55 protein-coding genes, 1 pseudogene, 1 CRISPR repeat array and 1 riboswitch (2 of these 58 running past the window's edge) are annotated in these 57,671 nt (G+C 53.0%); of the genes and pseudogenes, 26 read left to right on the top strand and 30 right to left on the bottom strand.

Features of this window, described 5'->3' with window-relative positions:
- The 3 genes from J9253_RS18310 to J9253_RS21045 form a co-directional block, all read left to right on the top strand.
- Nucleotides 1–193, top strand: partial view of a restriction endonuclease subunit S gene (locus tag J9253_RS18310; protein WP_210222294.1) — the final stretch only. It extends 1,427 nt beyond the left edge of the window; 193 of the gene's 1,620 nt are visible here — the last part of the coding sequence; its start codon lies off the left edge, out of view; the stop codon is at nt 191–193.
- A gap of 63 nt (nt 194–256) precedes the next feature.
- Nucleotides 257–724, top strand: coding sequence for an Lrp/AsnC family transcriptional regulator (locus J9253_RS18305; RefSeq protein ID WP_210222293.1), 468 nt, complete (start codon nt 257–259; stop codon nt 722–724).
- 1 nt (nt 725) lies between these two features.
- Complete coding sequence (locus J9253_RS21045) at nt 726–842, top strand: UPF0175 family protein (RefSeq protein WP_228291427.1); 117 nt, start codon at nt 726–728, stop codon at nt 840–842.
- Between the two features lie 187 nt (nt 843–1,029).
- Here J9253_RS21045 and J9253_RS18300 read toward each other — a convergent pair whose 3' ends face one another.
- The 4 genes from J9253_RS18300 to J9253_RS18285 form a co-directional block, all read right to left on the bottom strand.
- Entirely contained in the window at nt 1,030–1,308 is a 279-nt protein-coding gene (locus J9253_RS18300) for a ribbon-helix-helix domain-containing protein (protein WP_210222292.1), read from the bottom strand.
- On the bottom strand, nt 1,301–1,735 hold the full coding sequence (locus J9253_RS18295; RefSeq protein WP_210222291.1) for a putative toxin-antitoxin system toxin component, PIN family: 435 nt from the start codon (nt 1,733–1,735) through the stop codon (nt 1,301–1,303). The genes J9253_RS18300 and J9253_RS18295 overlap by 8 nt, the downstream gene beginning before the upstream one ends.
- 192 nt (nt 1,736–1,927) lie before the next feature.
- Nucleotides 1,928–2,218, bottom strand: coding sequence for a tetratricopeptide repeat protein (locus J9253_RS18290; RefSeq protein ID WP_210222290.1), 291 nt, complete (start codon nt 2,216–2,218; stop codon nt 1,928–1,930).
- A 10-nt stretch (nt 2,219–2,228) separates the two neighbouring features.
- Nucleotides 2,229–3,353: an IS4 family transposase gene (locus J9253_RS18285; RefSeq protein WP_210222289.1), complete on the bottom strand. Its 1,125-nt coding sequence runs from the start codon at nt 3,351–3,353 to the stop codon at nt 2,229–2,231.
- A gap of 258 nt (nt 3,354–3,611) precedes the next feature.
- Here J9253_RS18285 and J9253_RS18280 point away from each other — a divergent pair, with 258 nt between their 5' ends.
- Nucleotides 3,612–4,118: a hypothetical protein gene (locus J9253_RS18280; RefSeq protein ID WP_210222288.1), complete on the top strand. Its 507-nt coding sequence runs from the start codon at nt 3,612–3,614 to the stop codon at nt 4,116–4,118.
- 38 nt (nt 4,119–4,156) lie between these two features.
- A pseudogene (locus tag J9253_RS21260) lies at nt 4,157–4,315 on the top strand (type II toxin-antitoxin system VapC family toxin); the annotation flags it as partial.
- A gap of 84 nt (nt 4,316–4,399) precedes the next feature.
- On the opposite strand, the gene fba reads toward J9253_RS21260, so the two are convergent.
- The 5 genes from fba to tkt all read right to left on the bottom strand — a co-directional run bounded on the left by fba (nt 4,400) and on the right by tkt (nt 11,443).
- On the bottom strand, nt 4,400–5,464 hold the full coding sequence (gene fba / locus J9253_RS18275; RefSeq protein WP_210222287.1) for a class II fructose-bisphosphate aldolase: 1,065 nt from the start codon (nt 5,462–5,464) through the stop codon (nt 4,400–4,402).
- 43 nt (nt 5,465–5,507) lie between these two features.
- On the bottom strand, nt 5,508–6,950 hold the full coding sequence (gene pyk / locus J9253_RS18270; RefSeq protein WP_210222286.1) for a pyruvate kinase: 1,443 nt from the start codon (nt 6,948–6,950) through the stop codon (nt 5,508–5,510).
- Nucleotides 6,951–7,077: 127 nt separating this feature from the next.
- A complete protein-coding gene (locus tag J9253_RS18265; RefSeq protein WP_028488275.1) occupies nt 7,078–8,259 on the bottom strand; it encodes a phosphoglycerate kinase in 1,182 nt (393 codons plus the stop codon).
- 106 nt (nt 8,260–8,365) lie between these two features.
- Nucleotides 8,366–9,370: a type I glyceraldehyde-3-phosphate dehydrogenase gene (gene gap / locus J9253_RS18260; protein ID WP_028488274.1), complete on the bottom strand. Its 1,005-nt coding sequence runs from the start codon at nt 9,368–9,370 to the stop codon at nt 8,366–8,368.
- A gap of 78 nt (nt 9,371–9,448) precedes the next feature.
- On the bottom strand, nt 9,449–11,443 hold the full coding sequence (gene tkt / locus J9253_RS18255; RefSeq protein WP_210222285.1) for a transketolase: 1,995 nt from the start codon (nt 11,441–11,443) through the stop codon (nt 9,449–9,451).
- Nucleotides 11,444–11,697: 254 nt separating this feature from the next.
- A riboswitch (S-adenosyl-L-homocysteine riboswitch) is annotated at nt 11,698–11,780 on the top strand.
- A gap of 24 nt (nt 11,781–11,804) precedes the next feature.
- Here tkt and metK point away from each other — a divergent pair.
- The 5 genes from metK to J9253_RS18230 are packed head-to-tail and all read left to right on the top strand — an operon-like array spanning nt 11,805 to nt 17,362.
- Entirely contained in the window at nt 11,805–12,968 is a 1,164-nt protein-coding gene (metK, locus tag J9253_RS18250; RefSeq protein WP_210222284.1) for a methionine adenosyltransferase, read from the top strand.
- Between the two features lie 20 nt (nt 12,969–12,988).
- Complete coding sequence (ahcY, locus tag J9253_RS18245; RefSeq protein ID WP_210222283.1) at nt 12,989–14,395, top strand: adenosylhomocysteinase; 1,407 nt, start codon at nt 12,989–12,991, stop codon at nt 14,393–14,395.
- A gap of 60 nt (nt 14,396–14,455) precedes the next feature.
- Nucleotides 14,456–15,766, top strand: coding sequence for a class I SAM-dependent methyltransferase (locus J9253_RS18240; protein ID WP_210222282.1), 1,311 nt, complete (start codon nt 14,456–14,458; stop codon nt 15,764–15,766).
- Nucleotides 15,759–16,631 carry a methylenetetrahydrofolate reductase [NAD(P)H] gene (metF, locus tag J9253_RS18235; RefSeq protein WP_210222281.1) on the top strand — a complete coding sequence of 291 codons (873 nt, stop codon included), beginning with the start codon at nt 15,759–15,761 and terminating at the stop codon, nt 16,629–16,631. Before J9253_RS18240 ends, metF begins: the two co-directional genes overlap by 8 nt.
- Nucleotides 16,631–17,362 (top strand): 16S rRNA (uracil(1498)-N(3))-methyltransferase, encoded by a 732-nt coding sequence (locus J9253_RS18230; RefSeq protein ID WP_210222280.1) that lies wholly within the window; start codon nt 16,631–16,633, stop codon nt 17,360–17,362. Before metF ends, J9253_RS18230 begins: the two co-directional genes overlap by 1 nt.
- Nucleotides 17,363–17,375: 13 nt before the next feature.
- Here J9253_RS18230 and J9253_RS18225 read toward each other — a convergent pair whose 3' ends face one another.
- The 3 genes from J9253_RS18225 to hemL are packed head-to-tail and all read right to left on the bottom strand — an operon-like array spanning nt 17,376 to nt 20,878.
- Nucleotides 17,376–18,332, bottom strand: coding sequence for an FHA domain-containing protein (locus J9253_RS18225; protein ID WP_210222279.1), 957 nt, complete (start codon nt 18,330–18,332; stop codon nt 17,376–17,378).
- Complete coding sequence (locus J9253_RS18220) at nt 18,320–19,579, bottom strand: S1 family peptidase (protein ID WP_210222278.1); 1,260 nt, start codon at nt 19,577–19,579, stop codon at nt 18,320–18,322. Before J9253_RS18220 ends, J9253_RS18225 begins: the two co-directional genes overlap by 13 nt.
- Before the next feature lie 18 nt (nt 19,580–19,597).
- Nucleotides 19,598–20,878 carry a glutamate-1-semialdehyde 2,1-aminomutase gene (hemL, locus tag J9253_RS18215; protein WP_210222277.1) on the bottom strand — a complete coding sequence of 427 codons (1,281 nt, stop codon included), beginning with the start codon at nt 20,876–20,878 and terminating at the stop codon, nt 19,598–19,600.
- Nucleotides 20,879–20,947: 69 nt separating this feature from the next.
- On the opposite strand from hemL, the gene J9253_RS18210 reads away from it, so the two are divergent.
- The gene (locus J9253_RS18210; protein WP_210222276.1) at nt 20,948–22,489 is read left to right on the top strand and encodes a hypothetical protein; all 1,542 of its coding nucleotides are present in this window, start codon (nt 20,948–20,950) and stop codon (nt 22,487–22,489) included.
- Here J9253_RS18210 and thiE read toward each other — a convergent pair.
- The 3 genes from thiE to J9253_RS18195 are packed head-to-tail and all read right to left on the bottom strand — an operon-like array spanning nt 22,422 to nt 26,559.
- On the bottom strand, nt 22,422–23,042 hold the full coding sequence (thiE, locus tag J9253_RS18205; RefSeq protein WP_228291426.1) for a thiamine phosphate synthase: 621 nt from the start codon (nt 23,040–23,042) through the stop codon (nt 22,422–22,424). The two genes, J9253_RS18210 and thiE, sit on opposite strands and share 68 nt — an antisense overlap.
- Nucleotides 23,039–23,845, bottom strand: a complete 807-nt coding sequence (thiD, locus tag J9253_RS18200) for a bifunctional hydroxymethylpyrimidine kinase/phosphomethylpyrimidine kinase (RefSeq protein WP_210222275.1) — start codon at nt 23,843–23,845, stop codon at nt 23,039–23,041. Before thiD ends, thiE begins: the two co-directional genes overlap by 4 nt.
- Nucleotides 23,839–26,559 (bottom strand): bifunctional acetate--CoA ligase family protein/GNAT family N-acetyltransferase, encoded by a 2,721-nt coding sequence (locus J9253_RS18195; RefSeq protein WP_210222274.1) that lies wholly within the window; start codon nt 26,557–26,559, stop codon nt 23,839–23,841. The genes thiD and J9253_RS18195 overlap by 7 nt, the downstream gene beginning before the upstream one ends.
- Before the next feature lie 95 nt (nt 26,560–26,654).
- Between J9253_RS18195 and J9253_RS18190 the strand changes: the two genes are divergently transcribed.
- The 6 genes from J9253_RS18190 (at nt 26,655) to J9253_RS18165 (ending at nt 33,445) form a co-directional block, all read left to right on the top strand.
- Complete coding sequence (locus J9253_RS18190; protein ID WP_210222273.1) at nt 26,655–27,584, top strand: histone deacetylase family protein; 930 nt, start codon at nt 26,655–26,657, stop codon at nt 27,582–27,584.
- A gap of 251 nt (nt 27,585–27,835) precedes the next feature.
- Nucleotides 27,836–29,116 (top strand): CoB--CoM heterodisulfide reductase iron-sulfur subunit A family protein, encoded by a 1,281-nt coding sequence (locus J9253_RS18185; protein WP_210222272.1) that lies wholly within the window; start codon nt 27,836–27,838, stop codon nt 29,114–29,116.
- A gap of 1 nt (nt 29,117) precedes the next feature.
- Nucleotides 29,118–31,334 (top strand): hydrogenase iron-sulfur subunit, encoded by a 2,217-nt coding sequence (locus tag J9253_RS18180; protein ID WP_210222271.1) that lies wholly within the window; start codon nt 29,118–29,120, stop codon nt 31,332–31,334.
- Nucleotides 31,335–31,347: 13 nt separating this feature from the next.
- Complete coding sequence (locus J9253_RS18175) at nt 31,348–31,983, top strand: 4Fe-4S dicluster domain-containing protein (protein WP_051542808.1); 636 nt, start codon at nt 31,348–31,350, stop codon at nt 31,981–31,983.
- A gap of 18 nt (nt 31,984–32,001) precedes the next feature.
- The gene (locus J9253_RS18170; RefSeq protein ID WP_210222270.1) at nt 32,002–32,901 is read left to right on the top strand and encodes a CoB--CoM heterodisulfide reductase iron-sulfur subunit B family protein; all 900 of its coding nucleotides are present in this window, start codon (nt 32,002–32,004) and stop codon (nt 32,899–32,901) included.
- Nucleotides 32,902–32,980: 79 nt separating this feature from the next.
- Nucleotides 32,981–33,445, top strand: coding sequence for an FKBP-type peptidyl-prolyl cis-trans isomerase (locus J9253_RS18165; RefSeq protein WP_228291425.1), 465 nt, complete (start codon nt 32,981–32,983; stop codon nt 33,443–33,445).
- Nucleotides 33,446–33,451: 6 nt separating this feature from the next.
- Here the strand turns inward: J9253_RS18165 and J9253_RS18160 are convergent, their stop codons facing one another.
- The 11 genes from J9253_RS18160 to J9253_RS18110 all read right to left on the bottom strand — a co-directional run bounded on the left by J9253_RS18160 (nt 33,452) and on the right by J9253_RS18110 (nt 45,631).
- The gene (locus J9253_RS18160; protein ID WP_210222269.1) at nt 33,452–33,943 is read right to left on the bottom strand and encodes a metallophosphoesterase family protein; all 492 of its coding nucleotides are present in this window, start codon (nt 33,941–33,943) and stop codon (nt 33,452–33,454) included.
- A 362-nt stretch (nt 33,944–34,305) separates the two neighbouring features.
- A CRISPR array of direct repeats spans nt 34,306–35,589; the repeat unit is 36 nt; unit sequence GTCTTAATCCCTTTTAAATCAGGGCGGTCTTCAGAG.
- A 267-nt stretch (nt 35,590–35,856) separates the two neighbouring features.
- Nucleotides 35,857–36,174 (bottom strand): RNA recognition motif domain-containing protein, encoded by a 318-nt coding sequence (locus tag J9253_RS18155; RefSeq protein WP_210222268.1) that lies wholly within the window; start codon nt 36,172–36,174, stop codon nt 35,857–35,859.
- A gap of 180 nt (nt 36,175–36,354) precedes the next feature.
- Entirely contained in the window at nt 36,355–37,272 is a 918-nt protein-coding gene (locus J9253_RS18150; protein WP_210222267.1) for a YkgJ family cysteine cluster protein, read from the bottom strand.
- A 190-nt stretch (nt 37,273–37,462) separates the two neighbouring features.
- Entirely contained in the window at nt 37,463–38,722 is a 1,260-nt protein-coding gene (locus J9253_RS18145) for a 6-phosphofructokinase (RefSeq protein ID WP_210222266.1), read from the bottom strand.
- 46 nt (nt 38,723–38,768) lie between these two features.
- Entirely contained in the window at nt 38,769–39,122 is a 354-nt protein-coding gene (locus tag J9253_RS18140) for a hypothetical protein (protein ID WP_210222265.1), read from the bottom strand.
- Between the two features lie 32 nt (nt 39,123–39,154).
- Nucleotides 39,155–39,667: an FKBP-type peptidyl-prolyl cis-trans isomerase gene (locus tag J9253_RS18135; RefSeq protein WP_210222264.1), complete on the bottom strand. Its 513-nt coding sequence runs from the start codon at nt 39,665–39,667 to the stop codon at nt 39,155–39,157.
- A gap of 65 nt (nt 39,668–39,732) precedes the next feature.
- A complete protein-coding gene (adk, locus tag J9253_RS18130) occupies nt 39,733–40,386 on the bottom strand; it encodes an adenylate kinase (RefSeq protein ID WP_210222263.1) in 654 nt (217 codons plus the stop codon).
- A 115-nt stretch (nt 40,387–40,501) separates the two neighbouring features.
- Nucleotides 40,502–42,529 (bottom strand): adenylyl-sulfate reductase subunit alpha, encoded by a 2,028-nt coding sequence (gene aprA, locus J9253_RS18125; protein WP_210222262.1) that lies wholly within the window; start codon nt 42,527–42,529, stop codon nt 40,502–40,504.
- Nucleotides 42,530–42,585: 56 nt separating this feature from the next.
- A complete protein-coding gene (gene aprB, locus J9253_RS18120; protein ID WP_028489677.1) occupies nt 42,586–43,056 on the bottom strand; it encodes an adenylyl-sulfate reductase subunit beta in 471 nt (156 codons plus the stop codon).
- A 114-nt stretch (nt 43,057–43,170) separates the two neighbouring features.
- A complete protein-coding gene (gene sat / locus J9253_RS18115; RefSeq protein ID WP_210222261.1) occupies nt 43,171–44,364 on the bottom strand; it encodes a sulfate adenylyltransferase in 1,194 nt (397 codons plus the stop codon).
- Between the two features lie 307 nt (nt 44,365–44,671).
- The gene (locus tag J9253_RS18110; protein WP_210222260.1) at nt 44,672–45,631 is read right to left on the bottom strand and encodes an MBL fold metallo-hydrolase; all 960 of its coding nucleotides are present in this window, start codon (nt 45,629–45,631) and stop codon (nt 44,672–44,674) included.
- 133 nt (nt 45,632–45,764) lie between these two features.
- On the opposite strand from J9253_RS18110, the gene J9253_RS18105 reads away from it, so the two are divergent.
- The 3 genes from J9253_RS18105 (at nt 45,765) to J9253_RS18095 (ending at nt 48,357) form a co-directional block, all read left to right on the top strand.
- Nucleotides 45,765–46,346 (top strand): thioredoxin family protein, encoded by a 582-nt coding sequence (locus J9253_RS18105; protein ID WP_210222259.1) that lies wholly within the window; start codon nt 45,765–45,767, stop codon nt 46,344–46,346.
- A 5-nt stretch (nt 46,347–46,351) separates the two neighbouring features.
- On the top strand, nt 46,352–47,707 hold the full coding sequence (gene trhP / locus J9253_RS18100; protein WP_210222258.1) for a prephenate-dependent tRNA uridine(34) hydroxylase TrhP: 1,356 nt from the start codon (nt 46,352–46,354) through the stop codon (nt 47,705–47,707).
- Between the two features lie 104 nt (nt 47,708–47,811).
- Nucleotides 47,812–48,357: a DUF4124 domain-containing protein gene (locus tag J9253_RS18095; RefSeq protein WP_210222257.1), complete on the top strand. Its 546-nt coding sequence runs from the start codon at nt 47,812–47,814 to the stop codon at nt 48,355–48,357.
- Between the two features lie 11 nt (nt 48,358–48,368).
- Here the strand turns inward: J9253_RS18095 and J9253_RS18090 are convergent, their stop codons facing one another.
- The gene (locus J9253_RS18090) at nt 48,369–49,049 is read right to left on the bottom strand and encodes a YggS family pyridoxal phosphate-dependent enzyme (protein WP_210222256.1); all 681 of its coding nucleotides are present in this window, start codon (nt 49,047–49,049) and stop codon (nt 48,369–48,371) included.
- Between the two features lie 61 nt (nt 49,050–49,110).
- Here J9253_RS18090 and J9253_RS18085 point away from each other — a divergent pair, with 61 nt between their 5' ends.
- From J9253_RS18085 to J9253_RS18075, 3 genes are read left to right on the top strand one after another with little or no spacing between them, the layout of a single operon-like run.
- A complete protein-coding gene (locus tag J9253_RS18085) occupies nt 49,111–50,145 on the top strand; it encodes a type IV pilus twitching motility protein PilT (RefSeq protein WP_210222255.1) in 1,035 nt (344 codons plus the stop codon).
- 13 nt (nt 50,146–50,158) lie between these two features.
- Nucleotides 50,159–51,313: a PilT/PilU family type 4a pilus ATPase gene (locus J9253_RS18080; RefSeq protein ID WP_210222254.1), complete on the top strand. Its 1,155-nt coding sequence runs from the start codon at nt 50,159–50,161 to the stop codon at nt 51,311–51,313.
- Complete coding sequence (locus J9253_RS18075) at nt 51,313–52,458, top strand: PilT/PilU family type 4a pilus ATPase (RefSeq protein WP_210222253.1); 1,146 nt, start codon at nt 51,313–51,315, stop codon at nt 52,456–52,458. The genes J9253_RS18080 and J9253_RS18075 overlap by 1 nt, the downstream gene beginning before the upstream one ends.
- Here the strand turns inward: J9253_RS18075 and bioD are convergent.
- The gene (gene bioD / locus J9253_RS18070) at nt 52,441–53,115 is read right to left on the bottom strand and encodes a dethiobiotin synthase (protein ID WP_210222252.1); all 675 of its coding nucleotides are present in this window, start codon (nt 53,113–53,115) and stop codon (nt 52,441–52,443) included. The two genes, J9253_RS18075 and bioD, sit on opposite strands and share 18 nt — an antisense overlap.
- 149 nt (nt 53,116–53,264) lie before the next feature.
- On the opposite strand from bioD, the gene J9253_RS21390 reads away from it, so the two are divergent.
- The 3 genes from J9253_RS21390 to J9253_RS18060 all read left to right on the top strand — a co-directional run bounded on the left by J9253_RS21390 (nt 53,265) and on the right by J9253_RS18060 (nt 55,024).
- Nucleotides 53,265–53,702 carry a hypothetical protein gene (locus J9253_RS21390; protein WP_407701777.1) on the top strand — a complete coding sequence of 146 codons (438 nt, stop codon included), beginning with the start codon at nt 53,265–53,267 and terminating at the stop codon, nt 53,700–53,702.
- Nucleotides 53,703–53,712: 10 nt separating this feature from the next.
- A complete protein-coding gene (locus J9253_RS21385; protein WP_407701776.1) occupies nt 53,713–54,213 on the top strand; it encodes an RNA-guided endonuclease InsQ/TnpB family protein in 501 nt (166 codons plus the stop codon).
- Nucleotides 54,214–54,529: 316 nt separating this feature from the next.
- Nucleotides 54,530–55,024, top strand: coding sequence for an Lcl C-terminal domain-containing protein (locus J9253_RS18060; protein ID WP_210222251.1), 495 nt, complete (start codon nt 54,530–54,532; stop codon nt 55,022–55,024).
- On the opposite strand, the gene J9253_RS18055 is transcribed toward J9253_RS18060, so the two are convergent.
- Both J9253_RS18055 and J9253_RS18050 read right to left on the bottom strand, forming a co-directional pair.
- Entirely contained in the window at nt 55,016–56,506 is a 1,491-nt protein-coding gene (locus tag J9253_RS18055; RefSeq protein ID WP_210222250.1) for a complex I subunit 4 family protein, read from the bottom strand. The two genes, J9253_RS18060 and J9253_RS18055, sit on opposite strands and share 9 nt — an antisense overlap.
- A protein-coding gene (locus J9253_RS18050; protein ID WP_210222249.1) for a complex I subunit 4 family protein crosses the window boundary here: on the bottom strand, nt 56,506–57,671 show its 3' portion. Its footprint extends 370 nt past the window's final position; 1,166 of the gene's 1,536 nt are visible here — the last part of the coding sequence; its start codon lies off the right edge, out of view — the gene reads right to left on this strand; the stop codon is at nt 56,506–56,508. The genes J9253_RS18055 and J9253_RS18050 overlap by 1 nt, the downstream gene beginning before the upstream one ends.

The following is a 57,671-nucleotide window of genomic DNA, read 5'->3' as shown; positions in this document are numbered from 1 at the left end:
TTCGGTGGAGAAGCAGTACAAGGCGGCGAAACAGCGGCTGGATCGCCTAACGCAAGCGGTGTTGGTGAAGGCGTTCCGGGGTGAGCTGGTGCCGCAAGACCCGGACGATGAACCCGCCGCAGAACTCTTGAAGCGCATTCAGGCACAACGCACACAACAGCACACGGGAAAGAAGCGCCATGCTGCAAGCTAATCAGTATCAGCACAGGGTTTCTTGCTGCGCTATGCCCAAAATCGCGCCGCAGGAACAGCAAGCATGACCACAGAACTCGACCGCTACGACTGGCACATCCTCCGCACCCTGCAAAACAACGGCAGCATCAGCAATCAAGACTTGGCTGACAGTATCGGCCTTTCCCCCTCGCCCTGCCTGCGCCGGGTACGCATACTGGAGGAGGCCGGTTTCATCACTGGCTACCGAGCCTTGCTGGATGCGAAAAAGCTCGGCCTGTCGCTGATGGCCTTGATCCACATCTCGATGGATCAGCACACCCCGGAACGTTTCAACACCTTTGAAGCGCGTATCGCCGACATCCCCGAAGTGCTCGAATGCCTGCTGATCACCGGGCAGTCCGCCGATTACCAGCTCAAGGTGGTGGTCAAGGATATGGATGCGTTTCAGGAATTGCTGCTCAACCGCATTACGCGGATACCGGGTGTGAGCGGGGTGCATTCCAGCTTTGTGCTGCGCCGGGTGGTGGATAAGACCGCCTTGCCGCTATAGAATGGAGAAAGCACCTTACACCTTCATGGCAGAGTGCAAAAAACACGACATTCCGACCATCAACTACACGCCCGAAGACTTGGAAGCCGAGCTGGCTGATTTTCGGTTAGCCTGCTGATGCTGGTTATTGCCGATACCTCTCCACTGGTTGCTATAGCCTGTTGTTAGCCAAAGAAAATTAGCTCATTCCTACCATTAAACCGTATCTGCAAATCATTCAGCAAACCGATGCTCATCTCAGCCCCAAGCTGATCGACAAGGCGTTAGTGATTGCTGGGGAATGATACTGACTAGAAATATTACAATCACAACTGATCCCACTCTGGCACGTTAGGATTGTGTGGCACTTTATCCAACAGTAACGCGATTTTTTGCTTCAAGTTACTGAGGTTTTTAGTGCGCAAGCGCTGCTCAATACTCGCCAGGGTTTCAAGCTGGCTCAGTTGTGTTGTCAGCAGGTAGTTGGCAAGGTTATTCAACGAAACCCCTTGAAATTTCGCCTGTTGTTCCAAACGATTTTTTAGCTCACTGGGTACGCGCAAGGTGACAACTTGTGTTTTATTGCCTAAGCAAGATTCACTCATGGGTGCTTCTCCATCGTTTGCAAAAATCACTGGGGGTTACAACCTCGAAGGCTGCACCGCGCCATTCCGCGTTGGTAAAGTCTCTGATATTGGATGTAATCAAATAATCGCTATTACTGGTAAACGCACATTCAAATATCAGGTTGTCGCCTTCATCCACCAAGTTAGGGCGTAGCCGATAGTAAATCGCATGTTTTCGCGCTAATAACAGCAAGGTATCCACGATGTCATCAACGTCTGCAATACTCAGATGGTGCAAGGCTTGGATGTCGGGGCGTTTGAGTACGTCGTCGTATTCCAAAACCACTGACGTAGACAGTGCAAGCCTGATTTTTTCTTCTAAAATCAGATTCAAAATGAAATGTGACGCACCGTTTGCGCTGATCAATGCTGCCAGTAGTACATTGGTATCGAGTGTGACTATCATGTTGTTATGATAGCGTATACGCATACAAAATTCACTGGCAGAAGTATATGGGCTTCGTAACCTTGCAACGCAAAACGCCGTTTGAGTGCAAGGCTATTTGCCGTTGCCGGAGATTGCACGCTTGCCGAAGTTGTCGGCGTGGGCTGCTGGTGAGTGATGGGGTGAAGGTAGTTTGGATCTCTACCCGCGTGGTTAACGCTGCGCCTGCTTCATTTTTTCCAACAACGCTTCATGGTTTGCCCGCACGGATTTAGTATCGGGGTGATCTTTGCCTAAACGGTTCTCAACAATATGTAAGGCTCGCTCGAATAACGGAACTGCCTCACTGTACTGCCCCTGTGAAGAATACAACGCAGCGAGGTTGTTGAGACTGGTAGCAACATCTGAATGATCCTTGCCGAGAGTTTTTTCTTTAATGCCTAAAGCACGTTCATATAGCGGTACTGCTTTCTCATACTGCTCCATAGCCTCATCTCTGTACACGACAATTTTCCTAATCCTCGATTTTCAAGATCAAAATTACCCTTCCATCTTGGGTAGTGATCAAGTCAGGAGGCCATAAAAACAGCACCCATAACCTGATGGCATCCTCTGTCCGGCGAAAGCCATGCAACAAACTGTTGGTCAAAACATCCAACCCATAGCGGAACAAACTCTGTTCAGGCCGCCCGTGTTTTTTGATGGTCAGTGGCCTGATGAAGCGGTGTTTCCATTCGCCCACCTTGTGCGCCCAGCAGAATCCAATGGCGAGCAAGGCCATGACTTTCTTGATACGGCGATAGTGGGTCAAGCGCGTATCTTCCCAATGGAAGCCGCGCCCTTTCAGGCATTGGAACAGGTTTTCGATCTCCCAACGCAAGCGGTAAGTGCCGAAAGGGTCACGAAACGGTTGGTTCGCCGCCAACACCAGCAGTTCCCCGCTGTCTAACTTCATGCCGCTGAGCCAAACCCACTGCCCGCTGACGCGGAAGGTTTTTCTCAGGAAACGGTGCTGCCCTTGCTTCAAGTCCTTGAAACGTGAGTGCATGTTTTGCTGATGCCCTTGGCGGTTGGTCATCAACTGGTTTTCCTTGATCCGCATCAAGAAAGGTATCTGATGCCGGGTCAGCCATTTCCACCAGTGTTCACCGATGAACTCCCTATCGCCCAGGATACCGAGGATGTTATCCCGCCCAAATTGGCTGATGAAGCGGTTCAACAAGGCGATGCGTTCACGCTGGTTAGAGTTGCCCTTCTTGTTCAGCACCAGCCAATACACCGGGATCGCTGTCCCTTTATACACAACACCCAACGTCAGAATGTTGAGGTTGGCTTTGCCCAACTGCCAGTTCGTCCGGTCGAGGGTGAGGTGGTATTTTTTTCCCGGAAAGCCGAAGAATCCCATCTGTAACCGCGCAATGGCATCATAATCAAACCAGACGAGGGCAAAAAACCGTTGCAGGCGACGGTAGCGGGAGCGGGGGTCTGCATCGCTGGCAAACGCCAACGCGAGTTGCGTCAGGTTGATCTGCTTGAGCCGGAATAAACCCAGCAACATGCCAACAAAACAATCAAGCCGGGGCTTGCCCCAACCCAGATGGGCTTTTAAACTGTCCCTCAGTCCGTCGCTCAGATCCATTCCGCTCTCCTGTGTAGACTTGAGAGTGGAACATAGGGGCGATGGACTTTCATTAATGAACTGACAGCCTAGCTAAATCAAGGGGTTAGTGGTTTTGTCGTGTACAGAGGGTACTGGCATAGCGTCAATAAAACAACCACCTCCCAGGCAACTTCCGTCGTAGAAACCCGTGAATCCAGAGAGTCGATAAAAATTGGCTTACGGGTCACCAAAGTAACCATAGACAGAGGGGGATGGTTTAACCCTGGTATTTTCTCAATGAGCAAAGCCTTCCACCACATTGCACCTGGTTTGAAAGTGAATACAGGCTTGAACAAAGATGACATTGAAGAGGCTTTTGCAAGTGGTGAGCATGACAAAGTAAGTAAAATGAGGGATCACATTCAGGACTCCAAATTAGCCAATTACCCAGTTGCTTTCCTCATCGCAAAAGATATTACCATCATCACGGAAAATGCAGAGTCATCCAGCACCGACAAAAAAAGCAGCACTGAGAGTTCCAGCTCCGGCGGTGGTGGTTGGTGGGCTAGCAATGGTGACAATAGTGGAAGTGCAAAATCTAAAAGCTCAAGCTCAACAGCGGCATCCAACAATAACCGGGTAGTTATCAAGATACCGGGTCCCCAGATTATTGGGTGGTTTTTACAATTTACCAAAAAAGATGAATCAGGCGACTTTTTGAAACTGGCTGATCAAGGCATTAACTTTAAAGAGCACCTCAAAAGTGCTGCGCTAAAGGCAACAAAGGAAGAGGCGGCAGCGTAACCTCCTCGATGTAGCATGGTGTATCGCAAGAATACGCCCAAATCCGTGCCGACCTAAGCCGCCAAGGCAAGCTGATCGGTCTAAATGACATGCTGATCGCAGCCATTGCGCGGGCACATGATGCTGTACTGGTGACAAACAACACCTGTGAATTTGAACGTGTCGCCAACCTGCGGCTGACCGACTGGCAGGTTTAACGTCATGCCCAAACACTCCAAATACCTCACTCACCTAAAAAAAGGGGCACGAAGCCCCTTTTTTTAGGTTTTACACGCTGAACATCAAGACACTTTCGGGTCGAGTTTGCCAGCTTTGTATTGACCGAACATCACTTCCAGTGACACAGGCTTGATCTTGTCAGCCATGCCTGCACAACCAAACGCTTCAAAGCGGTCTTGGCAGATGCCTTTCATCGCGCCAGTCGCTTCTTTCAGGAACTTACGTGGGTCAAAGTTAGCCTTGTTGTCATGCAAGTGCTTACGGATTGCACCTGTGGATGCCATACGCAGGTCAGTGTCGATGTTGACTTTACGCACGCCGTGCTTGATGCCTTCAACGATTTCAGAAACCGGTACGCCGTAGGTTTGACCCATGTCGCCGCCGTAGTTGTTAATGATTTCGAGCCAGTCTTCTGGCACAGAAGAAGAACCGTGCATAACCAAGTGAACGGTTGGGATACGTGCATGGATTTCTTTCACGCGGTCAATACGCAGTACGTTGCCAGTAGGCTTCTTGGTGAACTTGTATGCACCGTGAGACGTACCGATAGCAATTGCCAGCGCGTCAACACCCGTCTTGCGCACGAAGTCAGCCGCTTCTTCTGGGTCAGTCAACAACATGGAATGATCCAGCACGCCTTCTGCGCCGTGGCCGTCTTCTTCACCCATCATGCCGGTTTCCAGTGAACCCAAGCAACCCAATTCGCCTTCAACAGAAACGCCGCAAGCGTGCGCCAGTTCAACCACTTTACGGGTCGTTTCCACGTTGTATTCGTAGCTGGAAGGGGTTTTTGCGTCAGCCATCAGGGAGCCGTCCATCATGACCGATGAGAAGCCGGACTGGATGGAACGGAAGCAAACTGCTGGCTCAGAGCCGTGATCCTGATGCATAACAACCGGGATATGCGGGTACATTTCGACCGCCGCCAGTACCAGATGACGCAGGAACGGTTCGCCTGCGTAAGAACGCGCACCAGCGGAACCTTGCAGAATAACCGGGGAGTTGCACGCATCCGCCGCTTGCATGATCGCGTGGATTTGCTCCATGTTGTTAACGTTGAATGCTGGCATCCCGTAGCTGTTTTCAGCCGCATGATCCAGTAATTGGCGCAATGAAATCAAAGCCATGTCGTTCTCCTCGAAATGTTATGTAAACTATATATATTGTGTCTTAACCATTCTGATGCTCACCAACGCGCAGAATTTTGAGCTGGTTGGTACCACCCTTAATGCCCATAAAATCACCCTTGGTGATAATGACCAGGTCACCATTTTCCACGATACCTTCTTCAATCATCAGCTCAACGGCTTGGCGATTGGCGATTTTCGGGTCTTTCATCGGTTCGTGCAATTTCACCGGATAAACACCACGGTACATACACACGCGCCGGGCAGCCGCATCGCGGGACGTTAACGCGTAAATCGGAATACCGGAACGAATCCGCGACATCCACAACGGCGTAGCACCTGATTCGGTCAATGTCGCAATCGCCCGTACACCCATGTGATTGGCCGTGTACATGGTTGCCATCGCGATACCTTCATCGATGCGCTCGAAATGCTCTTCCATACGATGCCCAGACCGACTGGTATAGTTGGAATTTTCAGCCTCATCACAAATAGCCGCCATCGTTTTAACCACCAGTGCCGGGTGTTTACCCGTCGCCGTTTCGCCGGATAGCATGACCGCATCCGTGCCATCCATGACCGCATTGGCAACGTCAAACACTTCTGCACGCGTGGGGATCGGATTATCGATCATGGTTTCCATCATCTGCGTCGCAGTGATGACCGCACGGTTTAGGGTACGGGCACGGCTTATCAGGCATTTTTGGGCTTGTGGCAACTTGGCATCGCCAATTTCCACACCCAAGTCACCCCGTGCAATCATAATGACATCTGAAGCCAGAATGATTTCATCGCGGATGGCTGCTTCCATCGTTTCCGCACGTTCCATCTTGGCCACGATTCCGGCTTTGCAACCCGCTTCCAATGCCAGACGACGCGCTTCATGAATATCAGCCGCCGAACGCGGGAAAGACACTGCCAGAAAATCCACGCCAATGCTGGCGGCGGCGGCAATATCTTCCTTGTCTTTATCCGTAAGGGCTTCAGCACTCAAACCACCGCCCCGACGATTCAAGCCTTTATTGTTTGACAAAATACCGCCATTGATAGCGCGGGTATGGATTTCCTGCCCCTTCAATGCGGTGATTTCCAAGACAATACGCCCATCATCCAACCAGAGTTCATCGCCGACGACCACGTCGTTGATCAGTTCCTTGTAACCCAGTCCGACCCGCTCTTGCGTGCCAGCATCGGCAGCAAGCTCTGCATCCAAGATGAAAGCATCACCCGGTTTCAGGGTGATTTTACCGTCGATGAAGCGTGCAATACGTAACTTTGGCCCTTGCAAGTCACCCAAAATGGCAACTATTCGTCCAACTTTATGCGCCAACTCACGCACCAACACGGCACGCGCCGCATGTTCTTCGTGTGTACCGTGTGAGAAATTCATCCGCACTACGTCCACACCCGCCCGAATAATAGCTTCGATCGCCTCTGGCGTATCTGTAGCAGGCCCCATAGTCGCTACAATTTTAGTCCTTCTCAATGTATTACCTATTAACTGTGTGCTGTAAAGTGCTTAGTTTATGCTTGTTCTATGATAGTTGTATTATGAAATCATGTACTGAAAAACCATTGTCAGACTAAAGTCTGACAATGGCGGGCTTAGTTAATCAGCCTTTGGCGCGTTCTTCCAGCATGGCAACTGCCGGGAGTGTCTTGCCTTCCAGATACTCCAGGAAAGCACCGCCAGCAGTGGAGATGTAGGAAATCTTGTCGTAAATATCGTATTTTTGAATCGCTGCGATAGTATCGCCACCGCCCGCCAGCGTGAACGCTTTGGTTTCAGCCATTGCCATGGAAATGGCTTTAGTGCCTTCGCCGAATTGGTCAAACTCGAATACACCGACCGGACCATTCCAAACCACCGTACCAGCGTTCATGATGATGTCGACCAGCTCTTGTGCAGACTTGGGGCCGATGTCGAAAATCATGTCGTCGTCAGCCACGTCTTTGGCATCTTTCAATACGGCTGGCTCGGCTGGGTCGAATTTCTTGCCACACACCACGTCAACCGCGATAGGAATAGTCGCGCCGCGAGCAGTCATTTTCTTGATCAGGACATTGGCTGTATCAACCAGATCGTCTTCACACAGGGATTTGCCAACGTTGTGACCGGTAGCTTTCAGGAAGGTGTTGGCAATACCGCCACCGACAACCAGTTGCTCACATTTTTCAGAAAGCGCTTCCAGCACGGTCAGTTTGGTGGAAACTTTGGAACCACCGACGATAGCCACCATTGGGCGTGCCGGTTTTGCCAGCGCCTTGTCCAGCGCAATCAGTTCTTCGGTCAGCAAAATACCGGCGGCTGCGACTGGGGCAAACTTGCCTGCGCCGTGGGTAGAAGCTTGCGCACGGTGCGCTGTACCGAAAGCATCCATCACGAAAATATCGCACAGAGCGGCATATTTCTTCGCCAGCTCTTCGTTGTCTTTCTTTTCACCAGCGTTGAAGCGTACATTTTCCAGCAGGACAACTTCGCCTTCGGCAACGTCAAAACCACCATTGATGTAGTCCTTGACCAGACGCACATCTTTGCCCAGCTTAGCGCTCATGTCTTCAGCGATAGGCTGCATGGAGTTGGCTTCATCCACTTCGCCTTCGGTCGGACGACCACGGTGGGACATGACCATGACTTTTGCACCAGCTTTCATGGCGTGCTCAATCGTCGGCATGGAAGCAGTAATACGGGCGTCGGAAGTAACTTTGCCGTCTTTGACAGGTACATTCAGGTCGGCGCGGATCAGGACACGTTTGCCCTTCAGATCCAAGTCGGTCATTTTGATGAAAGCCATGTGGTGAAACTCCTTGCAGAAATCAAATCAGTCAAATAAAGCGCGGATGATTTATTTGAGTGATCTGGGAAGGAGGGCGAGGGATTCCCCGCCCATCCTTTGAACCTTAGTTCGCTGCTACGTGCTCAACAAAGCGCAGCATGTTAGCGGTATAGCCGTATTCGTTGTCGTACCAAGCCACGACTTTCACGAAGGTGCCATCCAGCGCGATACCCGCTTCAGCATCAAAGATGGAAGAGAAGCCAACACCACGGAAGTCAGTGGAAACCACTTTCTCGTCGGTGTAGCCCAGTGTCTTGCTCATCTCACCAGTGGTAGCCGCTGCTTTCATGGCTGCACAGATGTCAGCGTAAGTCGCTTCTTTGTTCAGCTCAACCGTCAAGTCAACCACGGAAACGTCAGACGTTGGCACGCGGAACGCCATACCCGTCAGTTTGCCTTTCAGCTCTGGCAGTACCACGCCAACCGCTTTAGCAGCACCGGTGGAGGATGGAATGATGTTTTCCAAAATACCACGACCACCGCGCCAGTCTTTCATGGAAGGGCCGTCAACCGTCTTCTGGGTAGCCGTCGCTGCGTGAACGGTAGTCATCAGGCCACGCTTGATGCCCCAAGTGTCGTTCAGAACTTTCGCAACAGGTGCCAAGCAGTTAGTGGTGCAAGATGCCGCAGAAATGATCGCTTGACCGGCGTAAGTGTTGTGGTTTACGCCGTAAACGAACATTGGGGTAGTGTCTTTGGAAGGAGCGGACATAACCACTTTCTTCGCGCCTGCTTCGATGTGCTTCTGGCAGCCTGCTTCGTCGAGGAAGAAGCCCGTGCATTCCAGCACGATGTCAACGCCGATGTCGCCCCATTTCAGGTTGGCAGGATCGCGTTCAGCCGTCAGGCGTACTGTTTTGCCGTTAACCAGCAGGTTGTTACCGTCAACCGCAACATCACCACCGAAACGACCGTGTACGGAATCGTATTTCAGCATGTATGCAAGGTAATCAGCCGCCAACAGGTCATTGATACCGACGACTTCGATACCAGGAAAATCCTTGGCAATAGCGCGGAAAGCCATACGACCGATACGACCAAAACCATTGATGCCAACTTTAATTGTCATGAAGAACTCCTCTAAAATTAATCAGATAAAATGAGTAGCGGCTCCCCTCCTCAGAAAAGCCGCCGGTTGTCGATTTGCTTATGCGACGCTATTGATCGCGTTCAAGACGTTTTCGGCAGTGAAGCCAAATTGCTTGAACAATTGATCCGCTGGGGCAGATTCGCCGAACGTCGTCATACAGACAACTTTACCATTCAGTCCGACATATTTATACCATCCATCACCGATCGCTGCTTCTACTGCAACACGGGCAGTCACGGCTGCGGGCAGGACAGATTCTTTGTACGCTGCGTCTTGTGCGTCAAACACGTCAGTGGATGGCATGGAAACCACGCGCACTTTCTTGTCAGAAGCGGCGGCGGCTTCCATCGCCAACTGCACTTCAGAACCTGTTGCGATCACGATCACGTCAGGTGTGCCAGCGGTATCTTTCAGGATGTAACCACCCTTAGCGATATTGGCAAGGGTCGCGGCATCGCGGGTTTGATGCTTGAGGTTCTGGCGCGAGAAAATCAGCGTGCTAGGGCCTTTGTATTCAATCGCGTGTTTCCAGCAAACCGCTGTTTCCACCGCATCGCAAGGACGCCATACCGACATGCGTGGGATCATGCGCAGGGTCGGGATTTGCTCAACCGCTTGGTGAGTTGGGCCGTCTTCGCCCAGACCGATAGAGTCATGGGTGTACACGAAGATCGTCTGAATATTCATCAACGCAGCCATACGCAGCGCATTACGGGCATATTCAGAGAACATCAGGAAGGTCGCACCGTAAGGCAGCAAACCGCCGTGCAGGGTCATGCCGTTCATGATCGCGCTCATACCGAATTCGCGCACACCGTAAGACAGGTAATTGCCGCTGAAGTCTTGCGCTTTACCATGACCCGCACTGATGTGCTTGCTCATTTTGTTGAAGGTATTGTTGGAAGGCGTCAGGTCAGCAGAGCCGCCGAGGAATTCAGGCAGCAGTGGTGCAAACGCATCCAGCGCATTCTTGGACGCCACGCGAGTCGCTGGAGATTCTGCTTTCGCATCAATCGCCGCAATCACTTTCGCAGATTCTTCCGCCCAGTTAGCAGGCAGTTCGCCAGCCATACGGCGCTTGAATTCAGCCGCTTCAGCAGGGAAGGCTGCCGCGTAAGCTGCAAACGTACCGTTCCACGCTTCTTCAGCCGCTGCACCTTTGGCTTTTGCATCCCAACCTGCGTAAACGTTGGCAGGAATCTCAAACGGCGCATGAGCCCAGCCCAGTTGTGCACGGGTCAAGGCAATTTCTGCATCACCCAGTGCTGCACCGTGGCAGTCGTGTGAACCAGCCTTGTTCGGTGAACCAAAACCGATGGTGGTTTTGCAGCAAATCATGGTGGGCTTGTTGGTTTCAGCTTTCGCTGCCACAACGGCTGCCTTGATTGCATCAGCATCGTGACCATCAACGCTCAGTACGTGCCAGCCATAAGCTTCAAAACGCTTAGGGGTATCGTCTGTGAACCAGCCGTCGACTTCGCCGTCGATGGAAATATTGTTGTCGTCGTAGAAGCAAATCAGTTTGCCCAGACCCATCGTGCCTGCGAATGAACACGCTTCATGGGAGATACCTTCCATCAAGCAGCCATCGCCAAGGAACACATAGCTGTAATGGTCAACAATGGTGTGACCCGGCTTGTTGAATTGCGCACCCAGAATTTTTTCTGCCAGCGCCATACCCACGGCATTGGTGATGCCTTGACCGAGTGGGCCTGTGGTAGTTTCGATACCCGGCGCGTAACCGTATTCCGGGTGGCCTGGGGTTTTGGAATGCAATTGACGGAAAGCTTTCAGGTCATCCATGCTCAGGTCATAGCCTGTCAGGTGCAGCACAGAGTAAGGCAGCATGGAAGCATGACCGTTGGACATTACGAAACGGTCACGGTTGACCCACTTGGGGTTTTGCGGATTGTGTGACATGAAATCGTTATAGAGGACTTCGGCGATATCTGCCATGCCCATCGGTGCGCCCGGATGCCCGGAATTTGCTTTTTGTACGGCATCCATTGCCAAAACGCGGATTGCGTTAGCCAGCTCGCGGCGTGTAGTCATTGATGGGTCTCCTGTAGTTTTCAAATAGGTAGCATTCGAGCCTTTCGTATATTTATTATGCAGGCGGTATAGTGTCTTGTATTGTGGCGGACTTCTGCTAAGGGGGCAACTCTCCCTTGTTGGATAGAGAACACCCCATTTGTGTGATTTTTTTATCACTTTCCGGGGTGTGGGATGGTGCAACGCGGGTTTTTTTTCGTTATTATGCCGTTCGTCGGGAACTGACAAGGCTAGTGAGTTATCCGCAACCCATGGTATCTGAGGAGCGTTGCGACGGGAAAGGAACATCCCGCCAGGCTCAGATAATGGTTGGACATACCAACGGCGCTCAGTCATTTAATTTTTAGTTAGGAGAACTTTAATGACTGAGAGAAGCTACCTCTTCACTTCTGAGTCTGTTTCCGAAGGCCACCCGGACAAAATGGCGGATCAGGTATCCGACGCCATTCTGGACGCGATCATCGCCAAAGACCCGTATGCACGCGTTGCCTGCGAAACCCTGACCAAGACCGGCATGGTCGTCTTGGCAGGCGAAATCACCACCAATGCTGAAATCGACTACGAAGGTATCGTGCGTGGCGTGGTTAACGACATCGGCTACAACAATTCCGAAATTGGTTTCGACGGCCACACGTGTGCGGTCATCAATGCACTCGGCAAGCAATCCCCCGACATCGCCATGGGCGTTGACCGTGCCAAGCCAGAAGACCAAGGCGCGGGCGACCAAGGCTTGATGTTCGGTTACGCCAGCAATGAAACTGACGTACTGATGCCAGCGGCACTGACCTATTCCCACCGTCTGGTAAAGCAACAAGCGGATATGCGCAAAAACGGCACGCTGCCTTGGCTGCGCCCGGATGCGAAATCGCAAGTCACTGTGCGTTACGAAGGCGGCAAAATCGTTGCCATCGACGCAGTGGTACTGTCTACCCAGCACAACCCTGAGATCAGCCTTGACGACCTGCGCAGCGCCGTGCTGGAACACGTCATCAAGCCAGTCCTACCAGAAGAATGGCTGCACGCTGGTACGCAATACCACATCAACCCAACCGGCAACTTCGTGATCGGTGGTCCTGTGGGCGACTGCGGCCTGACCGGGCGCAAGATTATCGTTGACACTTACGGCGGCATGGCGCGTCACGGTGGCGGCGCATTCTCCGGTAAAGACCCTTCCAAAGTTGACCGTTCTGCCGCTTATGCAGCGCGTTATGTGGCGAAAAACATCGTCGCAGCAGGCTTGGCAGAACGTTGCGAAATTCAAGTCTCCTACGCTATCGGCGTGGCACAACCCACTTCCATCACGGTTGAAACCTTCGGCACTAATACTGTCGATGAAACCCTGATCGCTGATCTGGTACGCGAACACTTCGACCTGCGCCCTTACGGCATCACCAAAATGCTCGACCTGCTGCGCCCAATCTATCGCGGCACAGCGGCTTACGGTCACTTCGGTCGTAAAGACCTCGACCTGCCGTGGGAACGTACTGACAAAGCTGCTGCCCTGCGCTCTGCCGCTGGCCTGTAAAAAATTTAGGAGATGACAATATGACAACGTTTAACGACTACATCGTAGCCGACATGGGCTTGGCTGCCTGGGGCCGCAAGGAAATCAACATCGCGGAACACGAAATGCCGGGTTTGATGATGATCCGTCGTGAATTCGCCACAGCCAAACCACTGGCAGGTGCACGCATCGCGGGTTCATTGCACATGACCATCCAAACGGCTGTGCTGATCGAAACCCTGAAAGAACTGGGTGCAGACGTGCGCTGGGCTTCTTGCAACATCTATTCTACGCAAGATCACGCCGCAGCAGCCATCGCAGCAACGGGCACACCGGTATTCGCCTTCAAAGGTGAATCACTGGAAGAATACTGGGACTACACCCACAAAATCTTCGAGTGGCCTAATGGCGAACAAGCCAACATGATTCTGGATGACGGCGGCGATGCCACCCTGCTGCTGCATCTGGGTGCACGCGCTGAAAAAGACATCAGCATCGTGAGCAAACCGGCTTCCGAAGAAGAAACCTTCCTGTACGCGGCTATCCGTGCACGTCTGGAAACGTCTCCGAACTGGTACAGCACCCGTCTGGCTGAAATCCGTGGCGTGACCGAAGAAACCACTACTGGCGTACACCGTTTGTATCAAATGCACGCCCGTGGCGAGCTGAAATTCCCAGCGATCAACGTCAACGATTCCGTCACCAAATCCAAGTTCGACAACCTGTACGGCTGCCGTGAATCACTTGTGGATAGCATCAAGCGTGCTACCGACGTCATGATTGCCGGTAAAGTTGCGGTAGTTGCCGGTTACGGTGACGTGGGCAAAGGCTCTTGCCAAGCGTTGCGGGCACTGTCTGCACAAGTTTGGGTAACAGAAATCGACCCCATCTGCGCCCTGCAAGCGGCAATGGAAGGCTACCGCGTGGTCACCATGGAATACGCTGCTGACAAAGCAGACATTTTCGTGACTGCAACGGGCAACTTCCACGTAATCAACCATGACCACATGAAGGCGATGAAAAACGAAGCCATCGTTTGCAACATCGGTCACTTTGATAACGAAATCGACGTAGCCTCACTGGAACAGTACGAGTGGGATGAAATCAAACCACAAGTTGACCACGTTATTTTCCCTGATGGCAAGCGCATCACCCTGCTGGCACAAGGTCGCTTGGTGAACTTGGGCTGTGCAACAGGTCACCCGTCTTACGTTATGTCCTCTTCTTTTGCGAACCAAACCATCGCGCAAATCGAGTTGTGGGCAGAACGTGATTCTGGCAAATACCCACTGGGCATTTACATTCTGCCGAAGCATTTGGACGAAAAAGTGGCTCGCTTACAGTTGAAAACACTCAACGCGCAACTGAGCGAACTGACTCAAACGCAAGCGGATTACATTGATGTTCCGGTGGAAGGCCCCTACAAAGCTGACCATTACCGTTACTAAGTAGCAAAAACGTAGCGTAAAGGGGAAGATTCACTTCCCCTTTCTTCAAAGGCAATCACCATGCAAAATGATCGGGTCGTTTGGTACAACCCGCGTCCTGTCACCACGGATGCCTGTCGGCTTTGTGGCAATACCCAGCACAACCACTTGATTCTCAAAGTTGCCCATTGGGCAAGCGCTTTGGGCGTTATGGATGTTGCTGAGTGCGGTAGCTGCAAAAGTGCATGGTTTCCGGCTATGGAACGTTTTCTCGTCCCGTATCCTGATACCCAGATTATTCTGCAAGACCCTGATTTCCCTTACTACATCTACCATTATCTGGAAATCGTGGGCGGGCTAGACTGGAAAGTGAGCCTATTGGAACGCTTGCCGTTTACGCCATTCCATTCAGTGCTGGAAATCGGCTGCAATGCTGGGGTCACGCTGGATTATTGCCGAACAATGTGGAATGCCGACACCGTAATAGGCTTGGAACCTTCCGCGTATGGTGTAATGGGTTCACGTCTGCTGGAAGTGCCGATTCTGCCGCAGTACCTGCATGAAGCCAGCAGTCTTCAGGGCAAACTATTTGATTTCATTTATGCCACGGAAGTACTGGAACATGTCGCTGACCCTTTGATTCTTTTGCAAGAAATCAAACGCTCGCTGACACCCAATGGCATCCTGCTGTTAACCACACCGAGGGCTGGCGCATTAAACCTGCAAACGCCGCCGGGTGAGTTACTCGCCGCTTTGTCACCGGGAGCGCATTATTTCCTGCTATCACCGGAAAAGCTGGCGGATTTGGCAAGCCAAGCCGGTTTTGCATGGTGTCACATCGAGCCATTCGGGATGACGCAAGTGTGTGTACTGGCTGATCACCCTGTGACGCTGGCAAACCACGTCTGGGCAACGCCGCGTATTCGCGATTACTATCAGCGCAAAACCAGCCAAACCGTCGCAGATGCACGGGTGTTGTTGGGGCATTGGCTCAACTACCACACTTACACCTGCCAGATGGGGCTACCGGTTGAAGCGACGGTAATCACAGAAATTGAAACGGCATTGCAAACCCTGTTCGACATTGATTTAGCACAGCCGCAAGGCTTGCTGGAACGGGTCGCGGCAACGGATTCTTTAGTGAGTTTGGGCAAGGTCATGCCTTATGCCCTGCCCTATTATTTATACTGGCGCGGTGGCGATTACCTGCCTGTCGCCGAATTGCTGGTGTTGCAAGGCTTGAAGGTCGACTTTCAAAACCTGTTTGTCTACGACGCCTTGCTGGAAAAAATCCGTGAAGCACAGCCGACGCACGCCACTACCTTATACCAACGCTTTCAATTTCAATTAAAGCGGTTCAGTAACTGCTTTGTGAGACATAACCATGACTGACGAACATCAACACGATCATAGCCACGGCGATGACCTGGTTTTCAGCTTCGAGTTTTTCCCGCCGAAAACCGACAAGGGCGCGGAAAATCTGCGGGCAGTACGCACCCAATTGGCGACATTGAAGCCACGCTTCTTTTCCGTCACTTACGGTGCAGGTGGCTCGACGCAAGCCAATACGCTGAATACTGTGCTGGAAATCCAGCGTGATTCCGGCATTGAGGCCGCCCCGCATTTGTCGTGTGTCGGCTCCAGTGCCGAACAAATCCGCGAGATTCTCGACACTTACCGCAGCAACGGCATCAAACACATTGTTGCCCTGCGCGGTGATTTGCCTTCCGGCTCACGCGACCTCGGCGAATTCCGCTACGCCAACGAACTGGTGGCATTCATCCGCAAGGAAACCGGCGATGACTTCCACATCGAAGTTGCCGCCTACCCGGAAATGCACCCGCAAGCATCTAACCTCAAAGTCGACATCGACAACTTTGTGCGCAAGGTGAATGCAGGTGCAAACAGCGCGATTACGCAATACTTCTTCAACGCCGATGCGTATTGGCACTTCGTGGATGAATGCGTGAAAAAGGGCGTGGAAATCCCCATCGTGCCCGGCATTATGCCGATCACCAACTACACCCAACTGGCACGGTTTTCGGATATGTGCGGTGCAGAAATCCCGCGCTGGTTGCGTAAGCAACTGGAAACCTATGGTGATGACACCGATGCAATTGCCAAATTCGGCGAGGAATTCATCAGTTTGCTGGCGGAGAACCTACTGGAAACCGGCGCTCCCGGCCTGCATTTCTACACCATGAACCGGGTTGAACCGACCATGAGCATCTGGAAAAACATCGGGTTAGCGGACTAATGCGCATTCCACGTTTTTATGTCACGGATGCACTGACTGTCGGGCAGGCATTCACCCTGCCCGACAGCACCTTCCGCCATGCCGTGCAAGTTTTGCGCCTGAACGTCGGCGAACCCCTGATCCTCTTCAACGGTGAAGGCGGTGAATATGCCGCGCAGATGCACAACGTCAGCAAACGCAGTGCCTCTGTCTTGATCGAAGCCTTTGCTGAGATTGATACCGAATCCCCCCTGCAACTCACGCTGGTGCAAGCCATCATCAAGCCTGACAAAATGGATTTCGCCCTGCAAAAAGCGGTAGAACTCGGTGTTGCCACCTTCCAGCCACTGGTCACGCAACGCAGTGTGGCGCGGATCGGCAAGGAAAAGGTCGACAAGAAAATGCAGCATTGGGAGGGCATTATGGTAGCGGCTTGCGAACAATCCGGGCGCACCCGAATGCCGCAACTGAATGCCCCGCTGGAACTGGATGACTGGCTGGAACAGCCTTTTGAAGGCACACGCCTGATTCTCGCGCCGGGTGACTTCCCCCGCATCAACAGCCTACCGCTGGACTTGCCGACGCCCGTTGCCTTGCTAATCGGCCCCGAAGGCGGCTTTAGCGATGCAGAAGTAGCAAGCTGCGTGCAAGCAGGCGTTACACCCGTGTCACTCGGCCCGCGTATCCTGCGGGCTGAAACTGCTAGCATCACCGCACTGGCCTTGCTCCAGCACCACTACGGTGATCTCTGATCGGGAGGAGTGCTTACTCTTCCACCTGTGAAGGCAACGCTTCTGTTGCTTTCTTCAGGTAATCCGCCAGCGGCAACGCTGGGTTAGCGTGGAGATTGAGGGAACTCAAGGTCTGGTTGTAATACGGTTCGCTGGAAAACTCACTCTCCACCGTCACCTGATCCAGCAAACTGATGGCACGCAAGCCCAGTGGCAAAGCACTCAACACCAGCGCAAACCCCACGGCAGGCAAGTGCCGCTGGTTCAACACCCAGTGCAAGTAGGCATACACCAATACTGGCAACAGCAAGAAATCCCCCACACCGCCCATTAACCAAGCAGTAGGCTTATCCGAAGTTAAGAAGTAATCCAGCCCCTCACCGGCAACCTGCAATACCAAGGGCACCAAGCTAAACAGGGAAACCACGCTTAACGCCGGGGTGAATTCCCAGCGGTGAGTAATCAAACGGGTAATCCCGCTGATCGTCAAGGTCCAGAACAGAATCCATAACAAGCTCGGCAACAAACCGCTAAAGTAGAATAGCGCATCTTTCTGTAAAGCAATATCCAGATAGTTGTTGGCGAACATCCCACCAACTGCCAGCAATAGCAGTGCCACCGCCCAGAAGGGCTTACACAGCGGCGTAAACAGACTGCGGCAATGGCTGACGTAAGTATTTTCCACGGGCGTATCCACCGTCACCAAGCGCAGCCTGCGATCCCCCAGCACCAACTGGCTGGGAATCGGCGCTTGCACAGGCTGTTGCCCCAGCGGATGGTCATTCAGGCGCGTACCGTTTTCCACGGCTAGATTGTGGATAAATACGCGCCCCTTATCATCCTGTTCCAAGCGCAAGTGATGCGGCGATACCGTTCTGTCGGAGAGGATCACATCATTATCCAGCGCCCGCCCAATCGTCACCGGAAAATGTTCCAGATGCTGGTACTGGTTAAGGCCGCGCCTCTGGATTTCAAGCATCATTTTTGCCATTTGAAATCCTCCAACATGCGTTGTAATAACACCATGCCACTGGCAAATGTTGTTCCCGTCATATCCATATTGAACAGCATCCCCTCATGCTTATGCCCCACCAGCGCCGCTGTCACCAACAGGTCGCTCAATCCGACGTAATTCAGGTAATCGCGGCGACACACCGTTAGCTTGAACTCCTGGCCTGACACCAGAGTAAAATGGGTGAAACACGCAAAATTGGTCACATCCTGCTTGCCTGCACCGCTATTCGAGACACTGGCGTTTATCGCCTCGTATTGGCGGTAGAAACGTGCGGGCAGCAACTTGCTACCATCCAGCCAAATGTATTCATACGACAGCGTACCCACTTCCAGCTCATCATCCAAATAAATGCTGCTCTCATTACTGCACTGGGTGAAATAAGAATGCATCAAATCACCCGGGACAGGTTTGTCGCTGTTATCCCAGCAACGAGTAGCGCCGTTAATATCCATGGGAACCATAAAATGACCGATGCGCTCACTCGTCCACTCCATGCCCTGCAAACGCCGTACATACTTATCAGTATTACTGAGTAACTGCTCACCGACTTGCTGAAAAATATCCTCATCGGCCTGAAAACCTTTCGACCTCAAGCGTTCCAGCATGATTGACAAGTACTCGGCAGGCACCAGATAACTCAAGCCATTGCCGGAAGTCGCCACATTGACCCCCACCACCTCCTTGTTTTCAAGCAAGGTAGGGCCACCGCTCATCCCCGGATTGAGGCTGCCGGAAAACAGGATATTGTTGGCATCGCTGGACTTCATCACCCCGTTATTCGTGCCTTCCACAATGGAAAACCCCTTGTCCATCGGGTTGCCGAGGGAATACAGGCGCGTGCCCTTTGGGGGAACCTTGGCAATCTGCAACGGCTTCCCCAACGGGGTGCTGGCTTTCAACACAGCAAGGTCGTGAATCACATCCACCGCCAGCAATTCCAGATGCCCGCTAGCACCAGAGGTCGACAGGTAATCCAGCGCAAAATCGCCCTGCGGATTATTCACGTAGGTACTGACCACATGGTAATTGGTCGCAATGATACTAGGGTCCATCACCACAAACGCAGAACCAATCGCATTTTTCTTGCCGGTTTGCTGGTTAATGACCTGCACCTGATAAACCGACTGTTCCACCTCGGAATAAATGGAAGAGGACGTATTTTCTGCCCACGCCGGAGCAGCGACCCACACGGTCGCCAACAAAAGAAAAAGTCTTAACAGCACGAGGGCATTCCTTGCAGCTTAGAGGCTGGCAAACACGTCTTTGGCAATAGCGATGGTTTCATCCAGATCGGCCTGGCTATGAGCATTGGAGACAAACCCCGCTTCATAGGCGGATGGCGCAAGATACACCCCGCGATCCAGCATACCGTGGAAGAAACGGTTGAACTGCCCAACGTTACAAGCCGTAACCTGAGCGTAAGTATCAATACGCGCTTCGGCAGTAAAAAACAAGCCAAACATACCGCCCACTTGCTGGGTCATGAACGCAACCCCGGCGGCATCCGCCGCTTGCTGCAAGCCTTCCAGCAAATACGTGGTCTTGCTGGTCAGTTCCGCGTAAAAGTCGTCACGGGAAATGATTTCCAGCATTTTCAAACCAGCGGTCATCGCAATCGGATTGCCCGATAACGTACCCGCCTGATACACCGCGCCCAACGGGGACAAGTGTTCCATGATGTCGCGACGCCCGCCGAAGGCTCCAACCGGCATCCCGCCGCCGATAATTTTACCCAGCGTGGTCAGATCAGGTTTAATGTTGTATACCTGTTGCGCACCGCCCAAAGCCACGCGGAAACCCGTCATGACTTCATCGAAAATCAGCACGCAGCCGCTGGCATCACACACGTCACGCAAGGTTTCGAGGAAACCTGGCACAGGCGGAATGCAATTCATATTGCCCGACACCGGTTCCACAATGATGCAGGCAATTTCATGCCCCCGCGCCGTAAACACTTCACGTACTTGTGCGCTATTGTTGTAATCCAGCGTCAGGGTGAATTGCGCCAATTCTGCCGGAACACCGGGGGAACTGGGTTGCCCGAACGTCAAAGCACCCGAACCCGCCTTCACCAGCAAGGAATCGCCATGCCCGTGATAACCGCCTTCAAACTTGACCAAATAGTTACGCCCGGTGAAACCCCGCGCCAAGCGGATGGCGGACATGGTAGCTTCCGTGCCGGAACTGGTCATGCGCACCATTTCGATGGAAGGCATCAGCTCGCAGATTTTTTCCGCCATGGTAATTTCAAGCTCGGTCGGCGCACCGTAACTCAAACCGTGCACCGCCGCCGCCTGTACCGCCGCTACCACTTCCGGGTGGGCGTGCCCGGCGACCATTGGCCCCCAGGAACCGACATAATCAATCAAACGGTTGCCATCGGCATCCCACATATAAGCGCCTTGAGCGCGGGCAATAAAGCGCGGAGTTCCACCCACACCACGGAAGGCACGCACCGGGGAGTTGACACCACCGGGAATGGAATGTTTAGCTTGTTCAAACAGGGTTTCGGAACGGGTCACGGCTGGCATCCTTGGCAGAGTTGACGAGTTAACGGGAAAGCCCCGTAATCTTACGCGAGAGGCGTGCACTTGAACAGTTACAAACTGGGTTTCGGATTAGTAGCAGTAATTGCCGTGCTCATGACTTACTTTTACGGCAAGTTAGATAAGCCTGCCGCTATTTCCCCTGCGTACCAAAACCCATTAGCAGCACAAAAAACCACTGTTTTCAGCAATCTACCGGCTGGCTGGATGCCGGAAACAAATGCCATGACAACGCCCCCAACCACCCCGGACACCGACAAGCAGGCCGCGTTAGACCCCTTACTCGCTGACATTGACAGTATCATGCGGGAACTTTCCATGCTGCAAAACCAGTTATTCAACCCACTGACCCCTTACCAATCTGCCGATGAGGTCATGATACAAACCTACCAACCCCGCATTGACACGCTATCGCAACGCCTTGAACAACAAATCAACAAGGCCAAAAGCCTTTCCAAACCCCTTACCCAGCGCTTTGTTTGGGAACAAGTGCTGTCACTGGGACTGGAAGACAGTGCCAGTTCACTGGCTCTCAGCCTGATCAGCGATGCTATTGATGACACCCTGTTTGAAGACATGCTCACCACCCTGGGCAATAGCGGCTACAGCGGCACAGCACGCACCAGCCTAGTATTCAGCATTCTGCTACCCCCGGAAACAACCTATTACGACCCCAACGCACCCGCCGATCAAACCCCAACACACCCCGCTACCCCACGCCAGCAGCGTATCCAGCAGTTTCTCGAAACCCAATTCCAGCAAGAAACCGACCCGGACGTGCTCAAAGCCTATCTGGATGTGTACCACACCATGTCGCAAGACCAGCACGGGCTGGTTCCCGCCGAACGTTTCGCCCAACAACTGGAAATGCTACGGGCACGCATGGCTCCCGACCAATATTTCAGCTTTCGCCTGCAAGACACCAAACTAAGCGACCCCAATGCCGATATTGCAGGCTTGCTCCGGGAAATCAGCAGCACCCTGATGACCCCAGAGCAACGCCAGAGCTTACATGCACAATTGAGCAGCGCCATCTTCATAAGCACTGTCCCCAATGCCGTCGACACCTTCAGCCAGTCCATCGCGTTACAACACCAGCCATTGCTGCTGCGCTATCTGGAAAACAGCCTGACAACCCCCAACACACAAGACCGCTACAGCCTTTATGAATATGGCAATCAAGCCTATGTGATTGAATTACTGAAACACCCCGACCCAGCGCAAGCGGCGGATACGTTTTACCAGCGGCTTGTGGATAGCAACGTGCCAGAAGAGCAGCTTGCGATGTTATTGGGCGCATCCATGGGCGGCGATACCCTGCTAAAAAGGCTGCAACAGAATACCGTGCTACGCCAGCGCTTTGAAAACCAGCTAAAACAAACCCGACAGCCTGATAGGCAGGCAGTCCTGCAAGAAGCCATCGACCTCCTCAAAGGTGAACCGCTGATGCTAGACCAACCGCTGGATGCTTACGGCAACCCCACTTATTACCCCGAAGAACCGGGTATTGAGCCGGGTCTTATGCCGTATGAGCCAACACCAGCGCCTGATAGCGGGATGCCTGCTGAACAATATCCGGGCTATTGAACACATCGGTAATCACCGCCAGCATGTCTGCGCCGTTTGCCAACAGGCTGGGCGCATTATCCAGCGTAATCCCGCCAATCGTGCAAATCGGCAATGTGAGTTGCTGGCGGGCTTGTTGCAACAATTCCAGCGTAGCGCGGGGGGCATCCGGCTTGGTCGGCGACGGGAAAAAGCTACCGAAGGCGAGATAATCCGCGCCCTGTACGGCAGCCTCCAGCGCCAACTCCAGGCGGTTGTAGCACGACACGCCGATAATGGCAGACTTGCCGAGATAGCCCCGCGCGGCGCTCAGAGCGGAATCGTCACGCCCGACGTGTACGCCATCGGCTTGCACGGTTTTCGCCAATGCCACGTCGTCGTTGATGAGGAACAAGGCATTGTGTTCATGACACAGGGAACGCAAGGCGGCGGCTTCCCGCTCGCGCCGGATAGCGTCGGCCGTCTTGTCACGGTATTGCACCAGCGCAGCACCGCCGCGCAAAGCCTGTTCGACCTTGCGCAACAGCGTGTCGCCGGTCGAACCGTCGGTGATGACGTAGAGTCCTTTCATCATGCCTGCCGCCAGTACAAACGGTCGGGCAACCACTGCCCGCGCCCCAACTTGCATCCAGCTTGCAAACTGCCCCACGTATACGCTTGCGCGGCAGCAACAGCCTTGCTGACCTCCATACCCTTGGCCAGATTCGCGGCACAGGCAGAAGCAAGCGTACAACCCGAGCCGTGATAAGTTTCCGGCAGCCGTTCCCACATCCAGGTACGCAAACGCTTGCCATCGCCATACAGGGCATTTTCTACCCGCTCGGTTTGCGCATGAGTGCCGGTCAGCAACACGTATTCGCAGCCTTGGTCCAGTAAGGAAAACGCCTGTTCATCCTGCGTTGCACCACGCACGGCCAATTGCGCCGCTTCCGGCACATTCGGCGTCAGCAAGGTCGTCAGCGGCAACAGGTATTCACGAATGGCGCCCAGCAACTCATCACTGGCAAAGCCTTTACCACCGCCTGCTGCCAGCACCGGGTCGAGGATTACCGGCACATCCGGCGCTTGCAACAAAATGCGGTGCACCGCCTGCACCACATCCACGCTGCCCAGCAAACCGATCTTGAAGGCGGCTATGGGCATATCGGCCAACAGTGTTTCCGCCTGTTGCTCGATCAGGTAATCCGCCAGCGGCTCAATGCGTTGTACATTGCAGGTATCCTGCACGGTCAAACAGGTAAGCACCGTGACCGGGCGGCAACCCTGGCTGGCAATCGCCTCAATATCCGCCTGAATACCCGCACCACCGCTGGGATCGTGTCCCGCCAATGCCATCACCACCGACACTGCCGGGGAAGCTGTATTTTCTGTTAGCAACAGGTATCTCCTAAGCGTTTAGTCACCACCACCACACCATCATCCAGCCCATCCTGATGACGGGCAAAGCCTAAACGTTGCATCAGCTTAAGCATTCCATTGTTATGCGGCAATACTTCGCCCTCAATCGTGCGCAAGCCTTTGGCACGCGCCGCATCAATCAGTGTCTGCATCATCACCCCACCGAGGCCACGATTTTGCCACTCATCGGCAATCACCAGCGCGAATTCGCAACTGCTTTTGTCGGGATTAATGGCGTAACGCGCCACCCCCATTTCGACTTCTTTGCCATCTTGCCTTGTCAGCGCCAGAAAGGCCATTTCACGGTCATAATCAATTTGCGTAAGACGCACCAGCATGTCAGGCGTGAGTTCCCGCAATGCCTGCATAAAGCGCATGTAACGCGATTCTTTCGACAGGTTGCGCACGAATTCCTGCTCCATTTCCGCATCTTCCGGGCGGATCGGGCGAATAATAATATCCGTGCCGTCAGGTAATTGCTGGCGTTTCACCAGATCATTGGGGTAAGGGTGAATCGCCATGTGGTCATAACGCCGCGCGGAAGTTGGCGGGTAATTGATGATGAAACGTGCATCCACCGCAATCACCCCATCCGCATCCGCCATCAGCGGATTGATGTCCATTTCGACGATTTCCGGCAACTCGCACACCATCTCGGACACGCGCTGCATGACTTTCCACAAAGCATCGAAGTTAATCGCGGGCATATTGCGGAAATTGCCCAGCAAGCGTGCCACACGGGTACGGCACACCGTTTTCTTGATCATGTAATCGTTCAGCGGTGGCAAAGCCACGGCGCGGTCACGGTGAATTTCTACCGAGGTGCCGCCCATACCAAAGCTGATGACCGGGCCGAATACCGGGTCGCGTACCACCCCGATCATCAGTTCCCGAGAGGATTTACTGTGGTACATGCTTTCCACCGTTACCCCGTCGAGACGCGCTTCGGGCAGACTACGGCGGGCGGCTTCGATCAATTCCAGATAAACGCTACGCACCGCATGGGCACTGGCAACATTCAAACGCACCCCATCCACATCGGACTTGTGTGAAATGTCGGGGGAACTGATTTTCAGCACCACCGGATAACCCAGCGATTCCGCTGCCACCAGTGCCTCCGACGGGCTGCGCACCAGAATGGTCGGCATGGCAGGGATGCGGAACGCCGAGAGGATAGCGCGGGATTCGGTCGTCGACAGCGAACGCCGCCCTTCGGAAAGCACGCTTTCAATAATCAGGCGAGCGCCATCCACATCCGGTTCGGTGGTTTGCTCCCTCACGGAAGGCGGCACTTGCATCAGCAGTTTCTGGTTGCTGCGGTACTGGGTCAGGTAGGCAAAAGCTTCCACCGCTGCTTCCGGCGTGCGGAAATGCGGCACGCCCGCTTCCGCCAGAATTTTGCGGCCTGCCGCCACCTGCTCTTCGCCCATCCAGCAGGTGAGGAGAGGCTTGCAATGCTTGCCGTTCTTGCTGCTCTTGGTGGTTTTACAACTATTTACCACGGCTTCCGCCACACCCGCCGGGTCAGTCATGGCCTGCGGGGTCAGCATCACCAGAATGCCGTCGAGATTCTCATCCTGCATACAGATTTTCAGGGCGGCAATGTAGCGTTCCGGGTCAGCATCACCGAGAATATCCACCGGGTTACCGTGTGACCACGTAAACGGCAACACCTTATTCAGTTCCGCCAAGGTATTCGGGGAAATTTCCGCCATGCGCAGACCCATTTCCACTGCCCTATCCGTCGCCATCACGCCGGGACCACCGCCATTGGTAATGATCAGCAAACGGTCTTGTTGCACCCGAATCCCTGACGACAGGACTTGCGCCGCCGAAAACAATTGCGCAATGGTATTCACCCGCACCACCCCGGCACGTTCCAGCGCGGCGTCAAAGGCATCATCCCGCCCCACAATCGCCCCGGTGTGGGACATGACAGCATGGGAACCTTCCTCGTAACGCCCGGCTTTCAACACAATCACCGGCTTCATGCGCGAAGCGGTGCGCAAACCGCTCATGAAACCGCGTGCGTTATGGACACCTTCCACGTACAACAAAATGCTGTCGGTTTTGGGGTCAAGCGCCAGAAAGTCCAACGCATCACCAAAATCCACATCCGCCGTATCGCCCAGCGTGATGACGGTGGAAAAACCAATGCCCTGCGTTGCCGCCCAATCCAGCACCGCCGTACACATCGCCCCCGATTGCGACACCAGCGCCAGATTGCCCGGCTGCGCTTGATTGCGGCTAAAAGTCGCGTTCAGCCCCACCGATGGGCGCATAATCCCCAAGCAATTGGGGCCGATGATATGCATACCGTACTGCCCGGCAATATTGGTAATCTCTTTTTGCAGACGTTGCCCGCGATTACCCGCCTCGGCAAACCCGGCCGATAACACCACCACGCCTTTGACCCCGTGTTCGCCACACTGACGGATAATGCCGGGAACCGTTGCAGCCGGGGTTGCCACCACCGCCAAATCAACTGGCTTGTTTAACGCTACCAGATTCGGATAAGCTACCTGACCTTGGACTTCGGCGTGCTTGGGGTTGATTGGGTAAAGCGAACCCTTAAAACCGGCCGCTAGTAAATTCTGGAAAACTAGGGTTCCCACAGCTTTTTCCCGCTCGCTAGCACCGAACACGGCGACACTGTTTGGGGTGAAGAGTTGATTTAAGTAATGGTGGCTCATGGCCAAAACCTCTATGATGATGGGGCGCAGAAACGGGAGAACCCCGTCTTTTGCTGCAATGCAACATATCTTACGCTCATTTACGTGAAAAAAACATGACCGTTGCCGTAATTACACATTCTCACTGCCATTTACACGATAATGGCTCACCGTACCATCCTGAATGCGCGGAGCGTCTGGATGCCATTAACAACCGCATGATCATGTCGGGCGTGGACTGGATTTCACGCCATTATGACTCCCATTGTGCGGAACGTGAACACCTGCTGCGGGTGCATGATGCTGAATACGTGGATCGCGTGTTCGCCAGCGTGCCTACCGAAGGTTTTGCGATGCTGGACGGCGACACCGGGCTGAACCCACATTCGCTGGATGCAGCGCTGCACGCCGCCGGGGCTGCCATCATGGCGGTGGATTTGGTGATGGCGGGCAGTCACAAACACACGTTTTGTGCCATTCGCCCACCGGGACATCACGCCGGGCGCAGCCAAGCAGCAGGCTTCTGCATCTTCAACAATGTGGCGGTTGGTGCAGCTCATGCCATGGAAGTCTACGGGATAGAGCGCGTCGTCATCATTGACTTCGACGTACACCACGGCGACGGCACTGAAGAAATTTTCAGCGGTAACGATAAAGTTATGTTCTGCTCATCGTTCCAGCACCCCTTCTACCCGCACAGCGGCGCTGATACCGACGTACCCAATATTTTCAACCTGCCCCTGCCCGCCGGAACCGGCGGTGCGGCGTGGCGTGAAGCCATCGAAACCCATTGGCTGCCTGCCATGCGCGACTTCAAGCCAGAACTGGTGATGATTTCTGCCGGGTTTGATTCCCACCTCGAAGACGACATGGGCAACTTCAACTTGGTCGAACGCGATTACATCTGGATCACCAAAGAACTGTGCCAGATTGCCAAGGAATTTGCCGGTGGGCGACTGGTTTCCTGTCTGGAAGGTGGCTACGAACTGTCACCACTGGGGCGCAGTGTGACTGCACATATCAAAGAATTGGCTGAATTTCACTAAGCCACTCAATAAGAATGTGAGAATATAACGAATAATTGATATTTATCATCCTCGCATATTTTGATAAATATTTTTGATTTGCAAATCAATAAAAGCGCATACCCCGATTAGGGTACACGCTGGAATGTGGCGTATAAAATATAGTATGCTGCCTGCCACTAAGGAAGACGCCCGCCCGATTCGTACACATTGGGCCAGTATCGGCGCTTCGCACAGGATTCCACAATACTGTCTTTGACGGAGGAGCCTCAATGACGGATGTCGTTGCAACCAACCAGACCATTATCGTCGTCGGTGGCGGTATCAGCGGGATGACCGCTGCACTCGAAGCTGCCGAAACGGGTAAGCAGGTCATCCTGCTGGAAAAACGCCCCTACTTGGGCGGACGTGTTTCCCAGCTTTACAAATACTTCCCTAAAATGTGTCACCCGACCTGCGGACAGGAAATCAACCAGCGCCGCATCAAGATGAACCAGAACCTCACGGTGCTGACACAGGCCGAAGTGGCTACTATCAGCGGCGACACCGGCGACTACACGGTTTCCGTGACCCTGACCCCGCGTTACGTCAACAACCACTGCACCGCGTGCGGCGAATGTGCCAAGGCTGCCACCACGGAATTCGATGACGAATTCAATTACAACATGGGCAAGCGCAAAGGCGTGTACCTGCCTAACGCGATGGCCTTCCCGCAGCATTACATCATTGACCAACGCCTCATTGGCACGGCAGAAGCCGACGCGGCCAAGGCTGCCTGCAAATACGGCGCGATCGACCTTGACCAGCAAGTGGAAACCCTCGACCTGAAAGCAGGCGCGGTGATTTTCGCGACTGGCTGGAAACCTTACGACGCCAACAAGATTCAGCCTTACGGTTACGACCGTTTCGCCAATGTCATTACCAACGTCGAATTTGAACGCCTGATGGACCCACACGGCCCCACTGGCGGCAAATTGCTGCGCCCTTCTGACGGCAAGGAAGCGAAAAACGTTGCCTTCATCCAGTGCGCGGGTTCGCGTGATAAAAACCATCTGGCACATTGCTCACGCATTTGCTGCATGGCTTCCCTCAAGCAAACCAATTACGTGCAGGAAAAGTTTGGCGACGACGGCAAGTCCACCATCTATTACATCGACATGCGGGCGATTGACCGTTTTGACGATTTCTACCAGAAGGTGCAAGACAACCCGAATGTCAGCTTCATCAAGTCCAAAGTGGCGAAGGTCGAAGAAGACAAAGCCAGCGGCAACCCGGTGTTGCACGGCGTGGATACTGAAGGCTACAAGCGTTACGCCAACCAGCACGACTTGGTGGTGTTGGCGACGGGCATGGAGCCCAGCGTGGACTTCAAAGGTTTCCCGGTCAAAATCATGGTCAATGATGAAGGCTTCATCGAACAGGACGACAGCAACGGCGGCATTTTTGCCGCAGGCGTTGCTTCCGATGCACTGGATGTAAACCGCGCTGTGCAACATGCCACAGCCGCCGCGTTGCGTGCCGTGCAAGTCGTCAATCAGGTAGCAGGAGCATAAGATGAAAATTGGTGGTTATCTGTGTACGGGTTGCGGTATCGGCGACCGTCTTGACACCAAATCCCTCGAAACCGTCGCGGTACGCGAAGGCCGTATTGGTTTCTGCAAAACCCACGACTTCCTGTGCAGTCAGGCAGGCGTGGACATGATCAAAGCTGACATGGCAGCGGAAGGCGACGAAAAAGTTACCAAAGCAGTCATCATGGCCTGTTCGCGCCGGGCGAAAACCGAAAGCTTCCATTTTGGTGCAACCCCGGTTGCCCGCGTTAACTTGCGTGAAGGTGTTATCTGGATTCGCCCGGAAGGCAGCGAACACGACGAAACCACGCAGGAAATGGCCGCCGACTACATCCGCATGGGTTGCGCTGAAGCCAAGGCGATGCAGCAGGCCGACGCCAGTGGTGAGCAAAGCAAAAACAACCACATCATGGTGGTGGGTGGCGGCATGACGGGCATGACGGCGGCTTTGGAAGCCTCCAAAGCCGGTTACTACGCCAGCATCATCGAAAAAGCCGACCATCTCGGCGGGGTGATGGGGCAACTCAAGCAGCGTCAACCCGAACGTTCCCCTTACCAAAACCCGCAAGACACGGGCGTTGCCGCACTGATTGCAGCAGTAGAAGCGGATGACAAAATCACCGTTTACCTGAATGCCACCATTGCTAAAACCGCTGGTGCGCCAGGGCGTTTTGAAGTGGACATTGCCTCCACTGTCGGCACGGGCACTCACGCCGAGTTTGGCGCGATTGTGCAAGCCACCGGCTTCACCCCATACGACGCCAACAAGCTGCCTGAATTCAGCTACGGCAAAACCCCGAACGTGGTCACCCAGCTTGAGCTGGAAGCGCTGGCGCTGGCCGCAGGCGATGGCCCAATCAAACGTGCCGACGGCAAAGTCGTCGAAAACGTGGTATTCGTACAGTGTGCCGGGCAACGCAGCCAGAAAGAAGGGCATTTGTCCTATTGTTCTGGTCATTGCTGCGCCACCAGCATCAAACAGGCGATGTATTTCAAGGACACTAACCCTGACATTGAAACCACCGTATTGTTTGATGACATCCGCACACCGGGTGCAGGCGGCGAAAACTTCTACCGCAGTGCGCAAGACAAATTCGTTACCTTCCGCAAAGGCAAAGTCTCGACGGTTGATGTCAAAGGCAACGACCTGCAAGTCAACTTCAAGGATTTGATCCTCGATGAAGACGCGCACATGGATGCTGATCTGGTGGTCTTGGCAACGGGTATGCTGCCCAATTCCGGCACTGACATCGACACCATGAAGGACAAGGATGCAAGCGGCGAAATCAAGGTTTCCGTCGAATCCATCCTCAACCTCAACTACCGCCAAGGGCCAGACGTGCCGCATTTGGTGAATGGTTTTGCTGACTCGCATTTCATCTGCTTCCCGTATGAAACCCGCCGCACCGGCATTTATACCGCAGGCCCGGTACGTCGCCCGATGGACGCAGGCCAAGCACAAACCGACGCGATGGGCGCGGTGATGAAAGCCATTCAAGCGATTGAAAACTCCGCGATTGGTCGCGCCGCGCACCCGCGTTCTGGCGACTTGAGCTTCCCGACGTTCCGTAAGGAAGGTTGTACCCAGTGCAAACGCTGCACCGTGGAATGCCCGTTCGGCGCGATCGACGAAGACGAAAAAGGCTACCCCAAGTACAACGAAGCCCGCTGCCGCCGTTGTGGTACGTGCATGGGCGCTTGCCCGGTACAGGTTATTTCCTTCAAGAACTACTCCATTGAAACGGTCGGGGCGCAGCTCAAGGCCGTCGATGTACCGGACGAGTTCCAGGAAAAGCCACGTATTCTGGTACTGGCCTGCGAAAACGATGCTTACCCGGCACTCGACATGGCTGCCATGAAGCGCAACGAATCCAGCGCCTTCATCCGCGTCATCCCGGTACGCTGCCTCGGTTCCACCAACACCATCTGGATCAAGGATGCGCTGGGCAGTGGTTACGACGGCGTGGTCATGATGGGCTGCAAAAAAGGCGCAGACTATCAGTGCCATTTTGTGAAAGGCTCGGAAATGGCGCATGTTAGGATGGAGAAGATCGGCGACACCCTGTCCACCATGAACCTCGAATCCGAACGGGTAGCGGTACATGAAGTGGCGATTACCGACATTGACCGCGCACCGAAGCTGCTGGATGAGATGGTTGAAGTGATTAACCGTGTCGGCCTCAGCCCGTTCAAGTTCTAAGGAGGATGCTGGAATGACTACTGCTGTCAATCAAGCGATGGTTGAAAAATACAAAGGCAACTTTCTCAAGGAAGTGACGGATAACGTCGAGGAAGGTAGCTGGGTCAAAATGTGTATGCAATGTGGCGTCTGCTCCGGTTCGTGCCCGCTGGGGCCGCACTGGGATCACCCGCCGCAAGAGCTGTTCATGATGATCCGCGCCAACAAGCGTGAGGAAGTCCTGTCATCCACCTCGATGTGGATGTGTACGTCCTGCTACAACTGTGTGGCACGTTGCCCGCGCGGCTTACCCATTACGCACATCATGCACGGCCTCGCGCACTATTCCAAACGTATGGGTATGAAGCCGAAACATCAGCCAACTGAACAATTCGGGCAGATGTTCTGGGACAACCTGACCAAGAAAGGCCGTGTCAACGAGCTGAAACTGGGTTTGGGTCTGTACTTCAAAGACGGTTTTGCTGAAGGTGTAAAAGTCTCCATGGGCAAACAAAAGCTCGGCCTGAACATGATGAAAGCCAAGCGTATGTCCCCCATGGAAATGCTCGGTGGTCACGGTGTCAAAGATCTTTCCGGTTTCCACGCGATGCTGAAAAAGGCTGAAGAGCTAGAAGCGGCACGGGTCGGCGAAAATACTGACGCGAAATGAGGAGGATGAGGTAACACAATGGCTAAACACGAATATTCTTACTATCCCGGCTGTTCTTCACAGAAGGGGGCATCTTCCTCCAACTTGGAAAAGTCGGTCGAAACCCTGTGCGAAGAGCTCGACATCAAGCTTAACCCGATTCCCGACTGGAACTGCTGCGGCGCTTCCATCGGTTACGCGGGCGGCGGTGAATTGCCACGCATGACGCTTTCTGCCCGTAACCTGGCGTTGTCTGAAAAGCATCACCCGGATCAGGACGTGGTCGCCACTTGTGCGGCTTGCTGGCTCAACACCCGCGAAGTGCAAGAACGCTTGAACCACAACCCTAGCCTGAAAGCTGAAACCAATATTGCGCTGCAATCGGTCAAGCTGGAATACAAAGGCAACAAAAAAGTCCGCCACATGGTGGAAGTGCTGATCGAAGACATCGGCTACGACGTGCTGGGTTCTAAGGTCAAGAAGCCGCTGGAAGGTTTGAAAATCGCCGGTTATGTCGGCTGCCAAACCAACCGCCCCTTCGGTATCGACGGCGAATCGTTTGAAAACCCGATGTACCTCGACAAAATGGTCGAAACCCTCGGCGCGGAAGCCCTCACCAAGTACGACAAAAAAGTCGCTTGCTGTAGCGGTGCACTGATGTTCTCCGAGCCGGAAAAAGGTCAGGCACTGGTCAAAGACATTATCGAGTCGGCTTACGACAGCGGCGCGAACATGATCGTGACCCCTTGCCCACTGTGCCAAGCCAACGTGGAAATCTATCAGGATGACATCAACGCGCGTTACAAGACCAAGTTCGATATGCCGGTCATGTACTACAGCCAGTTGATGGACGTAGCCTTTGGGCGTTCCGCACTGGATGCGGCACTCAATGGCAATATCATCCAGTCCAAGAAACTGCGTGAAATTGCCGACAAATAAGTGATAAATAACCGTTTATCGCACGTTTAGGAAAAAGGGGGCATAATGCCCCTTTTTTCTTGCCAAGGAATTGATAAACATGAAAACAACCGCATTGTTAACGTTGGCGATGGCTCTTTCCACCAGCGTTTTCATGGCAGCCTGTTCAGACAAGACGGCTACCTCTTCCCCTTCCCCACAAGCAACGGACATTAAAATGGTTGATTTAGTTAAAACGGATGTAAAAGTAGGCGACGGCACGGAAGCCACCGCAGGCAAGATGGTTTCTGTGCATTACACGGGCTGGTTGTATGACGAAAAAGCAGCCGACAAGCACGGTGCAAAATTTGACAGCTCACGTGACCGTGGTCAGCCTTTCGAGTTTCCACTCGGTGGCGGTCAAGTTATCAAGGGCTGGGATCAAGGCGTAGCAGGCATGAAAATCGGCGGTCAGCGCACCCTGGTTATCCCACCTGAAATGGGTTATGGCGCACGCGGCGCTGGCGGTGTTATCCCACCAAACGCCACACTGATTTTTGACGTTGAGTTGCTCGGCGTTCAGTAAACAGGATCAGGGTTCAAATTTGAACTCTTGCACATCCCAAGTCTGATCGTTCGCGCTCAGCACCAAACAGGAAGGCCCGCCATGGTTGCGGGTCTGCCCTGCTGCACCGGGGTTAATGACCCACGGCAACGCACTTTTATCCTGCACCATTTTATGGGTATGACCGTAGACAATCACGCGGGCATCCGGGTGTTTTTCGCGCAGGGAATCGTGGCAAGGGCTGTGATGCCCGTGCTCATGCCCGTGTTCGATACAGATTTTACCGCCCGGCAATTCCAGCTCACTGATGGCTGGCAGGGGGAAATCGACCATGCAACGTGGTTCATTGTTACCTGCTACGGCAATCACCATCGCACTTTTAGGCTGCATCGCGGCTAGTACATTTTCACCGCAAATATCCCCGGCGTGGATCGCGTAATCGCACTCACGGATGATCTCGATGATGCGCGGGTCGAGATGCCCATGCGTATCAGAAATAATGGCAACAGAAACAGTCATCGCAAGATACCCTAACAGTTATGATTGGGCGCGATTGTCGCCGAGTGTGCTGACGATAGCAAGTGACTACAGACTGTCGGGGTTACTCTGTCGCAAAGCGCCGAAGAAAATCCTCCCCCAGCCCCTCCTTTTGCAAAGGAGGGGAGCAAGATACACATCCATTTGATTTTAAAGTGAATTGCCTTGCTTCCCCCTTTGAAAAAGGGGGATTGAGGGGGATTTTCATGATTAAAGGATTAGTGTGATTAAAGAGGATAACCCGCATCCGATTCATCACAATAATCATGAAAATCACAGTTCAGACAATTAAATCAGGGCGGTCTTCAGAGCCTTCAAAAGGCATTAGGCTGGACGTTCAAGGAGTCTTAATCCCTTTTAAATCAGGGCGGTCTTCAGAGCAGAACGGTACGGCTAATGCAGGGAGGATCGGTGTCTTAATCCCTTTTAAATCAGGGCGGTCTTCAGAGATTCGCAGAAGCTACGCCCAAATGCCTAACACGCGTCTTAATCCCTTTTAAATCAGGGCGGTCTTCAGAGCAATCGCAGCCACGCTTATGACCGTTGACAATGGTCTTAATCCCTTTTAAATCAGGGCGGTCTTCAGAGTGTTTTCGCGCCTTGTGTACCGCATTCAGACGGTCTTAATCCCTTTTAAATCAGGGCGGTCTTCAGAGGCATACCTTTATGCCAAGGGCGGCAACATGGCTTTGGTCTTAATCCCTTTTAAATCAGGGCGGTCTTCAGAGCCTTAACCAACGAGGAAAAAGCAAAAGCATTAGGGTCTTAATCCCTTTTAAATCAGGGCGGTCTTCAGAGACCTCACTGTTTAACATGGTTAAATAATTAACAATCGTCTTAATCCCTTTTAAATCAGGGCGGTCTTCAGAGCAACGTAGATTCCCGTGGAGTGTTCGAGATACAGGTCTTAATCCCTTTTAAATCAGGGCGGTCTTCAGAGGGCGCTAATGGTGGATTATTCCCACTCCCTGAGTCTTAATCCCTTTTAAATCAGGGCGGTCTTCAGAGTCAAAACAATTCAACGCCATGCCATTGCCAATAGTCTTAATCCCTTTTAAATCAGGGCGGTCTTCAGAGTCACTCTGCCATTCAATCGACGCTGTTGGTGGGTCTTAATCCCTTTTAAATCAGGGCGGTCTTCAGAGCATCGCAGAGCAAATAATGCGTGGTACGGTGCTGAGTCTTAATCCCTTTTAAATCAGGGCGGTCTTCAGAGAACTGAGGACTAATGAAATGATCCATAGAATCTTGTCTTAATCCCTTTTAAATCAGGGCGGTCTTCAGAGGATGAAGAGGAGGCAATGGAAGCCGCGTATGCCGTCTTAATCCCTTTTAAATCAGGGCGGTCTTCAGAGGCTTCGGCTTTTGGGAGGATGACGTATGACAAGTCTTAATCCCTTTTAAATCAGGGCGGTCTTCAGAGATCTTGGGAATAATGGAGCAACATTGCTGAACGTCTTAATCCCTTTTAAATCAGGGCGGTCTTCAGAGGAAACATGGCGCGGTAGTCGAGGGCGCAACGGGTCTTAATCCCTTTTAAATCAGGGCGGTCTTCAGAGGCTGGATACGCCAGACTGTTGGCGGATGTGATTGTCTTAATCCCTTTTAAATCAGGGCGGTCTTCAGAGGGCTCGTGTCTAATCGGCCTTTTGAATCAGTGGGTTACAGAGACCCTTAGCAGGAAATGGGCTGTATAAAAAGTTGCCTTGCTAGAAAACTGATCAAACTGGGTTGTTAAGTGGCTGCATCGCGCCGGGCAATGCTGATCCCCCAATACTACAACAACTTATTGCCACATTAAAGTAAATATTCATCACTCTCCACTTTCTTTCCCTCACAAAAAAGCCCGGCACAAGGCCGGGCTTTTTTATTCGGTATAAGCCGAGGGGGGCTGCTTACCAGCGACCGCCACCGCCGCCACCGCTACGACCACCACCAAAGCCGCCGCCGCGATTGTCGCGTGGTGCTTGTGGCTTGGCTTCGTTAACTTTGATGCCACGGCCGTCAATATCAGTGCCATTCAAGCCGTCGATAGCTTTCTGGGCTTCGCTGCTGCTGGACATTTCAACGAAGGCAAAGCCTTTGTTTTGCCCAGTGTCACGGTCAGTGATAACGCTGACTGAAGTCACGTCACCAAACTGGCTGAACTTGTCTTGCAGCGTTTGTTGAGTAATGGAATATGGCAAGTTGCCAACGTAAAGCTTAGTAGCCATGAGAACCTCCTAAAGGTTTCAGTAAACCGCTCAAGAGGATGTAGGCAAAATACCCGCAGACTCGATAGAAACGATATTGTAAAAAGTGTGACTATACAGGTTTTCGGGTAAGAAGGAAGCCCAATATCCCGTTTAAATGACAACTGTCAGACAGATTGCCATTTTTTCGTTATTTGCTACTCAGCCAGCCGCGCCGTCATCGCTCGATTCCAGTGCAGCCTTGCGCTCTGCCTCTGCCCGTTGCAGGTGCAGGTCAACAGCGGCCTTGTGGCGTAACTCGATGATATCCTTGCGCTCTTCCCAACGCTTTTCCAGAATGTTTTCATGCGTAGGAATGGTCTGCTCATCAAACAACACCTGACGCAACAGCCGGAAGCCGAAGCGTTGCAGCACCACGTCATCCTGCCATTCGTTACGCATCTCATCGCTGATCACATAAACCTTGGAGAAAGCGGGGCTTTCCACAAAACGGCGGAAGCGGTCAATGTCAAAACTGGCCATGAAATACAACTGGTAGCTGAGCGGATCAGGCTTGCCAATCGCGGGGCCTGCTGATTTCTTTTTCAGCATCAACTGCATCCACTCACGGTTGATTTCGTCGTATTCGGGCACGCCTTGTGCCGCGCGGTAATCGCGCACAGTCATGACCTTTTCGGTATTCCAGCCTTGGCAATGCGCTTCCTTGTTACGGAAATAGAATTGCACGTCTTGTGAGGAGTCCGCCGCACGGTGCGACAGCAAACCCAGCCCGTAATAGCGGCACGCTGCCGGGCGGTCTTCGTAGACGCTGCAACCTTCCTCACGCACAAACAGGCAGGTCTTGTTGTCATCGGTACGCAGCTTGATGCCGGGCAAGCCTTGCCCATCGACTTCAAACGGCACGGTATGTTTATCGAGGAATTCGCTGGAGGTCATCCCCAAACGCTTTTTCAAACGCAGGATGTCATACGGCGCGAGTGTCACATCGGCCGCTTTGCAGCAAATATTGAAACAGGAAACACCAGGGTGACAGTCAAACTGAATGGTGGTGTCATCCGTCAACAGTTCAGGGACGAGGGTGCTGTGGAATTCCTCAGGAATGTCGAGTTTTTCAGCCATAATAAGGGTTACCGGGGTGTGATCTGTGAAAACAAAGAGTATAAAAAGAACGCCCCTGCTATGCAAACAGAGGCAATATATTTGGGGGAAACCCCTCCCCACCCCTCCCCTTATCAGGGAAGGGAGTAAGAGTTCGGAGCAATCTCTTGTTCCTCCCCTGATAAGGGGAGGTTAGGAGGGGTTTCTTCTATTACAGTTCAAACGCTGGCAGTTTCTTCGCCAGCAGTTCATGCTTCAACGATACATACTTCGGCATACCGTTTTCGTATGGCGGGTAATCTTCGCCGTCGATCAGTGGCAGCAAATACTCGCGGCAAGCCTCGGTAATGCCGTAGCCATCTTCGCTGATGTATTCCACTGGCATCATTTTTTCGACGTTGGCGATGTCTTTCAACTCGCCCACACCGATGTGCCACGCGTAAGGCTTGTTGGAATCGCGGATAACCGCTGGCATCACCGAGTTTTTGCCTTCCATCGCCAGCTCAACCGCTGCTTTGCCCAGCGCATAGGCTTGTTCTACGTCAGACTTGGATGACAAGTGACGCGCCGCACGTTGCAGGTAGTCCGCCACTGCCCAATGGAATTTGTACCCCAGCGCATCCTTGATCATATTAGCCACGACCGGAGCAGCACCGCCCAATTGCGCATGACCGAAGGAGTCACGTGTGCCCTGCTCTGCTAGGAATTTGCCGTCAGGGTAATGGCAGCCTTCAGACACCACGATGGTGCAATAGCCGTACTGTTTTACTTTCGCATCAACCGTTGCCAGGAACTTCTCTTGGTTGAACTCGATTTCCGGGAACAGGATAACCACGGGAATATCGTTGGTGGCATCTGTGGCCAAGCCGCCCGCCGCTGCAATCCAGCCCGCGTGACGCCCCATGACTTCCAGCACGAAAATCTTGGTGGAAGTTGCACACATGGAAGCCACGTCATAGCTGGCTTCACGGGTAGACACCGCGATGTACTTGGCAACCGAACCGAAACCGGGGCAGTTGTCAGTCACAGGTAGGTCATTATCGACGGTTTTAGGCACGTGGATAGCCTGAATCGGGAAGCCCATTGCATCAGACAACTGCGACACTTTCAAACAGGTATCCGCCGAGTCACCGCCGCCATTGTAGAAGAAATAGCCGATGTTGTGCGCTTTGAACACTTCGATCAAACGGTCGTACTCACGCTTGTTCTTTTCCAGACTTTTCATCTTGTAACGGCAAGAGCCAAAAGCACCGGAGGGGGTGTGACGCAGCGCCGCGACATCTGCCGCAGAAATTTTGCTGGTGTCGATGAGGTTTTCCAGCAATGCGCCGATAATACCGTTTTGACCGGCGTATACCGTGCCGATCTTGTCGCCGTGCTGGCGGGCGGTTTCAATCACGCCGCAAGCGGAAGCATTGATCACAGCGGTCACGCCGCCGGACTGTGCGTAAAAAGCATTCTTGACGGTCATACACAACTCCTCTTAGTAATCTCTCAAATGATGTCTATCAAACTAACTAACGGGTGGGGAAATTCTTTAAGCGTTCGCTCTCGTGGTCGGCTTGCAAGCGCAGCAGGAACAGCACGCAATCGCCCAGATCGGTGTACTCTTCTATGCCTGTACTGAATTGTTCTTTGGCGGAATAGAAAAACTGCGAGCGATACGCACTTTCGCCCGTCTTGGCAACCAGAAAGGTACAACCTTCATGTTCCCAATACATGGCCGGGCATGGGGTTACTTCGCGGTCACCCTTGAAGAGCCGTAATTCCACTTCGACTTCTTCGGCAACAACGCCGCCCTTGCGCCAACGTTCGTTAATACTTTGCTGGATGATGGATTTTTCTAAATCGGTCAAATCCGGGATTGCCATATACTTGCCACCTTTGTGGGTTGTTTAATGGTTTAATGGATAGTCGCACCGCCAACACTGTCAGGTGCGCCGGAGGCAATGCCGTGTAACAACTCATCCTTGCTGGCATCGCGAATCGCAAGCACCTTGACGTGGAAGGTCATGGTCTGGCCTGCAAACGGGTGGTTGCCATCCAGCGTCACGGAATCTGCTGTCACTCTGGTCACACGGAAGGTTTTGATTTCGCCATTTTCGGCCTGAAATTGCGCTTCCTGACCAATCTGGCGATAAGGCGGGGGGACATGCTCAATGTCTTGCACCAGAATCAGGTTGGCGTCGGCTTCGCCCCACGCACTCTCAGCAGCGGGAACACCGACCGACACTTCATCACCGACGCGGCAACCTACCAAGGCTTTTTCCACCACGTCATACAGGCGGTTATGGCGCATGAACACCATGCTCAACGGCAAGTCGACCTGTTCCACGACCTCGCCATGGCGGTCAGTAATGCGGTAACTGAACTCGACGACTTTACCGGCGGCCACTTTTTCTTGAACTGCACTCATTGCATTCCTCTTTACTCCCTTCACCCCTTGCGGGGGAAGGGCTGGGGATGGGGGGGACTTCCCGATTAACCCAATGCCGCGAAAATCTGGTCGCGGATAGCGTCAACCGAACCAACACCTTCGACACGGATATAACGTGGCGCTTTGGCATCGCCAGAGGCTGACCAGTCAGTGTAGTAACCGATCAGGGGTGCGGTTTGGGCGTGATAAATTTCCAGACGCTTCAATACGGTTTCTTCCGCATCATCAGCACGCTGGATCAGGTCTTCGCCGGTTTCATCGTCTTTGCCTGCAACTTTGGGTGGGTTAAATACAAGGTGGTAAGTGCGGCCGGAGGCAACGTGAACACGGCGACCGCTCATGCGGCGCACGATTTCAGCGTCATCAACCGCGATTTCAACCACCGCGTCAATATCAACACCTTGGGCTTTCAGGGACTCGGCCTGAGCCAAAGTACGCGGGAAACCGTCGAATAAAAAACCATTGGCACAATCGGCTTCAGCCGTGCGCTCTTTGACCAGACCGAGGATGATTTCGTCAGAAACCAGACCGCCTGCGTCCATTACTTTTTTGGCTGCGACACCCATTGCGGTGCCAGCCTTGACAGCGGCACGTAACATGTCGCCCGTAGAAATTTGAGGAATATTATATTTTTCTTTGATGAACCCAGCTTGTGTGCCTTTGCCAGCACCGGGGCCGCCTAACAGGATAACTTTCATGTGGTGATCTCCTCCAAGATTTACTACCGTAGATGTAAATCAGGGCATCATGAGATGCCCTGATTTGGCCTAAACCCGATAGTAAGGTTTAGAGCTGTTTCCAAGCAACCCTTTATTAATGGGCAGCAGGTTTGAACAGCTTGGACTTGTCAACCAAGTCTTTGTGGGCGCGTTTGAACACGTTCCAAGTCTTGGTGTTTTTGTCGTAAACAGAGTTTACGAAGCAATGCCAGTTTTCTTCGTCTACCAGGTTGTAGTCCATACGGTAGTAGAAACCAGGGTAACGGCTTTCTTGACGGAACTGGATATGCTTCATGTGCGCTTCAGCCGTCAGGATACGGTGATAGTTTTCCCATGCGCGGAGCAGTTCGTGCAGATCTTTTGCACGCATTTTCTGCGCATCTTCTTTCAGCATACCCAACTTTTCTTCCGCTACCGCCAGCATGTGACCGTTGGTAGTGTAGTAAGTGGCAACACCTGCTACATATTCATCCATGATTTTTTGCAGACGGAACTGCAACATCCGTGGCGTGATGTAGTGTGGGTTTACGTCGATCGCCGTGGTGTAATCCTTGTGCTCAAGGAAAGTACGCACTGGCTGATAGATTTCGTTAACCAGATCTTCTACAGAAGTGTCCAGTGTAGGAACCCAGTCTTTGTTGTCCATAACGAACTTAACCATAGACTGTGCACACATACGACCTTCAGTGTGTGAACCAGAAGAGAACTTGTGACCAGAAGCGCCAACGCCGTCACCCGCTGTGAACAAACCACGTACTGTGGTCATGGAGCGGTAGCCCCAGTTCCAGCCTTGTGGCAGGTGAGCAGGAATTTTGTCTGCTTCAGGATGCTCTTCAGTAGTCGGAGCGCCAACGTCTTCAGGACCAGAAGCCCAGATACCGCAGCAGCCTGAGTGTGAACCCAGCAGGTACGGTTCAGTAGGCATCAACTCAGAGTTTTTCTTCTCTGGTTCAATGTTTTCACCCACCCAGATACCGCACTGACCGATACACATGTCAAGGAAGTCTTCCCAAGCTTCTGCTTCCAGATGCTTCACTTCACGAGGAGACAGTGTTTCACGCAGTTTAGCCAAAGCGGTAACGGTATCCATATAGATGGGGCCGCGACCTTCTTTCATTTCCTTCAGCATCAAGTGGTTACGCAAGCAAGATGCTGGAACCGCTGCCTGACCATACGGAGGATAGTCGTTCAACAATTCTTTGTTCTTGGTCATGTAGACTTCGCCGTAGGCGTTAGTCGCTTGCGCTTTGAACAGCAGGAACCATGCGCCAACCGGACCGTAGCCGTCTTTAAAACGGGCTGGAACGAAACGGTTTTCCATCATGGTCAGTTCTGCACCGGCTTCAGCAGCCATGGTGTAGGTGGAACCTGCGTTCCATACTGGGTACCATGCACGGCCTTGGCCTTCACCAACGGAACGTGGACGGAAGATGTTTACGCAACCACCGGCTACCAGCAGGCAAGCCTTGAATTTGTAAACGTATACTTTGTCTTCACGGGTAGAGAAGCCAACAGCACCCGCCACGCGGTTTTTGTCGTTAGCATCATTGACCAGCTTAACGATAAAAACACGTTCCTGAATGTTGTCAGAACCCAATGCTTTTTTCGCAGCTTCAGCAACGATCCACTTGTAGGATTCGCCGTTGATCATGATCTGCCATTTACCGGAACGAACAGGGTCGCCACCGTCTTTCAACAGCTTGCCGCCTTCTTTAGGCCAAGTAGCACCGTCAAAACGCTCGCCGTTGACTGTTTTCCAGATGGGGAGACCCCATTCTTCAAACAAATGCACGGAATCGTCAACGTTACGGCCTAAGTCGTAAGCCAAGTCGTCACGGGTGATGCCCATCAGGTCGTTGGAAACCATGCGAGCGTAGTCCGCTGGATCTTGGTTTGGACCGATGTAAGTGTTGATCGCAGACAGACCTTGTGCAACGGCACCAGAACGATCCATTGCTGCTTTGTCGATCAGCTTAACGGTGATGTCAACGCCTGCTTCTTTTGCAGCGCCGATCCAAGGCATGATTTCATACGCCGCGCCACACGCAGCCATACCGCCACCGATGATGAGGATGTCAACTTCTTCTTGGACAACCTCTGGATTACCAAATGTACCTGCCATTTGTGTTTCCTCAATACTTAAGAGTTAATAACGAAGCGTGTCTTGTGATTTACCAATTACTTGCAAATCAGTTCAGCCGGGTTGCCAGCGCGGTAGCCACCCATGACATCACGCGTCAACAGGGCTTTACCGAGGTTAGCCAGATCAGCTTTCGGCTTGCCGCCGTAGCAATCAATGGAACCTTCTGGGGTAGTACGGATCGGGAACTTGAAACGCTTCATGGTGCCGTTACGGAATTTGATAGACCACATGATGGAATCCTGACCGCGCAAAGGCTGTACAGAACCGCCGAGTGGTACAACGTCAGCATAGTGACGTGCTTCAATCGCGTTGGAAGGGCAGATTTTAACGCAGGAATAGCATTCCCAGCATTGATCCGGCTCTTGGTTATACGCTTTCATCGCGTGGCCTGTCGCAGAACCGTCAACGTCCAGCTTCATCAGGTTGTGGGGGCAGATGTACATGCAAGCGGTGCGGTCGCCGCCTTTGCAGCCATCACATTTGTCAGTACGTACAAACGTAGGCATTGTGTAACTCCTTGAAATTGATTGTATTGCTACATATGGTCACAGAACTCAACCAGTGAAGCCTGTTGCCCTTTCCTCAAAGCTCAGACTGCACCAGAGATACTTTAAACAGACTTAACTGTTCTCACTTTGATAATAATCGATCAGAATCTGGGCGACTTCAGGACGCGAAAACTCTTTGGGTGGTGCAATGCCCTGACCCAGCATTTCACGAACTTTGGTACCAGAAAGCAGTACAAAATCATCCTTCTGATGATCGGGTGCTTCACACATCATCACAACCTTATCCAGTTTTTTGGAGTAAGCGGTGTGGTCTGCGCGGAAGATTTCGATATCAAGGGCGTCTTTAGGCACTTCATTATCGAAAATTTCCTGAGCATCAAATGCACCGTAATGATCGCCAACACCGGCATGGTCACGACCAATAATGAAATGTGTTGCACCCATGTTTTGGCGGAATACGGCATGTAATACCGCTTCTTTTGGCCCCGCATACAACATGTCGAAACCGTAACCGGTAACCATCGCACTGTTCGGCGGGAAATACAGCTCAACCATCTTGCGGATGGCGGCATCACGTACCGGGGCGGGAATATCGCCCTTCTTCAGCTTGCCCAGCAGCATGTGGATGACCAAGCCATCACAGCCGAGACGATCCATCGCCATGTGGCACAGTTCCTCGTGTGCCAGATGCATCGGGTTACGGGTCTGGAAGGCAACAACCTTTTTCCAGCCGCGCTCGGTAATTTCGTTGCGGATTTCAACAGCAGTACGGAAAGTATCCGGGAATTCGCTTTGGAAGTAAGAGAAGTTGAGTACCTTGATCGCCCCTGACAGGCAGAACTTGCCTTGGGAGTTGAAGGTATCTGCACCGATATGCGCTTCACCTTCAGCAGGACGATAAATCTGCTGGGTCATGGTGGCCATTTCTGCATCGGTGAATTCGTCGACACCGCTGACATCCATCACGGCCAGTACCGGATGGCCTTCCACGTTGGGGTCTCTCAATGCAATACGATCACCGGCCTTGATGCTGCCAGCATCTTCCAGCAGGTTCAGCACGGGTGTTGGCCAGAACAGGCCAGAAGTGGTGTGCATAGTTGCAGCGACTGACAGCGCATCTGCCTTGTTCATATAGCCAGTCAGCGGGTTGAAGTAGCCACCGCCGAGCATCACAGCATTCGCTGCTGTCGCAGAGCTGACTACGATTGAAGTAAGACCTTCTGCTTCTTTCTGCAGCGCTTCGTTTTCAGCACTGTCATATACGAATAATGGATTCAGTTCATCAGAACCATGAGGCTTGATCATGCCAATCTCCCGTCAGTGTGTGGTACCCGCCAAATCTTGTGTAGATTTTCAAGTGACCAACACTAATTCTATTCATTATAGAAAAATTTCATTAGCCACTTGCTTGAAATTTTGAACCACGCACACTTTATACACTTTTAGGGCGCAAACCAATGAGTTTGTTTCTTCTGTATCATAAGGAAATTGTATCAATAGCGTCTGTAAATGCTTATATTTAAAGTATATTATTATATTGTTATATATCGCTATACTGATAAAGAATTAGTTGATTTTATTACTGGGTTATTCGTAATTATCTGAATATACTTCAGGTTTTGGCCTTTGCCCGACGTTGCAACCAGACATCCAGCCCTTGAGCATTCAGAGCCGCATCCACAGCCAGTAATTCGCGGCTATCCCTTTCGGGAAGGGCAACCCCATGAGCACCTATCTCTTCAAGCCAGGTACAAAAAATGCGCTCTTTGAGGGTATCAACGCGCCCTTCTGGTGCATTTTCCTCCGCCAGCGCCATTTGCGCCAAAGCATCAATGCTGGCACGCAATGTTGGCAGCAGCCCCCGCACATCCGTCACCCGCCCGTAATGCGTCAATAACATCGCCGCCGGGTTCAACGCTGCCAGCTTATCCAGACTGCGTTGCCAATCTTGCGGGGAAAAGGCCACAGGTGTGGTGGGTGCAAACATCCACGGCCCCTGATCCGTGATAAATTCGCGGTAAGCAATCCCGAAGGTATCGCCCGTAAAGCAATAACGGCTCTGCTCATCGAAAATGCAGCCATGATGATTGGCGTGCCCCGGTGTATCGATGAACATCAAGGTGCGACCATTCAGATCAATTGCCTGACCATCTTGCGCAATCACCACCCGCTCTTCAGGCACTGGAATCAGTTTGCCGTAATCCTTGGCAAAGCCTTCCTCACCGTAAACCGCCGTTGCCCCCGCCTGCAAACGTGACGGATCAATCATGTGTGGCGCACCCTTAGAATGCACAAGCATGGTGGCATTCGGGCAACGCGCCATCAGCTCACCCGCCCCACCCGCATGATCCAGATGCACATGAGTGGGGATGACGTAACGCACCTGCTCAGCCGTTAACCCCAGATCCGCCAACACTTCCATCAGCATGGGAATGGTGTGGTATGTGCCAGTGTCGACGAAAGCGGCCGCATCACCTTCACGCACCAGATAGCACGCCGCCATTTGCGGACGGTAGAGGTCAGTATCAATACAATACACACCATTGCCCAAGTCTTCGTAACGTGCCGCCATGTCCACTTCCTCCACCCATTTATATTGCAGTGCAGCAGTATAAACAGAAAATCAGGGAATTTGTCACTTGTCCCTGCAATTTGCGTATAATCATTAATCCTCACCACCACAGTCAGAATTAAAGGAGGCAGCCATGGCTCGCACCCCTTCCACCATGTTGGAACTCGGTACCGAAGCACCCGACTTTGCCCTGCTAGCACCAGCCAGCGGGAAAATCGTTACGCGTCAGGATTTTTCAGGCAAGCCCTTGTTAGTGGCCTTCATTTGTAACCATTGCCCCTATGTCATCCTGATCCGAGAAGTGTTCGCACAACTCGCCAAGGACTATCAGGAACGCGGCGTTGCCGTCGTCGCCATCAACGCCAATGACGTTGCCAATTACCCGGACGACAGCCCCGAAAAGATGGTCGAAGAAGTTAATAACCACGGCTACACCTTCCCCTACCTGTACGACGAATCGCAAGCCGTTGCCAAAGCCTATCAGGCAGCCTGTACCCCCGACTTATACCTGTTCGACGAACACCATAAACTGTTTTACCGTGGGCAATTCGATGAGGCTCGCCCCAGCAGCGATGTTCCGGTAACAGGTAATGACCTACGCCATGCACTCGATAGACTGCTGGATCATATGTACCCGCCTGCTGACCAAAAAGCGTCACTCGGCTGCAATATCAAATGGAAAGCCGGTCATGAACCGGATTATTACGGAACTTGAAACACATGAAACGCCCTGAATTGCTTGCCCCTGCTGGCACACTCAAATCCATGCGCCACGCCTTCGCCTACGGTGCGGATGCAGTGTATGCAGGCCAACCGCGCTACTCGCTGCGGGTGCGCAACAACGACTTCAAGAACGACATCCTTGAAGTGGGCATTGCGGAAGCGCACGCCCAAGGCAAGCAGTTTTTTGTTGCGGCGAATATTTCCCCGCACAACAGCAAAATTGGCACGTTCATGCACGACCTTGCCCCGGTGATTGCGATGCAGCCGGATGCGCTGATCATGGCCGACCCCGGCTTAATCATGATGGTGCGCGAGAAATGGCCAGAAATGCCGATTCACTTATCGGTACAAGCCAACACCGTCAACTACGCCACGGTGAAATTCTGGAAAGCGTTGGGCTTGACCCGCGTCATTTTGTCCCGCGAACTGTCGCTGGATGAAATCGCCGAAATCCGCCAGCAATGCCCGGATATGGAACTGGAAGTATTCGTCCACGGCGCCTTGTGTATCGCCTATTCCGGGCGCTGCCTGCTATCAGGTTACTTCAACCACCGCGACCCGAACCAAGGCACTTGCACCAACGCCTGCCGTTGGGAATACAAAACCACTGAGGCAGTAGAAGCCGCTGAAGGTAAATTCGTCCCCAAAGAAGCAGTATTGCCGATGGATTTGTTCAATCAGGCACAAAGCATGGGCAGTTGTGGCAATCAAGAACGCCACCCGCTGGCAGACAAGGTATACTTCCTCGAAGAAACCAACCGCCCCGGCGAGTTGATGCCAGTAATGGAAGACGAGCACGGCACTTACATCATGAATTCCAAGGATTTGCGTGCCATTGAACACGTGCAGCGCCTAACGGAAATCGGCGTGGACTGTCTCAAGATCGAAGGCCGCACCAAGTCACACTATTACGTTGCTCGCACCGCGCAGGCTTACAAGCAAGCCATTGATGACACACTGGCAGGCCGTGCATTCGACCCCAAATTGCTGGGCGTGCTGGAAAACCTTGCCAACCGGGGTTACACCGACGGCTTCTACGAACGCCACCACACCCACGACTACCAAAACTACATGCAAGGCGCGTCGATGGGGCATCAGCAACAATTCGTCGCCGAGGCCATGAATGTCGACCGTGAAAACGGCTGGATCGAGCTGGATGTAAAAAACCGCTTCAGCGTCGGCGACCGGCTGGAACTGGTATTACCCACTGGTAACCGCGAACTGGTGCTGGAACGCATGGAAAACCTCGAAGGCATTCCCGTCACCACCGCACCGGGCAGTGGCCACAAAATGCGCATTCCGCTCCCCGAAGGTGTGGATACCGACATGATTCTGGTTAGCCGTTTCCTGTAGGTATCAACAAGCAGCCAATCCGCGCCGTTTATCCCTACACTTACTGCCCCACTGATTAATTTCAGTAGAATCATTAGCGTATTAACCAACAATCGTGGAAATATATGCGCTTCGGTTTACTGTTTTTAGTCTTGGTGCTCGGTTTTTCCGTGCTTTCTGCGAATGCAGAAATTTACCGCTGGGTAGACGCCAGCGGTAACACGGTCTATGGCGATAACCCGCCAAAACAGAGTGCCGCCAAACCCGTGAACTTGCCGTTGCTGACAGTGGCGGATAGCCCTGCCCCCAGACAAAACACGCCCACCAGCACACCAACAACAAACCCAAAAGCAGCAGATGCGGACGCGGAAACCTATTCTGATTTCAAGATTACCGCCCCCACTGCGGATGAAACCATCCGCGCCAACGAAGGTAACGTGACCATCACTGTATCCCTGAAACCGCAACTCAAACCGGGCGATGGCATAACCCTGTATCTGGATGCAAAACAGGTAGCCGCCGGTAGCTCGCTATCCTTTGCCCTCACCGAAGTGGAACGCGGCGAACACAGCGTGTTCGCAGTCCTAAGTGATGCAAGCGGCAACATTATCCAGAACACTGAACCTGTCAAATTCAACGTCTTGCGTTATTCAGCCTTGCAAGGCCAATAGACCTACACGCGCTATTCACGCACCCCGAAAATCGCCGTACCAATGCGCACGATGCTTGCGCCTTCGGCAATCGCCGCCTCCATATCATCCGTCATCCCCATCGACAGGGTATCCAGCGCGAACCCTTGCGCAATCAGCGCTTCCTGACATTCCCGCACTTGCGCGAAGACGGCACGTTGCCGGGCAAAGTCATGTTCCGGGGCAGGAATCGCCATCAAACCACGCAAACGCACGCCCGGTAACGCCGCAACCTCAGCCGCCAGCGCAGGCAATTCCCCCACTTGCACCCCGGACTTGCTGGCTTCGCCACTGATATTCACTTGCAAGCAAATATTCAGGGCAGGCGCATCCACAGGCTTTTGCTCACTAAGGCGTTTTGCCACCTTGAAACTATCAACGGAATGCACCCAACGAGCGGTTGCTGCAATTAGCCGGGTTTTGTTGGACTGGATAGGGCCGATGAAATGCCATTCGATATTGGCATCGGCCAATTCAGCCGATTTTTCAACCATTTCCTGCACGTAATTCTCGCCAAACAAACCCTGCCCCGCAGCAAGCGCCTCACGGATATTCGTGGCTGGATGCTTTTTACTGACAGCCAGCAGGCTAACGCTGCCCTGCTCGCGACCGAAACGCTGTTCAGCGGCACGGATGCGTTCGCCGATTGTCTGGATATTGTCATGGATTGTCATGATTTGTGTTACTTTCCTCACCAATTAACGACCTAAACAACCAACACGAATAATAACAACAATGGATATTACCCAACTGCTGGCGTTCAGCGTCAAAAACAATGCTTCCGACTTACACTTGTCGGGGGGGATGCCACCGATGATCCGTGTCGATGGCGAAATGCGCAAGATCAACCTACCCGTGCTTGACCACAAACAGGTACACGCATTGGTTTACGACATCATGAACGATCACCAGCGCAAAAACTACGAAGAACACTGGGAATGCGATTTCTCGTTTGAAATCCCCGGCGTGGCACGTTTCCGGGTCAATGCCTTCAACCAGAATCGTGGTGCAGGTGCCGTCTTCCGTACCATCCCCAGCAAGGTACTGACGCTCGACCAACTCGGTGCTCCCGGTATTTTCCGCAAAATTTCCGAAAATCCACGCGGTTTGGTGTTAGTGACGGGACCCACAGGTTCAGGCAAATCCACCACGCTGGCAGCAATGGTCGATTACAAAAACGATACCGATTATGGGCACATCCTCACCATTGAAGACCCAATCGAATTTGTCCACGAAAGCAAAAAAAGTCTGGTCAACCAACGGGAAGTCCACCGCGACACCAAAGGCTTTGAAGCCGCCTTGCGTTCCGCCTTGCGTGAAGACCCGGACACCATTCTGGTTGGGGAAATGCGTGACCTCGAAACCATCCGCCTTGCCCTGACCGCTGCCGAAACCGGGCATTTGGTGTTCGGTACCTTGCACACCACTTCCGCCCCCAAAACCATCGACCGTATTGTCGACGTATTCCCGGCAGCGGAAAAGGAAATGGTGCGTTCGATGCTTTCCGAATCCCTGCAAGCGGTCATCTCCCAAACCCTGCTGAAGAAAAAAGGCGGCGGACGGGTAGCAGCACACGAAATCCTCATCGGCACACGTGCAGTACGTAACCTGATCCGCGAAAACAAAATTGCACAAATGCGCTCCGCAATGCAAACCGGGCAAAGTGATGGGATGCAAACCCTTGACCAGTCACTCAAAAATCTGGTGCTGAAAGGGCTAGTCGATCGGGAAACCGCCCGCCGCAAAGCCGACAACCCGGACTCCATTTAAGCAGAGGTAGATTATGGATCGCGATGCCGCCGTCAGCTATGTCCACAAATTGCTGGCCACCATGTTGGAAAAAAACGCTTCCGACTTGTATATCACGGCGGATGCCGCGCCTTCCGCCAAAATTGCCAGCGAAATGCTGCCACTGACCACACAGGCATTGAATGAGCAAAATGCCCGCATGTTGGTACGTGCCATCATGAATGACCGCCAGCTCAAACAGTTTGAGGAAGAGATGGAATGTAACTTTTCCATCAGCCTGCCCGGCAAGGCACGTTTCCGGGTGAATGCCTTCACCCAGCGTGGTTGTGCAGGCATGGTGCTGCGGCATATTCCCAGCCATATACCCGGCCTGAAAGACTTGGGGCTACCGCCGGTATTACGCGACATCGCCATGACCAAACGCGGGCTGGTGATCATGGTTGGTGCGACCGGCTCGGGTAAATCCACCACGCTGGCGTCGATGGTCGACTTCCGCAATACCCATTCCAAGGGTCATATCATTACCATTGAAGACCCGATTGAATTTGTCCACCAGCACAAAGGCTGCCTGATTACCCAACGGGAAATCGGGGTCGATACTGCCAATTACGAAATAGCCATGAAGAACACCCTGCGGCAAGCACCCGACGTCATCCTGCTCGGGGAAATCCGTGACCGCGAGTCGATGGATTACGCGATTGCCTATGCTGAAACCGGGCATCTGTGCCTGACGACCTTACACGCCAATAGTTCCAACCAAGCCATTGACCGCATCATCAACTTTTTCCCGGAAGAACGCCGCAACCAGTTATTGATGGATTTATCCCTCAACCTGAAAGCCGTGGTATCACAACGGCTGGTGCGCAAAGCCAAGGGCGAAGGGCGTTTAGCTGCCGTGGAAGTGGTGATCAATACCCCGCTGATGGCTGATCTAATCCTCAAAGGCGACGTACCGGGGATGAAAGTACTCACCTCCAAATCCCGCGAACACGGGATGCGTACTTTCGACCAAGCCCTGTTTGACCTGATCGAAGCCCGCCAGATTACCGTGAAAGAAGCCTTGCGCCATGCTGATTCCCAAAATGACCTACGCCTGCGCCTCAAACTGGAAAGCCGCTTTGCCCAAGACAACGACTTTTTCAAGGGTCTGGACGACCTCACCATTGAACCCATGGAGAACGCCAACTAATGACCATCATGACCGAAGCCGACCTGCGCATTACCCCACTGCTGAACATGATGGTGAAACAGGGCGCATCCGACCTGTATTTGACCACGGGTGCACACGCCACCATCAAGGTACGCGGACAATTACGACGCATCAGCCGCGAACCGATGAAACCGGGCAATATTCGTCAGTTAGCTGAAGAAATCCTCACGGCCACCGAAATCGAAGCCTTTTTCACCGACCGCGAACTAAACAAAGGGTTTTCGCTGAAAGGCATCGGGCGCTTCCGCATGAACTTCTATTTTCAGCGCGGCGAAGTGTCGATGGTCATCCGCCACATCCGTTCCGACATCCGCAAACCCGAAGAACTCAAACTGCCTGAAGTGCTGAAAAAACTGGTGATGCAAAAGGAAGGTATGTTGCTGTTTGTAGGTTCTACCGGCTCTGGCAAATCCACCTCAATGGCCTCGCTGATCCAGTACCGCAATGAAAACCACTATGGGCATATCTTGACCATCGAAGACCCGATTGAGTACACCTTCCGCCACAGCAAGTCGATTATCGGGCAGCGTGAAGTCGGATTTGATACCCTCAGTTACGCCAATGCGATGCGCGAAGCGATGCGCGAAGCCCCCAACATGATCATGGTAGGGGAAGTACGTGACACTGAAACGATGGATGCGGTATTAGGGTTTGCCGATACCGGGCATCTGGTATTGTCAACGCTGCACGCCACCAACGTGATCCAGGCGCTGGAACGGATGCTGTACCTGTTCCCCAGCGAAAATAAAAACCGGGTATTGATGGATTTGTCATTGAACCTGCGCGGCATTGTAGCGCAACGGCTGATTCCTGATGACAATGACGGCTTGCATCTGGCAGCAGAAGTGCTGATCAACACGCCGTATGTGGCGGAATTGATCCGCACCGGGCAATTCGGCGAACTGAAAACCATCATCGCCAAAGGCTCCGTGGACGGAATGCAAACCTTTGACCAAGCGCTTTATCAGCTTTACAGTGACAAGCATATCAGCAAGCATATTGCACTGGAGTACGCCGGTTCACGCAATAACCTCGAATGGCAAATCAATTTTGGCGCAAAAGAGGGCAAAGACGGGCAAACAGGTGACGCTGATTTTAACCACGGCTTACCCGAAATGGCTTGAGTCAAACGGAAAACGCACGACTGGCTCTTGCAGGTATTTCTGTAAGTCACTGAGGTTATCCATCCCCTCCAGCGGTGGTGTACGAACATTGAGAATCACCCCGGCAAGCCTAAGCTGGCGTTGCCTGATGGCCTCAGCCGTCAGCAGCACTTGGTTAATGCACCCCAGCTTGTCTTCCGCCACCAACACCACCGGCAAACCCAGAATTTGTGCAAGGTCAGCATTTAGCCCGTCGTGCGCGATCGGGGAATAGAAACCGCCTGCGCCTTCTACGTGCAAAAACTGCCCTTTCTCCCAACGCACGGGGCAAGTTGCCGCAAGCTCACGTATCCGCAAGGTTTGCCCTTCCTGATCAGCGGCACGGGGTGGCGCGAGTGCCGCCCTAAAATGGTAGGGGCAAACACGACTGTCCAGCGTCACCCCGGCAGCCTGTGCCAACTGAGCGGCATCAGTTGCGCCACTATCTTCCAGCCAACCTGATTCCACTGGCTTGCGCGGAATGACAGTACGCCCCAATACCCGCAAAGTGTGAATCAATAGCACGCCCACGTGGGTTTTACCCACCCCCGTATCTGTACCCGTGACGAAGATACCGGACGCATCCAGCACTCCCGACGTTTCCAGCCACTGAGCCAGTGACGGAACAATCATACCCATTATGTTACCTTCTGTTACGTTTGCTAACGTTATCAGTAATCGCGTAAAACCTCGTCCTTCAGGGCGGGGATATAAGCGTTTTCGGCTTTCTCTGATGAAACGTCGTCCACCCAGTGGTTTTTTGCCGTCATGCCGCTACACTCTATCGCATGAACCCTATCGCCACCACCTTGAAAACGCTCCAAGTCCGCATCCGCGATAAACACGCGCCGGTGTTGCGCCAGTGGGCGTTTGAGTGCAATCAGGTGTGGAATTTCGCCAATGCTTACACGGCAGAATACAGCAACATTCCCATTCCCGGGGTAGGTTGGGTGCGCAGTAACATCACCGCCTTCGACTTAGCCAAACAGCAGGCAGCGTACAAAAAAGAGCGCGGCTTCACCCTGCATTCGCAAACCGTGCAAGAAGTCACTGAGGCACACGCGAAAGCCCGCAAACAGTTCAAAAAAGACAAATTGCGCTGGCGGATTTCCGGTGGCTCCCAACGTTCGTTGGGCTGGATTCCCTTCAAGTCGGGTGCGGCGGTTTGGAAAGACGGACAAGTTCGCTATAACAAGCATTTTTTCAAGGTATGGGACAGTCTGTAGTGATGGCACGGTGTTGGAACGCCAGCAGCGTTACCGAAATCTTGAAGTGAAGCTCGGCAAAGCCCAACGTGCCAAACAAAAACGGCGCGTGAAAGCGATTCATGCCAAAATCAAACACCAACGCAAGGACGATACCCACAAATTCACCACCGCACTGGTGCAACAGCACGGTGCTATATTCGTCGGCAACGTCAGCAGTGCTGGCCTAGCAAAAACCACGATGGCTAAAAGCGTCTTGGATGCAGGCTGGTTCATGCTCAAAACCCAACTGAAATACAAAGCGATAGCGCGGTCAGTGGTGTTTGCAGAAGTCAACGAAGCGTACAGTACCCAGACGTGTTCGTGTTGCGGCAGTCTTTCCGTCAACAGTCCGAAAGGTAGAGCAGGGCTTGGAATAAGGGAATGGATGTGTGCCGATTGTGGCACGCTGCACGACAGAGATGTCAATGCAGCCCGCAACATTCTCGCGGCTGGGCATAGCCGTCTCGCAGGAGGAATCCTCGCCCTTTAGGGCGGGGAGGATGTCAATGCGCCTATTACAGTAGATGTGCATCATGAAGATCAACTAACTTTCATCGAAGCACTTTTAACGCTGAGTTGATAATCAGGGTTAAGGGATAATACTAGGTTGTATTCAGGCATCACTCATAAATGATACTTACGCAGCGAAACAATTAGTGATAGATTTAATTTATCAATTTGAACCAATTTGATTAAATATACGACTCAAAGATTGATTAATAAACACTTCTGACGTATATCAATAGATTTCACAAATAGCTTGCTTGGTAAATAACAATATGATAAAGACAAGGTTCACTCTTATTTTGAGCGGCTGCCTGCTGCTCACCAATGCTTCTCTCGTCATGGCACGGCAGAGTTGTAACACTAATATCCCACCCTCAACACCTAGCCAACGTTTCAGTAACCACAGTGATGGCACGATTACGGATACCCATACTGGCCTGATGTGGAAAATCTGCCTGGAAGGGCAAAGAGGCGCTGATTGCTCAAGCGGTCACGCCGAACGGATGCAGTGGCAACAAGCCGTCAACACTACCCAGCTCGCCAATCAAAGAGGCTTCGCCAACCACTCTGACTGGCACTTACCCTCTCTTGCAGAGCTGAAGAGTATTGTTGAGCAGCATTGCAATTCGCCCGCCATTAATCTTGAGATATTCCCTCACATGCTTACTGCAAGTGTGTGGTCAGGCAACCAGTCTGACCCCAATGCATGGAGCCTGGATTTTACCAAGGGTAAAACCTTCAACAACCTCAAAGGCGCTGGCAATTATGTCCGTCTGGTGCGCGACTCACGGTGATCCCGTCGGCAGCATCAGACTCACCCAATACTGGCTGCTGGTTTCGGTGATATTCAACATCCCCTGTGGGTAGAAACCGAATACCAGCACCAGTATACCCATCAGCAACAGGACACCGAGTTCCCGCTGCTTCAAGTCAGGTGCGTCACGGATAATGTCGTGACGCGCTTCACCCCAAAAGGCCTTGCGGTAAAAATTGAGGAAATACGCAGCCCCCAGAATCACCACAAACAACACCACCAAGCCCGCCCCCGTATGCGTTTCCAGCACACTCATGATTAGCAAAAATTCCGCCGGAAAGCCACTGGTACCCGGTATCCCGATACTCGCCAACCCCAAGAAGAAGAACAGCGACGCCAACACCGGCATCGACTTCGCCACTCCTCCCAGACTCAATAATTCCGTTGACCCGGTACGTTGATGCAAAAAGCCGGTCAGCAAGAACAGCCCACCCGCAATCAAGGTAAAATTCAACAACTGGAACACGGCTCCCTGAATCCCCTGTGGACTAAACGCCGCTATTCCCAGCACCACCAGCCCCACATGACTCAAGGATGAAAACGCCAGCATCCGCCGCAAACTGGTTTGACTCAACGCCGCCACCGCTCCATACAGCACCCCGATCATCCCCAGCCCCACCAGAACCCAGCGGAACTCCAACGCCGCCTCTGGCACTAATGGCAAGCCAAAGCGTAACAAACCATACGCCCCCACTTTCAACCCCGTCAGCAGAGCCACCGTGGTCGCAGGGCCTTCCTGCGCCACCACCGGCAACCACGTATGCAGCGGAAACAACGGTATTTTCACCCCGAACCCCACCAGTAGCAGGAAAAACACCGCCACCTGAATCTCTTTACTACGGCTTCCCTGCAACAACTCGGTATAGGAAAAGCTCATGCCCGTGGAATTATGGAGCGCCAGCAACACGAAACCCAACAGAATCGGCAAGCCCCCCGCCAGCATAAACAAGCTGTACTTCACCCCCGCATAACGCCGGTTCGCCCCACTACCCCACAAGCTGATCAGGAAAAACAGCGGCAGCAAGGTCATTTCCCAAAACAGGAAAAACAGGATGGTATCCAGCGAGGTAAAAATCCCCATCATGGTACATTCCAGCACCAGCAACAGCGCGAAATACAAACGCGGCAGGGTACGAATCGCATTCCACGACGCCAGAATCACCCCGACAAACAGCAAGGCCGTAAACGGCAAAAACAGTACCGACAGCCCATCCACCCCCATGAAATAAGCAATCCCCAGACTCGGCATCCACGCGGTTTTTTCCACAAACTGGAAGCCCGTCTGCTGCGGGTCAAACCCCGCCAAAATCACCAGCGTAACCCCCAAGGCCAGCAACGCCGTAGTCAACGCCGCCAAACGTGCCTCTTTACCCGGCATCATCGCCGTCAGCAACGCCCCCAGTGGCAACATCAGCACCAGCAAACTCAACCACGGAAAAGCCGTTCCCGTTAGATTCACCATCAATGTCCCACTCCCTGTACAGTGCCGACGTATTCGCTAAACACCCCAGCCAAACCACTGATCGGTTGCTCAATTAACGCAATCCACGGCGCAGAGTAGAAACCCACCGCCACCGTCACCAACATCACAATGCCCGCCATCAACTGCTCAGCCGGATAAGCCGGGTTAGTATCCCAACGTCGGGTATCCACCCCCGGCGTTGCCAAAAATGCCTGTTGGAAAGCCCGTAACAAAAAGCCAGCCGCCACCAGATTGCCCAGCGCTGCCGCCACCGTCACCACTGCCCCGAAACTTTTGATCGAACCTTCCAGCACAAAATGCACCGCATCAAACCCCGGTGTCCCCGGCATCCCCACAATCGCCAGACCCGCCACCAAAAACGCCAAACCCACGATAGGAATATAATCCAGCAAGCCACCCAGCTTACTCAGCCGCGTCGTGCGGGTACGCTGCCACACCATCCCCGTCATCAGCAGCAAGCCGGTAATCGCCAAGCCAAAATTCAGCGCCAACAACACCGCGCCTTGCAACGCCATCCGGTGCAAGCTGAATAATCCAATCGTCAAAATCCCGGTATGGCTGATCACCGCAAACGCCAGCAATTCCCGCAGCGTCTGTTGACGCATCGCCAAAAACGCCGCGTAAAACACCCCAGTAGCCGCAAAGGCCGTCGCCACCACATGCCATTCCCACACCGCATTCGGCAAAATCGGGAACACAAAGCGCAACAAACCGTACACCCCGACTTTCAAGCCCAGCAAATAAATCGGTGCCACCGCCACATTGCCGTGCAACATAAAGCCCGGCAACCAGCCGTGGAACGGGAACAGCGGAATCCGTATGGCCAGCGCATAAAACAGTGCGAAAAACACCAGCGTCCCCACCATGTCATGCTTGCCGAAACCGAGTTTCGCCAACTCATACAAACTGAAGCTCCAGCGCCCCCCCGTGGCATCTGCGTAATTCCAACCCAGCACCAGCGTCCCGAACACCATCAGCAACAAACTCACCGTCATGAATTGCAGGTAACGCGCCAGCGCAGGCTGCACATCATTCGATGTCGGCCAACGTTTAATCAAATACCCCACCAGCAGCATTTCGAGGCAAGACATGCTGGTAAACCACAGCAAATCCACCGTCACAAACTGGCTGGTCACCACGGCCT

This window comes from Thiothrix litoralis (genome assembly GCF_017901135.1).
Classification (GTDB): domain Bacteria; phylum Pseudomonadota; class Gammaproteobacteria; order Thiotrichales; family Thiotrichaceae; genus Thiothrix; species Thiothrix litoralis.
This window is presented reverse-complemented; position numbering and strand designations above follow the sequence as displayed.

Excerpts from the sequence above, each read along its gene's own strand:
- J9253_RS18305 (WP_210222293.1), top strand. The coding sequence starts at position 257 with ATGACCACAGAACTCGACCGCTACGACTGGCACATCCTCCGCACCCTG.
- J9253_RS21045 (WP_228291427.1), top strand. The coding sequence starts at position 726 with ATGGAGAAAGCACCTTACACCTTCATGGCAGAGTGCAAAAAACACGAC.
- J9253_RS18300 (WP_210222292.1), bottom strand. The coding sequence starts at position 1,308 with ATGAGTGAATCTTGCTTAGGCAATAAAACACAAGTTGTCACCTTGCGC.
- J9253_RS18295 (WP_210222291.1), bottom strand. The coding sequence starts at position 1,735 with ATGATAGTCACACTCGATACCAATGTACTACTGGCAGCATTGATCAGC.
- J9253_RS18285 (WP_210222289.1), bottom strand. The coding sequence starts at position 3,353 with ATGGATCTGAGCGACGGACTGAGGGACAGTTTAAAAGCCCATCTGGGT.
- J9253_RS18280 (WP_210222288.1), top strand. The coding sequence starts at position 3,612 with ATGAGCAAAGCCTTCCACCACATTGCACCTGGTTTGAAAGTGAATACA.
- fba (WP_210222287.1), bottom strand. The coding sequence starts at position 5,464 with ATGGCTTTGATTTCATTGCGCCAATTACTGGATCATGCGGCTGAAAAC.
- J9253_RS18265 (WP_028488275.1), bottom strand. The coding sequence starts at position 8,259 with ATGGCTTTCATCAAAATGACCGACTTGGATCTGAAGGGCAAACGTGTC.
- gap (WP_028488274.1), bottom strand. The coding sequence starts at position 9,370 with ATGACAATTAAAGTTGGCATCAATGGTTTTGGTCGTATCGGTCGTATG.
- tkt (WP_210222285.1), bottom strand. The coding sequence starts at position 11,443 with ATGACTACACGCCGCGAGCTGGCTAACGCAATCCGCGTTTTGGCAATG.
- metK (WP_210222284.1), top strand. The coding sequence starts at position 11,805 with ATGACTGAGAGAAGCTACCTCTTCACTTCTGAGTCTGTTTCCGAAGGC.
- ahcY (WP_210222283.1), top strand. The coding sequence starts at position 12,989 with ATGACAACGTTTAACGACTACATCGTAGCCGACATGGGCTTGGCTGCC.
- J9253_RS18240 (WP_210222282.1), top strand. The coding sequence starts at position 14,456 with ATGCAAAATGATCGGGTCGTTTGGTACAACCCGCGTCCTGTCACCACG.
- metF (WP_210222281.1), top strand. The coding sequence starts at position 15,759 with ATGACTGACGAACATCAACACGATCATAGCCACGGCGATGACCTGGTT.
- J9253_RS18230 (WP_210222280.1), top strand. The coding sequence starts at position 16,631 with ATGCGCATTCCACGTTTTTATGTCACGGATGCACTGACTGTCGGGCAG.
- J9253_RS18225 (WP_210222279.1), bottom strand. The coding sequence starts at position 18,332 with ATGGCAAAAATGATGCTTGAAATCCAGAGGCGCGGCCTTAACCAGTAC.
- thiE (WP_228291426.1), bottom strand. The coding sequence starts at position 23,042 with ATGATGAAAGGACTCTACGTCATCACCGACGGTTCGACCGGCGACACG.
- J9253_RS18195 (WP_210222274.1), bottom strand. The coding sequence starts at position 26,559 with ATGAGCCACCATTACTTAAATCAACTCTTCACCCCAAACAGTGTCGCC.
- J9253_RS18190 (WP_210222273.1), top strand. The coding sequence starts at position 26,655 with ATGACCGTTGCCGTAATTACACATTCTCACTGCCATTTACACGATAAT.
- J9253_RS18185 (WP_210222272.1), top strand. The coding sequence starts at position 27,836 with ATGACGGATGTCGTTGCAACCAACCAGACCATTATCGTCGTCGGTGGC.
- J9253_RS18180 (WP_210222271.1), top strand. The coding sequence starts at position 29,118 with ATGAAAATTGGTGGTTATCTGTGTACGGGTTGCGGTATCGGCGACCGT.
- J9253_RS18175 (WP_051542808.1), top strand. The coding sequence starts at position 31,348 with ATGACTACTGCTGTCAATCAAGCGATGGTTGAAAAATACAAAGGCAAC.
- J9253_RS18170 (WP_210222270.1), top strand. The coding sequence starts at position 32,002 with ATGGCTAAACACGAATATTCTTACTATCCCGGCTGTTCTTCACAGAAG.
- J9253_RS18165 (WP_228291425.1), top strand. The coding sequence starts at position 32,981 with ATGAAAACAACCGCATTGTTAACGTTGGCGATGGCTCTTTCCACCAGC.
- J9253_RS18160 (WP_210222269.1), bottom strand. The coding sequence starts at position 33,943 with ATGACTGTTTCTGTTGCCATTATTTCTGATACGCATGGGCATCTCGAC.
- J9253_RS18155 (WP_210222268.1), bottom strand. The coding sequence starts at position 36,174 with ATGGCTACTAAGCTTTACGTTGGCAACTTGCCATATTCCATTACTCAA.
- J9253_RS18150 (WP_210222267.1), bottom strand. The coding sequence starts at position 37,272 with ATGGCTGAAAAACTCGACATTCCTGAGGAATTCCACAGCACCCTCGTC.
- J9253_RS18145 (WP_210222266.1), bottom strand. The coding sequence starts at position 38,722 with ATGACCGTCAAGAATGCTTTTTACGCACAGTCCGGCGGCGTGACCGCT.
- J9253_RS18140 (WP_210222265.1), bottom strand. The coding sequence starts at position 39,122 with ATGGCAATCCCGGATTTGACCGATTTAGAAAAATCCATCATCCAGCAA.
- J9253_RS18135 (WP_210222264.1), bottom strand. The coding sequence starts at position 39,667 with ATGAGTGCAGTTCAAGAAAAAGTGGCCGCCGGTAAAGTCGTCGAGTTC.
- adk (WP_210222263.1), bottom strand. The coding sequence starts at position 40,386 with ATGAAAGTTATCCTGTTAGGCGGCCCCGGTGCTGGCAAAGGCACACAA.
- aprA (WP_210222262.1), bottom strand. The coding sequence starts at position 42,529 with ATGGCAGGTACATTTGGTAATCCAGAGGTTGTCCAAGAAGAAGTTGAC.
- aprB (WP_028489677.1), bottom strand. The coding sequence starts at position 43,056 with ATGCCTACGTTTGTACGTACTGACAAATGTGATGGCTGCAAAGGCGGC.
- sat (WP_210222261.1), bottom strand. The coding sequence starts at position 44,364 with ATGATCAAGCCTCATGGTTCTGATGAACTGAATCCATTATTCGTATAT.
- J9253_RS18110 (WP_210222260.1), bottom strand. The coding sequence starts at position 45,631 with ATGGCGGCACGTTACGAAGACTTGGGCAATGGTGTGTATTGTATTGAT.
- J9253_RS18105 (WP_210222259.1), top strand. The coding sequence starts at position 45,765 with ATGGCTCGCACCCCTTCCACCATGTTGGAACTCGGTACCGAAGCACCC.
- trhP (WP_210222258.1), top strand. The coding sequence starts at position 46,352 with ATGAAACGCCCTGAATTGCTTGCCCCTGCTGGCACACTCAAATCCATG.
- J9253_RS18095 (WP_210222257.1), top strand. The coding sequence starts at position 47,812 with ATGCGCTTCGGTTTACTGTTTTTAGTCTTGGTGCTCGGTTTTTCCGTG.
- J9253_RS18090 (WP_210222256.1), bottom strand. The coding sequence starts at position 49,049 with ATGACAATCCATGACAATATCCAGACAATCGGCGAACGCATCCGTGCC.
- J9253_RS18085 (WP_210222255.1), top strand. The coding sequence starts at position 49,111 with ATGGATATTACCCAACTGCTGGCGTTCAGCGTCAAAAACAATGCTTCC.
- J9253_RS18080 (WP_210222254.1), top strand. The coding sequence starts at position 50,159 with ATGGATCGCGATGCCGCCGTCAGCTATGTCCACAAATTGCTGGCCACC.
- J9253_RS18075 (WP_210222253.1), top strand. The coding sequence starts at position 51,313 with ATGACCATCATGACCGAAGCCGACCTGCGCATTACCCCACTGCTGAAC.
- bioD (WP_210222252.1), bottom strand. The coding sequence starts at position 53,115 with ATGGGTATGATTGTTCCGTCACTGGCTCAGTGGCTGGAAACGTCGGGA.
- J9253_RS21390 (WP_407701777.1), top strand. The coding sequence starts at position 53,265 with ATGAACCCTATCGCCACCACCTTGAAAACGCTCCAAGTCCGCATCCGC.
- J9253_RS18055 (WP_210222250.1), bottom strand. The coding sequence starts at position 56,506 with ATGGTGAATCTAACGGGAACGGCTTTTCCGTGGTTGAGTTTGCTGGTG.